Source organism: Pseudomonas sp. NPDC089530 (genome assembly GCF_050280705.1).
Taxonomy (GTDB): Bacteria; Pseudomonadota; Gammaproteobacteria; order Pseudomonadales; family Pseudomonadaceae; genus Aquipseudomonas.
Genome location: NZ_JBNNVU010000031.1, coordinates 1 through 57,033 on the forward strand (window position 1 = coordinate 1; position 57,033 = coordinate 57,033).

Consider the following 57,033-nt stretch of genomic DNA (forward strand, 5'->3'; position numbering starts at 1 on the left):
GCCTTTCAGATAGAGGTACAGCGGTTCGTTCTGAAACACCTGAAGCTTGCCGCGGCACGGATGCCGTTAACGTCGACAGTGAAGCCGCCCTTAACCTTACCGTTGATAACGCCCTTGACCACTTCTTCGGCTGCGAAGGCTGCTTCCAGAACGATCCAGCATTCAGCGCGCTTGGCTTTTTCACGGGACAGCTTGGTTTCACCGAAGCCGTCTTCAACCGAATCCAGAGCAACGTGAACTTCATCACCAACATTGATGGACAGGTCGCCAGCATCGTTGTAGAACTGCTCAAGCGGGATCAGCGCTTCAGACTTCAGACCAGCGTGAACGGTTACCCAACGCGCTTGGTAGTCGATGTCGACGATAACACCGGTGATGATGGAGCCTGCCTGAAGGTTCAGGGTTTTTAGGCTTTCTTCAAAGAGTTCCGCAAAGCTTTCGCTCATTTTAATTCCTGTTGATAAGGGCGAAGAATACGCCCATCTGCCACATCCCAGACAATGTGGGTTACGTTCATATAAAAGAAAGACCGCAGGACTATGACTGGTCCCCTGCGCTCTTCCTTGGTCACCCGGCGATATCGCGAATGGCGATCTCGCTCAAGATGCGTTCCAGCACCTGCTCGATGGACAACTCCGTGGAATCCAGCTGTATGGCGTCAGCCGCCGGTTTGAGCGGGGCGACCGCTCGCTGGGTGTCACGCTCATCGCGTGCACGAATCTCATCTAGCAGACTCGACAGACTAACACCATCGACTTTGCCCTTCAACTGCAAGTAACGGCGGCGCGCACGCTCCTCGGCACTTGCGGTCAGGAAAATCTTCAAAGGCGCATCGGGAAATACCACAGTCCCCATGTCGCGCCCATCGGCCACCAACCCCGGAGGCTCCTGAAAAGCCCGCTGCCGCTGCAACAGCGCATCACGCACCGCCGGCAGCGCGGCGACCTGAGACGCCCAGGCACCTACCTGCTCGTTGCGCAAATCGTCGGTGACATCGTCACCCTCCAGAATGATGTGCTGCGGATGACCTTCGGTCGCTCCGACGAACTGCACATCCAGGTGAGCCGCCAACAGCTTCAGGGACTCCTCGTTGGTCAGGTCGACCCCATGGTTGCGCGCGGCAAAAGCCAGCAGGCGGTACAAGGCACCGGAATCCAGCAGGCACCAGCCGAGGCGCTTGGCCAGAATCCCGGCGATAGTGCCCTTGCCCGAGCCACTCGGCCCATCGATGGTGATGACTGGCGCCTTGATGTTCACGACTGAGCCTCTTGCGCGACGCGAATGCCGACCTGCGCGCACAACGCAAGGAAGTTCGGGAAGGACGTGGCAACGTTGGCGCAGTCATGGATGCGGATTGGCGCAGCGGCACGCAACGACGCCACACTGAAAGCCATGGCGATACGGTGGTCGCCATGGCCATGCACTTCGCCGCCGCCAATCTGGCTGCCATCGATGATGATGCCGTCCGGAGTCGGCTCACACTTGACGCCCAGCGCCAGCAAGCCATCAGCCATCACTTGAATGCGGTCGGACTCCTTGACCCGCAGCTCCTCAGCGCCACGCAGCACGGTACGCCCCTCGGCACAGGCCGCGGCGACGAACAGCACCGGGAATTCGTCGATCGCCAGCGGAACCAGCTCTTCCGGAATCTCGATACCCTTGAGCTTCGCCGCGCGAACACGCAGGTCTGCCACCGGCTCGCCACCGACTTCACGCTGATTCTCCAGGCTGATATCAGCCCCCATCAGACGCAGGATGTCGATGACACCGGTACGCGTAGGGTTGATACCAACGTGCTCGAGCACCAGCTCGGAACCCTCGGCGATGGATGCCGCCACCAGGAAGAAGGCCGCCGAAGAAATATCCGCAGGCACCTCGATATGAGTCGCCTTCAGCTTGCCACCGGATTCAACCGAGGCCGTGGCACCCTCGACCGCTACCGAATAACCGAAACCACGCAGCATACGCTCGGTGTGGTCACGGGTTGGCGCCGGCTCGGTCACCGTGGTTTTACCGTCGGCGTACAGACCGGCCAACAGCAGGCAGGACTTAACCTGGGCGCTGGCCATCGGCATGGTGTAAGTCAGGCCCTTGAGCTTGTTACCACCACGAATGGTCATCGGCGGACGCCCTTCCGCAGCAGTCTCGATCACCGCCCCCATCTCGCGCAGTGGGTTGGCCACGCGGTTCATCGGGCGCTTGGATAACGAAGCATCCCCCGTCAGCACGCTGTCGAAATCCTGCGCGGCCAGCAGGCCGGACAGCAGGCGCATCGAGGTGCCGGAGTTACCCAGATAGATCGGCCCCGGAGCCGGCTTCAGGCCGTGCAGGCCAACGCCGTGAATAGTCACGCGACCATGGTGCGGGCCTTCGATGACCACACCCATGTCGCGGAAAGCCTGCAGCGTCGCCAGGGCGTCTTCGCCCTCGAGGAAGCCTTCGACTTCGGTAGTACCTTCAGCCAGGGAGCCGAGCATGATCGAACGGTGAGAAATCGACTTGTCACCCGGTACACGAATCCGCCCAGTCAGGCGGCCACCAGGATTTGCCAGGAAAATCAGGTTATTGGAGTTCATAGCGTCCACATAGGCCCGGCGGGCCAGGATTTTACTGAAATGCTCGCGGGCCACCCGGGCGCGAGTGAATACGCCCAACAACTGGTGCCCGTCCCCTGCATCGACCGCGTCGCGCAGGGCGTCGAGGTCATTGCGAAATGTATCGAGTGTGCGCAGGACAGCTTCGCGGTTGGCGAGGAAGATGTCGTGCCACATGACCGGGTCGCTACCGGCGATTCTCGTGAAATCGCGGAAACCGCCCGCAGCGTAACGGAAGATGTCCAGATTTTCACTGCGCTTGGCCAACGAATCGACCAGACCGAACGCCAGCAGGTGCGGCAGGTGGCTGGTCGCCGCCAACACTTCGTCATGGCGCTCGACCTGCATGTGTTCAACATCGGCCCCCAGCTCGCGCCAGAGCTGGTCGACCACCGCCAAGGCTGCCGGATCAGTCTGCTCCAGCGGCGTCAGGATCACTTTGTGGCGGCGGAACAACTGACCATTGGAGGCCTCGACCCCGCTCTGCTCGGAACCGGCGATCGGGTGCCCCGGAACGAAACGCGGCGGCATGCCGCCAAAGGCCTCGGTCGCCGCGCGCACCACATTGCCCTTGGCGCTGCCGACGTCGGTCAGGATAGCCTGCCCCAGATCCATGCCGGCCAGAATCGCCAGCAACTTCTCCATGGCCAGAATCGGCACTGCCAGCTGAATCACATCAGCCCCCTGGCACGCCAGCGCCAGGTCTTCTTCACAGCGATCCACCACGCCCAGCTCAACGGCCAACTTGCGCGATTGCGGATCGAGATCAACGCCGACCACCTCGCGGCACACGCCACTTTCACGCAGCCCCTTGGCAAAGGAACCGCCGATCAGCCCCAGGCCAACCACCACCAGGCGACCGATCATAGGCACCACAGGTTGCACTGGAATGACATCAACCACGGGCCAGAACCTTGGCCAGAGCCTCGAGGAAGCGGCTGTTTTCCGCCGGCAGGCCAATGGTCACCCGCAGGTGATTCGGCATGCCGTAGTTGGCCACCGGCCGCACGATAACCCCTTCACGCAACAAGCCCTGGAACACCGGCGCGGCAACCTGCCCGAGATCCACGGCGATGAAGTTGCCCCGCGACGGGATCCAGGCCAGCCCCAGCTCGCGGAAACCAGTTTCCAGTTGCTGCATGCCGGCCTCGTTCAGGCGACGGCTTTCGGCCAGGTATTCGTCGTCCTGCAGCGCGGCACATGCCGCAGCCAGCGCCAGGCTGTTGACGTTGAACGGCTGGCGAACGCGATTGAGCACATCGGCCACAGTCGCGGTCGACAAGCCATAACCCACCCGCAGCGCTGCCAGGCCGTAGGCCTTGGAGAAGGTCCGCGAAACCAGCAGGTTCGGATAGGCCGCAAGGAAATCCAGGCCATCCGGCAGATCGCTGCCCTCGGCATATTCGATGTAAGCCTCGTCCAGCACCACCAGCACATGCGCCGGCACGTCCTGGAGGAAGTCGTCCAGCGCCTCGGCGCTGAACCAGGTGCCGGTCGGATTGTTCGGGTTGGCGATGAAGACCACCCGAGTATCGGCATCGATGGCCTGCAGCATGGCTGGCAGGTCATGTCCCCATTCCTTGGCCGGAACCACACGAGCCTCGGCACCGACCACCTGGGTGACGATCGGATACACGGCAAAGGCGTGCTCGCTAAACACCGCATTCAGGCCAGGTGCCAGATAGGCGCGGGCGACCAGTTCCAGAATGTCGTTGGAACCGTTGCCCAGGGTGACCTGGGCCAGCTCGACGCCACAGCGCTCGGCCAGCAGGGTCTTGAGCGCAAACCCATTGCCATCCGGATAACGGGTCAGCTCGGCCAGCTCTTCGCGGATCGCCGCCAACGCCTTGGGGCTGGCGCCCAGCGGGTTTTCATTGCTCGCCAGCTTGACGATTTTCGCCGGATCGATGTCCAGTTCGCGCGCCAGTTCGTCCACGGGCTTGCCCGGAACGTAAGGCGAAAGTTGTTGCACGCCCGGCTGCGCCAGAGCGAGGAAGTCGCCACTCATTGTTAAAGCCTCAGAGAACCGCTTTCGGGTAGGAACCCAGCACCTTCAGTGCCACTGCTTCCTGACTGATCTTTTCCAGCACGCCCTTGATCAATGGATCGCGGTGATGGCCGACAAAGTCGATGAAGAACACATAGGTCCACTTGCCACTGCGCGAAGGCCGGGTTTCGATACGCGTCAGGTCGATACCGTTCTCATGGAAGGGCACCAGCAGCTCGTGCAGGGCACCGGGCTTGTTGCTCATGGAAACGATGATCGAGGTCTTGTCGTCGCCGGTCGGCGGCACTTCCTGATTGCCGATCATCAGGAAGCGCGTGGAGTTGTCCGGACGATCCTCGATTTTCTCGGCCAGACGGGTCAGGCCATACAGGCTTGCCGCCATGTCACCGGCGATGGCCGCCGAGTTCCACTCGCCCTTGACCCGCTTGGCCGCCTCGGCGTTGCTGGAAACCGCGACGCGCTCGACATTCGGATAATGGGCATCCAGCCACTTGCGGCACTGCGCCAGCGACTGGGCATGGGAGTAGATGCGGCTGATGCTGTCGGTCTTGGTGTTTTCACCAACCAGCAGATGGTGGTGGATACGCAGCTCGACCTCGCCGCAGATCACCATGTCGTGTTCCAGGAAACTGTCGAGGGTGTGGTTGACCGCACCCTCGGTGGAGTTTTCCACCGGCACCACGCCAAAGTTCACCGCACCCGCCGCCACCTCGCGGAACACCTCATCGATCGCCGCCATCGGTTTGCTGATCACCGCGTGACCGAAGTGCTTCATGGCCGCGGCCTGGGTGAAGGTGCCTTCGGGGCCGAGATACGCCACTTTCAGCGGCTGCTCGAGCGCCAGGCAGGACGACATGATTTCACGGAACAACCGCGCCATCTCTTCGTTGCCCAGCGGCCCCTGATTGCGCTCCATCACCCGCTTGAGCACCTGAGCTTCACGCTCAGGACGATAGAACACCGGCACTTCGCCTTCGGCCAGCGAGGCCATCTTTACTCGCGCGACTTCCTGGGCGCAGCGCGCACGCTCACTGATCAGCTCCAGGACTTTCTCGTCCAGGGCATCGATGCGCAGGCGCAGTGCCTTGAGTTCTTGCTCAGACATTAGCCATGTTCCTTCTCGAACTCTGCCATGTACGCCACCAGCGCATTGACCGCATGGATGTCGACGGCGTTGTAGATGGAGGCGCGCATGCCGCCCACCGAACGGTGACCCTTGAGGTTCAGCAGACCACGGGCATCGGCACCGGCGAGGAACGGCTTGTCCAGACGGTCGTCGGCCAGGCGGAACGGCACGTTCATCCACGAGCGGTCCGACTTGTTGATCGGGTTGCTGTACAGGCCGCTGGCATCGATGAAGTTGTACAGGGTGCGCTGCTTGACTTCGTTGAGCTCGGCGATGGCTTGCACCCCGCCCTGCTCCTTGAGCCATTCGAACACCAGGCCGGACAGGTACCAGGCCAAGGTCGGCGGCGTGTTGTACATCGAGCCGTTGTCTGCCGCGACCTTGTAGTCGAGCATGGTCGGGCACAGCGAACGCGCGCGGCCCAACAGGTCCTCGCGAACGATATTGACGACGATGCCGCTCGGGCCGATGTTTTTCTGCGCGCCAGCATAGATCATGCCGAAGCGGGAGATATCCACAGGGCGCGAAAGGATGTCGGAAGACATGTCGGCCACCAACGGAACGTCGCCGGTTTCCGGAACCCACTGGAATTCCAGGCCGCCGATGGTTTCGTTCGGTGCGTAGTGCACGTAGGCCGCGTCTTTCGACAGCTGCCATTCGTTCTGGCCAGGAATGGCGAAGTAATCGTAAGGCTTGGCGGTGGCTGCCACGTTGATATGGCCGTAGCGCGACGCTTCTTCAATGGCCTTCTGCGACCAGATACCGGTGTCGATATAGTCGGCCGAGCCATTTTCCGGCAACAGGTTCAGGGGAATCTGAGCAAATTGCTGGCTGGCGCCGCCTTGCAGAAACAGCACTTTATAGTTCGAGGGGATATTCAGCAGGTCACGCAGATCCTGCTCGGCCTTGGTGGCAATGGACACGAACTCATCGCTGCGATGGCTCATTTCCATGACCGACAGGCCCTTGCCTTGCCAGTCCAGCAATTCGGCCTGGGCACGCAACAGGACAGCTTCAGGTAGCGCAGCGGGACCTGCGCAGAAGTTATAGGCTCGTTTGCTCACATCCACTCTCGCTATGCATTCACGGTAGCGGACAGAGCAAACACTCTGCCCTGCTACGATTGATTTAGTCTTGCGACTCTTCTTCGCCGGCGGCGTCAGCCTGTTGGCCTTCGACGGCATCGTCCGAATCAGTCACCGCATCCAGCACGGCGCCTTCGAGCACCTCGCCGTCCTCGCCTTCCAACTCGTCACCTTCGACTTCGGACGGCTCCTGAACCCGCTCCAGGCCCACCAACGTTTCATCGTTGGCCAGCTTGATCAGGGTCACACCCTGGGTGTTACGGCCCAGGCTGGAAACTTCGTCGACCCGGGTGCGCACCAGGGTGCCCTGGTCGGAAATCAGCATGATTTCCTCGCCGTCGAGCACCTGGACCGCACCGACCAGACGGCCGTTACGCTCGTTGCTGACCATGGCGATAACGCCCTGGCCACCACGCTTGTACTCAGGGAACTCGGTGATAGCGGTACGCTTGCCATAACCACGCTCGGAAGCGGTGAGGATCTGGCTGCCTTCTTCCGGAATCAGCATGGAGATCAGCTTCTGTCCTTCCGGCAGGCGCATGCCGCGCACACCGCGGGCGGTACGGCCCATGGCACGCACATCGGACTCCTTGAAGCGAGTCACCTTGCCACCGTCGGAGAACAGCATGACTTCACGCTCGCCATCGGTAATGGCCGCGGAAATCAGCACGTCGCCCTCGTCCAGCTCCAGAGCGATCAGGCCGACGCTGCGCTGACGGCTGAAGGATTCCAGCGGGGTCTTCTTCACGGTGCCGTTGGCGGTCGCCATGAAGATGTAGTGACCTTCGGTGTACTCCTCGACCGGCAGCATGGTGGTGATGTATTCACCGTCATCCAGCGGCAGCAGGTTGACCAGCGGCCGACCACGGGCGGCACGGGAAGCCTCGGGAATCTCGTAGGTTTTCAGCCAGTAGACCTTGCCCTTGCTGGAGAACAGCAACAGCGTGGTGTGACTGTTGGCCACCAGCAGGTGAGCGATGTAGTCCTCATCCTTGACGCCGGTCGCCGACTTGCCTTTGCCGCCACGACGCTGGGCCTGGTACGCGGCCAGCGGCTGGGTCTTGGCATAGCCGCCGTGGGAGATGGTCACGACGCGCTCTTCTTCCGGAATCATGTCGCCCAGGGTCAGGTCGAGACGGGCATCGAGGATTTCGGTGCGACGCACATCGCCGTACTCGGCGCGAATGACTTCCAGCTCTTCGCGGATCACTTCCATCAGGCGCGTGGCGCTGTTGAGGATGCGGATCAGCTCACCAATCTGGTTGAGAATCTCCTGGTACTCGGCCAGCAGTTTTTCATGCTCGAGACCGGTCAGGCGGTGCAGACGCAGTTCCAGAATGGCTTGCGCCTGCTCTGGCGACAGGAAGTACTTGCCGTCGCGCAGACCGTATTGCGGATCGAGGTTTTCCGGACGGCAGGAATCAGCGCCGGCACGCTCGACCATGGTCATCACCGCGCTGGACTCCCAAGGGGTGCTGACGAGCGCTTCCTTGGCTTCCGATGGCGTCGGCGAGGCCTTGATCAGGGCGATGACCGGGTCGATGTTCGACAAGGCAACAGCCTGACCTTCGAGGATATGGCCACGCTCGCGCGCCTTGCGCAGTTCGAACACGGTACGCCGGGTCACCACTTCGCGGCGGTGACGGACAAAGGCTTCCAGCAGGTCCTTCAGGTTGAGGATCCGCGGACGGCCATCGATCAGCGCGACGATGTTGATACCGAACACGCTCTGCAGCTGGGTCTGGGCGTAGAGGTTGTTGAGGATCACCTCCGGCACTTCACCGCGACGCAGCTCGATGACCACACGCATACCGTCCTTGTCGGACTCGTCGCGCAGTTCGGTGATGCCTTCGAGTTTCTTCTCCTTGACCAGCTCGGCGATCTTTTCGATCAGACGCGCCTTGTTCAACTGGTAAGGCAGCTCGGTGATGACGATCTGCTGGCGGCCACCGACCTTGTCGATGTCTTCGATGATCGAGCGGGCACGCATGTAAATGCGGCCACGGCCGGTGCGGTACGCTTCGATAATGCCTTCGCGACCGTTGATGACCGCCGCGGTCGGGAAGTCCGGACCGGGGATGTGCTGCATCAGCTCGTCGACGGTCAGCTCGGGGTTGTCGATCAGCGCCAGGCAGCCGTCGATGACTTCACCGAGGTTGTGCGGCGGAATGTTGGTCGCCATGCCCACGGCGATACCGCTGGAGCCGTTGACCAGCAGGTTGGGGATCTTGGTCGGCATGACCGCGGGGATCAGTTCGGTGCCGTCGTAGTTCGGCACCCAGTCCACGGTTTCCTTGTGCAGGTCGGCCAGCAGCTCGTGCGCCAGCTTGGTCATGCGCACTTCGGTGTATCGCATGGCCGCCGCGTTGTCGCCGTCGACCGAACCGAAGTTACCCTGACCGTCTACCAGCAGGTAGCGCAGGGAGAATGGCTGGGCCATACGAACGATGGTGTCGTACACCGCGGTATCACCGTGCGGGTGATACTTACCGATCACGTCACCGACAACACGGGCAGATTTCTTGTACGGCTTGTTCCAGTCGTTACCGAGCTCGCTCATCGCGTACAGCACGCGCCGGTGCACGGGCTTCAAGCCATCGCGCGCATCAGGCAGCGCCCGCCCGACGATTACGCTCATCGCGTAGTCGAGATAGGACTGTTTCAGCTCGTCTTCGATATTGACCGGGAGGATTTCTTTGGCCAGTTCGCCCATGAGAAGCCTGATTCCTTTTTCTGGTGAAACTTCGTCACATCCATATGGGACGAACGAAGCTCGCCGCTGCAGGCCTAGTGCCATGCACCGACTTACGACAAATCAACAAGTTATGCCATGGATTTGCGCAGTAAAGGCAGCCACTTCGGACCACCTTGGAAACCGCCGGATGTTATCACAAACGCCGCCACGCACCTATCCCCCTGATGCGCATGGAGCATAGTTAGTTGACCGGTGACAGGCTGATAAGAGACCAGAGAAGCTCAGAGGCAGATTTCGCACCCGAATGCGGATGTTTTCCCGGGCTGACGACAGCCGTCATCGACAACTTCTGCAACACGATTTCAGTGCAGGCGCTTGCGGCACATCAACTGGGCCATTTTCGCGGTATCGGGACGCTCGACTATGCCTTTCTCGGTGACGATGGCGTCGATCAGGTCCGCCGGGGTGACGTCGAACGCCGGGTTATAGACCTCCACGTCCGCCCCGACCCGCTGGCCGCCGACCTCGAGCAGCTCCTTGCCATCGCGCTCCTCGAGCGGAATGTCCTCGCCACTGGCCAGGGCCATGTCGATGGTCGAACTCGGGGCGACCACCATGAAGCGCACACCGTGATGCATCGCATTGACCGCCAGTTGATAGGTGCCGATCTTATTGGCCACATCGCCGTTGGCGGTAATGCGGTCCGCCCCCACGATCACCCAGGTCACGCCCTTGGTTTTCATGATGTGCGCGGCGGCGGAGTCGGCATTCAAGGTCACCGGAATACCCTCGTTGGCCAGCTCCCAGGCCGTCAGCCGCGAGCCTTGCAGCCAGGGCCGGGTTTCGTTGGCATACACCCGCTCGACCATGCCTTCGCCAAAGGCCCCGCGAATCACCCCCAGGGCGGTACCGAAACCACCGGTCGCCAGGGCGCCAGTGTTGCAGTGGGTGAGGATGGCCTGGGCATTGCCCTGATGCTTGCGAATCAGGTCGGCACCCAATTGCGCCATGGTCAAGTTGGCTTCGCGGTCGCTTTCATGGATGGCCAGGGCTTCCGCCTCCAGCACCGCCAGAGGATCGGCGTGTTCCTTGAGGCGTTCCAGGCGCTCGCGCATGCGGCTCAGTGCCCAGGACAGATTGACCGCGGTCGGGCGCGCGTCGGCGAGCAGCGCGAAATCCTCTTCCATGGCCGCCTGCCAATCGCCGCCCTCGGCGAAACGCGCGCGCGCCGCCAGGACCACGGCGTAGGCAGCACTGATGCCGATCGCCGGCGCGCCACGCACCACCCTCTCGCGAATGGCATGCGCGACGTCGGCCGCACGGGTGTAGGCGATCCAGCGCTCCGCGGATGGCAAAATACGCTGATCGAGCAGATACAGGGCGTCATCCCGCCAATCGATGGCCTTCACCTTCTCCGCCGCCAACAGTCGATCGCGCATCCCTCACCCCGCACTCATGAACAAAAGCCGCCGATTATAGCGATCCCCCGGAGAAGACGCTCGGGTATACTTCGCCATCCTCCACCAACGCCCTGGAACCGATCCTCGATGCCGAAGCCTGTCGTTGCCCTCGACTTACTCCTGCTGCCGACCTGGCTGGTGCCCGTGGAACCGGCCGGCGTGGTACTCAAGGAACACGGCCTGGGCATCCGCGACGGACGCATCGCGTTCATCGGTCCGCGCACCGAGGCCTTGAAACTGCAAGCCGCCGAGGTCCGCGAGCTGCCAGGCATGCTGCTCAGCCCCGGGCTGATCAACGCCCATGGCCACGCGGCGATGACCCTGTTCCGCGGCCTGGCCGACGATCTGCCGCTGATGACCTGGCTGGAAAACCACATCTGGCCCGCCGAAGCCAAATGGGTCGATGAAGCCTTCGTCCGCGACGGCACCAACCTGGCCATCGCCGAACAGCTCAAAGGCGGCATCAGCTGTTTTTCCGACATGTACTTCTTCCCCAAGGTGGCCAGCGAGTGCGTGCACAACAGCGGCATCCGGGCGCAGATCGCCATTCCGATCCTCGACTTCCCGATTCCCGGCGCCAGCAACGCCGACGAAGCCATCCGCCAGGGCGTCGAGCTGTTCAGCGACCTCAAGCACCATCCGCGCATCAAGATCACCTTCGGCCCCCACGCCCCCTACACGGTCGGCGACGAAAACCTGGAGAAGATCCGGGTCATTGCCGAAGAACTCGACGCCTCGATCCACATGCACGTTCATGAAACCGCCTTCGAGGTCCAGCAGGCTGTGGCCCAGCATGGCGAGCGCCCACTGACCCGCCTGGCGCGGCTGGGGCTGCTCGGACCGCGCTTCCAGGCCGTACACATGACGCAAATCAGCGATGACGACCTGGCTTTGCTGGTAGAAACCAACAGCAATGTCATTCACTGCCCGGAGTCGAACCTGAAACTGGCCAGCGGCTTCTGCCCGGTGGAACGGCTGTGGCAGGCCGGCGTCAACGTAGCGGTAGGCACCGACGGTGCCGCCAGCAACAACGACCTGGACCTGCTCGGCGAAACCCGCACCGCAGCCCTGCTGGCCAAGGCCGTGGCCGGCTCGGCCACCGCCCTGAACGCGCACCAGGCCCTGCGCATGGCCACGCTCAACGGCGCCCGCGCCCTGGGCCTGGACAGCGAGACCGGCTCGCTGGAACTGGGCAAGGCCGCGGACCTGGTGGCTTTCGACCTGTCCGGCCTGGCGCAGCAACCGATCTACGACCCGGTGTCGCAACTTATATATGCCACCGGCCGCGATTGCGTGAAACACCTTTGGGTCGCCGGCAAGCAATTGCTCGACGACCGGCGCCTGACGCGCCTGGACGAACAACAGCTGCACGCCACGGCGACAGCCTGGGGCCAGCGCATCAGCGGCCATACCGAATAGCAGGCCCCCTCGAGCCGCGGCTCGAGACCCACAGCAGAATTTTCCAGATTCAGAGGATTACCCATGAGCAACGTCGACCACGCCGAAATCGCCAAATTCGAAGCCCTCGCCCATCGCTGGTGGGACCGCGAGAGCGAATTCAAACCGCTGCACGACATCAACCCGCTGCGGGTCAACTGGATTGACGAACGCGTCAACCTGGCCGGCAAGAAAGTCCTCGACGTCGGCTGCGGCGGCGGCATCCTCAGCGAAGCCATGGCGCAACGTGGCGCCACGGTCATGGGCATCGACATGGGCGAAGCGCCCCTGGCGGTGGCCCAGCTGCATCAACTGGAATCCGGGGTGAACGTCGAGTACCGGCAGATCACCGCCGAAGCCCTGGCCGAAGAAATGCCCGAGCAGTTCGACGTCGTCACCTGCCTGGAAATGCTCGAGCACGTGCCGGATCCGTCCTCGGTGATCCGCGCCTGCTTCCGCATGGTCAAGCCCGGCGGCCAGGTGTTCTTCTCCACCATCAACCGCAATCCGAAGGCCTACCTGTTCGCCATCATCGGCGCCGAATACATCATGAAGCTGCTGCCGCGCGGCACCCATGACTTCAAGAAATTCATCCGTCCTTCCGAACTGGGCTCCTGGAGCCGCAGTGCCGGCCTGACCGTCAAGGACATCATCGGCCTGACCTACAACCCGCTGACCAAGCACTACAAGCTGGCCGCCGACGTCGACGTCAACTACATGATCCAGACCCTGCGAGAGGAATAAGCCCATGCGTATCAGAGCAGTTCTTTTCGACATGGACGGCACTCTGCTCGACACCGCGCCGGACTTCATCACCATCTGCCAGGCCATGCGCGCCGAGCGCGGCCTGGCGCCGATCGCGGACAAGCATATCCGTGACGAAATTTCCGGCGGTGCCCGGGCGATGGTGTCCGTGACCTTCTCGATGGACCCGGAGTCCCCGGGCTTCGAGGCACTGCGCCAGGAGTTCCTGGAGCGCTACCTCAAGCATTGCGCCGTGCACAGCAAGCTGTTCGACGGCATGGCCGAACTGCTGGCCGACATCGAAAAGGCCAAGCTGATCTGGGGCGTGGTCACCAACAAGCCGGTACGTTTTGCCGAGCCGATCATGCAGCATCTGGGCCTGGCCGAGCGCTCCGCCCTGCTGATCTGCCCGGACCACGTGAAGAACACCAAACCCGATCCGGAACCGTTGATCCTGGCGTGCAAGATGCTCGACCTCGACCCGGCCAGCGTCCTGTTCGTCGGCGATGACCTGCGCGACATCGAATCGGGTCGCGACGCCGGCACCAAGACCGCCGCCGTGACCTACGGCTACATCCATCCGGACGACAACCCCAAGCACTGGGGCGCCGATGTGGTGGTGGACCACCCACTGGAACTGCGCCAGCTCCTGGACCAGGCGCTGTGCAGCTGCTGATCGGCCCAGGCTTTCGCTTCTGATTTCCCGAGGTTTTTATGTTTGATTATTCCGCCCGCCCCGAACTGCTCAAGGACCGGGTCATCCTGGTCACCGGCGCCGGCCGTGGCATTGGCGCCGCTGCCGCCAAGACCTTCGCCGCCCATGGCGCCACTGTATTGCTGCTGGGCAAGACCGAGGCCAACCTGACCCAGGTCTACGACGAGATCGAAGCCGCCGGCCATCCTCAGCCCGCAGTGATCCCGTTCAACCTGGAAACCGCCCTGCCGCACCAGTACGACGAACTGGCCGCCATGGTCGAGGCCGAATTCGGCCACCTGGACGGCCTACTGCACAACGCCTCGATCATTGGCCCGCGCACGCCGCTGGAACAACTGTCGGGCGAGAATTTCATGCGGGTGATGCAAGTCAACGTCAATGCCACGTTCATGCTGACCAGCACCCTGCTGCCGCTGCTCAAGCTGTCCCAGGATGCGTCGGTGGTGTTCACCTCCAGCAGCGTGGGCCGCAAGGGTCGCGCCTACTGGGGTGCTTATGGCGTGTCGAAGTTCGCCACCGAAGGCCTGATGCAAACCCTGGCCGATGAAGTCGACGGCGTGGCGCCGGTACGGGCCAATAGCATCAATCCAGGCGCCACCCGCACCAGCATGCGGGCCCAGGCCTATCCGGGGGAAAACCCGAGCAACAACCCAGCCCCCGAAGACATCATGCCGGTCTACCTCTACCTCATGGGTCCGGACAGCGCCGGGATCAACGGCCAGGCCTTCGACGCCCAGTAACCCCCCGCCCTTGGCCGCGACGGAATGTCGTCGCGGCTCCCCTCTCGTCCGCCATTCGCAGCGTGATCGCCAAACAAATGCCATCCAGCGAGCCAAGGCACCTCAGTCCATCTCAGCCAAGCGATTGAATTGAAAAGTCTTTTTTTCAGATGGCCTAGATGGCACGACTTTCGCTCTGCCCCTCTCAGATACGCAGCACACTGGCAGGGCAAGCGGCGACGAGCCGGACTTATAACGGGCAGCAAAGCAGATTAAACTGCCGCCTCTTGTCCTGCGGGACTGATGGAACAGTATGACGAGCAGCCCGAGCCGCTCTCCCCCAGCCAGTAAGACCTGCATTACGTGCTCAGGGGCGCCCGCCATATGAAAACACCCTCCCAGACCAACGCAATTGACTTCGATAGCGCCAAATTGCAACGCCTGGGCTTTGGCCAGCAGTCCCCCCTCCTGCTACGTCCGGCCAGCCTCGCGCAACTGCGCCAGCAATTAGGCCTGCAATTGCAGACCAGCCTGGAACCGCAACGCATCCTTGGTCTGTTCTACCGCGAAGCCCAGCGCCTCGTACCGCTGGATGCCCTGGTTTACCAACACCCGCCCAGCGACCTGCGCCTGGAGTTCGGCCAGCGCGGCCACCACTCCGTCGCCTATAGCCTGAGCCACGAAGGCGAGCCCATGGGCGAACTGGTGTTTCGCCGCAATCAGCGCTTCAGCGACCTGGAACAGAGCCACCTGGAATCTCTGTTGTCCACCCTGCTGTACCCGATGCGCAACGCCCTGCTTTACCGGGCTGCCACCCGTAGCGCCCTGCGCGATCCCTTGACCGACACCGGCAACCGGATCGCCATGGACCAGACACTGCACCGGGAAATCGAAATGGCCCGCCGCCACCTGCATCCCTTGTCGCTGCTGATGCTGGACATCGATCACTTCAAGAGAGTCAACGACAGCTACGGGCACAGCACCGGCGATGAGGTGCTCAAGGCCGTGGCCGCGGCCATCAAGGCGCAGCTGCGCAACGTCGATATGGTGTTTCGTTTTGGTGGCGAGGAGTTTCTGATCCTGTTGTCCAACACCGGCCGCGAGGCTGCCGCCCTGGTCGGCGAACGCCTGCGCCACGCGGCTCAGGCCAAGGAATACTGGGCGGATGGCACCTTGATCGAACTGACGGTCAGCCTGGGTTGTTCGACCCTGCTGCCGGGGGAATCTGCCGAAAGCCTGCTGCGCCGCGCGGACAGCGCGTTGTACGTAGCCAAGCGTGAAGGCCGCAACCGCCTGGCAATGGCCGGCTGAGCAAACGGCATCGAGACGATCTCAACTAGAGGCCGCCATTGAACCTTCAGCCAGCACCCTCCGCCCACGGGCCGCCGGCGCCTTTTCCTGCTGCATGCAGCGCTCCAGGAACAGGTACATGTAGTCATAACTTTTGCAGATCGCCTGGCGCAGCTCGCCCTGCAAGGCCTTGCTCGGGCTCATGCCGGCCAGGGTGCAGATGATTTCCAGTGCTTCCCAAGGATGGGCATCGTCATACTGGGCATGCATTTTCAGCCACTTCATCGCCCGCTTGCGCTCTTCTTCGGCAAAGGCCGCGGCATACACACCGCTGGAGCAGACCAGCGCCGACCACTCTCCCGTCGCGCCCTCGATGGCATAGTTGGTGGCGGCGATCGCCACGATCAGCGAATCGGCGGAGCTGGTGTGCCAGCACCAGTGGCTCAAGGCATGCAGCTCCGGCGGCACCTGCTGCGCCTGCAGATCCTCCAGGCTCACACCATGGGCCCGGCTCCAGTTCACCCAGTAATCGGCATGATTGAGTTCGACCCGGATATTGCGCATCAGCCAACGGCGCGCCATGTCTTCCCCAGGGTGGCGGGCGAAGCGGGTCTTGGTCAGGTTCTGCGCCATGTACAAGGCGAACTGCTCGACGACCGGCCAGCCACCGATCAGGTACTGGCGCATGGCCTTGTTGCTGAGTGTGTTGTCGCGCATGTGCTGGTACAGCTCGTGATCGACCACGCGGCGCTTGCTCTCGCTGCAATCCTGAATCAGTTGCTGGGCCCAGGCGGGATAACTGGCGGCGTCCATGAGCGGACCGGTCCTGTTGAATGCGTCGATCACTGTCAGGGCTCCTTTTGAGGGTGATGGTACGGAACAGCGAGAGATTCAACGGAGCGTGCCAGGAGCCTTGAAGAGCAGCGGCTGTGATCGCGAAGGCCGACGCTGCAGACTGTCGCTGGTGAAGAGTTGCGGGCGCTCGATCAGGTAGCCCTGAGCGTAATCCACGCCAATCTCCAACAATGCCTGCTCAATCTGCGGCGTTTCGACAAACTCGGCAATCGTGCGTTTGCCCATCACATGACCGATATGGTTGATCACCTCGACCATCGCGTGATTGATCGGGTCGTCCAGCATATCCTTTACGAAACTTCCATCGATCTTCAGGAAGTCTACAGGCAAATGTTTGAGATACGCGAATGACGACATTCCCGCGCAAAAATCATCCAGCGAAAAGTGACAACCCAAACCCTTGAGTTCGTTGATAAATCGAATGGCGCTGCCGAGATTGGAGATGGCGCTGGTCTCGGTGATCTCGAAACAAATCAGGTCCGGCGGTACGCCATGGACGCTGAACTGCCCGCGCAGGAAATCCAGGAAAGCGTCATCCCCGATGGTGCCCCCAGACAGATTGATCGCGCACATCGCCAAGGGCCCTTCGCGCTCCTCGCGCAGGCACTCGGCGATGATCTTGAACACGTTCTCCACCACCCAGCGGTCCAGCGAAGTCATCAGGCCGTAACGCTCGGCGGCCGGAATGAAGCTGTCGGGCAGGATCATCCGCCCAGCCTCGTCATGCAGGCGCAACAGGATCTCGATATGCCCGCCAGGCCGGTCCACATGGCCCAGGGCGGCGATTTCCTGGGCATACAGGCAGAAACGATTTTCCTCCAGGGCCATGTGCAAGCGCTGCACCCAGGCCATCTCGCCGAAACGCAGGGACAGCTCCGAATCGTCCGCGTGATAGACCTGAACCCGGTTGCGGCCTTTTTCCTTGGCCATGTAGCACGCCATATCCGCGGCGCGCAGCGAGGCTTCGAGGGTGGTCGGGGTGTGCGCCACGTGCACCAGGCCAATGCTGACCGTGGTGACGAAGGGCCGGCCCTTCCACACGAAATGCAGGTTCTGCACCGTCTGGCGCAGGCCTTCGGCGATCTTTTCCGCCGCGTCCGGCGAACAGTTCTCCAGCAGGATCCCGAACTCGTCGCCCCCCAGGCGCGCCAGGGTATCGCCCTCGCGCAGGCCGGACTGGAGCAAGGCGCAAATGTGCCGCAGCAACTCGTCCCCTGCCGCATGGCCACAGGTGTCGTTGACCAGCTTGAACTGGTCCAGGTCGAGAAACATCAGCGCGTGCCGCCCCGGTTGCCGGGTCAGGGTGTGCAACGCCTGCTCCAGGCGGTATTCGAACTCGCGACGGTTCGCCAGGCCGGTCAAGGCGTCGTGGGTCGCCTGCCAGGACAGGTTGGCGATGTACTGCCGCTCCTGGGTCATGTCATGCAGCACCAACACTGTGCCGCTGACCTTGCCAGCGTTGCGGATAGGCGCACCGACCAGGGTCACCGAAACCGTGCTGCCGTCCAGCCGCTGGATCAGCTTCGAGTGCTCGCTGCCGCCACTGAGCTGGCCGCTGAGGATGTGCTCGATCAGGGTGAAACCGTCGGCCTGGGCATTTTCATCCAGCAGATTGAACAACGCGGCCAGCGGCAAGCCCAGGGCCTGCTCGGCCTTCCAGTGGGTCAGTTCCTCGGCGGCCGGGTTCATGTAGGCGATGGCGCCGTCCACGTCGGTGGTGATGACACCGTCGCCAATGGATTGCAGGGTGATCTGCGCCCGTTCCTTTTCCAGCTGCAGGGCGCTGGCGAAGGCATGGCGCTGCGCCAGCAGTTTGTGAGTGCGCAGCAGCGCCAGGACGATCAGCCCCAGGGCGGTAGCCAGGTTGGTCACCAGCAACAGCCGCAGCATCACCCGCGAGCCCTCGCCCAGGGCATCGCTGAAGGCCTTGGCCGCGGGTGTCACGCCGTCGTTGATGGCGAAGATCTGGTTTTTCCAGCGCTGGATATCGGCTTCGGACGCCTGATTGCTGACAATGCCGCGATGCATGTCCTGGGCGACGTTATCCAACTGCACCAGATAGCTGTCGCCCACGGTCCACAGGTCGATGGCTTTTTCCAGGTAGCTGAAATGGCGGAAATTCAGGTACAGCCAGATCACGCTGTCGCTGTCATCAGGGTGATTACCACCCTTGAGGATCCCCGCCCGGGCGGCGACCAGGTCGGGCGGCTGCTGGTCCAGGGCGACCCGCAACTCATGCCCGCCCTGGGGCACGGCAATGGCGCTCTGGTACTTCAGGAAGATCGATTCGTCGCGGCTGTCAGCGTAGAGATTGAGGTAATAGATGGCGTCCTTCTGACCCTTGGACCAAAGGCTCTCCCCGGCCACGTAACCACGCACCGCCGAAAGGACATACAAGCTGAGGCCACCCAACAGCGCTTGAAACAACACCACCGCGATAAAGGGCCAGACGATACCCAACAGTCGTGGCGTTCCGAGAGTCCGCTTTTGCTTCATGAGGTCCCTTGCATCAGCACTGCCAGATGAACACCCGAGAAAATACCGATCCTGACAGCACAGACTAGGCTAATTTCCGTGCCTTTGAGCGCACGGACCGCGACGTTCAAGCACGATGCCAGTCAAGCCACGGCCCGGCCGCGCCGCAGAAGGGGTCATTTCTACCAGGGAATTCAAGCACTAAGCACAGAAAACCGGACAAAACTCAAGGTCGTTGGACTTGCTGCAAATGCCCGTAAAGCTTGGCGTAAAGGCCGCCGTCGGCAATGAGCTGCTGATGGTCGCCATCTTCGGCAATCTGCCCGCCATCGAACACCAGGACCCGATCCGCCTGTTTTACCGCGGACAGGCGGTGGGCGATGATCAGGGTGGTCCGTCCGTGCAGGAAGCGGGTCAGCGCCTGATGCAGGTTGTACTCGGTGGCGGCATCCAGGGCCGAGGTGGCTTCGTCGAGGATCACCACCTTGGGTTCGGCCAGCACCATCCGCGCGATCGCCAGGCGCTGCCGCTGCCCGCCGGATAGGCGCACCCCGGAGCGGCCGACGACGCTGTCCAGGCCGTTGGCCAGGGCACGGACCGTGGCGTCCAGCTGGGCAATCTCCAGCGCCCGCCAGCAGGCTTCGTCGCTGCGCTCGCGGCCCATGGTCAGGTTGGCGCGGATGCTGTCGTTGAACAGCGCCGGATGCTGCAACACCACCGCCACATTCTCGCGCAGGGTTTCCAGGCCAATTTCCTGCTGGGTCGAACCACCAAACCGGATCACCCCCGCCTGCGGCGTATAGAGCCCCAGCAACAGTTGCACCAGGGTACTTTTGCCACCGCCGCTGGCGCCGACGATCGCCACCTTCTCCCCGGGCTCGATCGACAGGTTCATCTGGTCGAGTACCGGCTCGTCGCCATAACCGAAACTCAGGCCGCTGACTTCGATGCCCACGGTCTCGCGCCCCTGGAACGGATCAACACCCCCGGGGTACTGTGGCTCGTCGGCCCGCGACAGCAGTTCGTTGATGCGCGACAGCGCGCCGCCGGCGGCGTAGTAGGCGTATTGCAGGTTCAGCAGTTGCTCCACCGGGCCGATCATGAACCACAGGTAGCTGAACACGGCCAGCATCTGGCCGATGGACAGGTCGGAAAACAGCACGGTGAGCATGGCCGCCGCGCGGAAGATATCGATGCCGAACTGGAACAGCAGCCCGCTGGCGCGATTGGAAGCGTCGCTCTTCCATTGCGAGGCCACCGCATAGTCCCGCACGTCCTGGGCCCGGCGGCCGAGACGGCCGAGGAAAAAGCCCTGGCGGTTGCCAGCGCGGACTTCCTGGATCGCATCCAGGGTTTCGGTCAGGGCCTGGGTGAAACGCGAGGTGCTGTCGTTCTCGAGCTTCTTCAGGTGCTTGACCCGCTTGCCCAACTGCACCGTGGCGTAGATCACCAACGGGTTGAACAGCAGGATCAGCAGCGCCAGCTGCCAGTGCATCCACACCAGGATGCCCGCGGTGCCCACCAGCGTGAGCATGGCCACCAGAAAGCGGCTGAGGGTCTCGCCGACAAACTTGTCGAGGGTGTCGAGGTCGGTGACCAGGTGGGTGGTCACCGTACCGCTGCCCAGGCTCTCGTACTCGCCCAGGGAGATGCGCTTGAGGCGCTCGATCAGGCGCAGGCGGATGCGGTAGACGATGTCCTTGGCCAGCCCGGCGAACAGGCGGGCCTGCAACACGTTGAACAGCAAGGCCGAGCAACGCAGCAACAGGGTGATCAGCAGCATCAGGCCGATGTAGCCGGCAGCGCTCTGCCAGCCCGCGGGCAAGACGTTGTTCATGACCTTCAGCGCGGCATCGCCGTGCCCCAGCAGCACTTCATCCACCAGCAGTGGTAGCAGCAACGGAATCGGCACGCTGCACAGCGTCGCCAGCACGGCCACGCCGTTGGCGATCCACAGGGCTTTCTTATGCTGCAGTGCCAGCCGGCGAACTTCCGCCCAGCTCAGGCGGTCGACAGGTTCCGGCGCCTGTGGATCACGGACCCGGTCAAGCACAGGCGGCACGCTCCAGCCAGCGACCGAGCAGTGGAGACAGCTCGCTCAAGGGCTGGTAGCCATTGGTCAACAAGGCCAGCTGGCCGTTGCGTTCGGCGAGCAAGGTCGGGAAGCCGGCAATCCCCAGGTCCTGGACCCAGGTGAAGTCCGCGGCGGTGGCGGCATGCTGTTCGGCGCGGTCGAAGGCCTCGGCGAACTCGATGCGCGGCACGCCCGCCTGTTCGGCCAGCTCCACCAGGACGCTGGCGCGCGTGACATCGCGGCCTTCGACATAAAACGCACGCTGAATCAGCCCCAGGAGTTTCCAGGCGCAATCCGGCGCCAGACTGCGCGCCGTCACGATGGCGCGGCACGCAGGCTCGGTGTCATAGACAAAACCTTCGGGCAAGGCGCCCTCGAACGTGAACGGCTGGCCGGTGGCCTCGGTGACCGCCTGCCAGTGTTCGAAGATGTAGCGGCGGGTGGTCGGCTCCAGCGCCGCGCCGCTGCCGGTACGCAGGCCGCCCACCACCAGATGCAACTCGACGCCCGCCGCCCGCGCCTGCTCGACCAGGGCCTCGGCCACCGGGGCGAACCCCCAGCACCAGGAACACATCGGGTCCATCACATACAGCAGGCGGGCGGACATGGCTCAGGCCTCGGAAGAAGATTGCTTGTAGTTGTAACCAATCGGATGCGGCATGTTGCGAGCCTTGGCCAGTTCGATCTGCTTCTGCCGGTCGACGGCGCTGCGGCGAGTCTTCTCGCTCAGCGTGTTCCAGCAGTGCGGGCAGCTGATACCCGGTACATAGTGCTCGCTGGCCCGATCCTCGACGCTCACCGGTGTGCGGCAGGCATGACATTGATCGTAGTCGCCTTCGCTCAGGTCGTGACGCACGGTGACCCGATTATCGAAGACGAAGCAGTCGCCCTGCCATTTACTCTCCTGCTGCGGTACCTCTTCGAGATACTTGAGGATGCCGCCCTTGAGGTGGAAGACCTCGTCGAAACCTTCGCTGAGCATGTAGCTCGAGGCTTTCTCGCAACGAATGCCGCCGGTGCAGAACATCGCGACTTTCTTGTGCTTGCTCGGATCGAAATTGGCTTTGATGTAATCGGGGAACTCGCGAAAACTGGTGGTTTTCGGATCGATGGCGCCTTCGAAGGTGCCGATCGAGACTTCGTAGTCGTTGCGGGTGTCGATCAGCAGCACTTCCGGGTCGCTGATCAGCGCGTTCCAGTCCTGCGGCTCGACGTAGGTGCCGACCTTCTTGTTCGGGTCGACGCCCGGCACGCCCAGGGTCACGATCTCTTTCTTGAGCTTGACCTTGGTGCGGTAGAACGGCTGCTCGTCGCAGTAGGATTCCTTGTGGTCGATGTCGACCATGCGCGGATCGTTGCGCAACCAGGCCAGCAGACCGTCGATGCCTTCGCGGCTACCGGAAACGGTACCGTTGATGCCTTCTTCGGCGATCAGCAGGGTGCCCTTGATGCCGTTGTCGAGCATCGCCTTGAGCAGCGGCTCGCGCAGGGAAACGTAATCTTCGAGGGTGACGAACTTGTACAGTGCCGCCACGACAATCGGTTGTGTCATGGGTGATTCTCCAGGTGGCTACCCTCGTAAAGGGTGAACCGGATGCAAAAAAAAACGCGCCGGCTTGAGCGGCGCGTTGCGGATTCTAGCAAAAAACCTCAGGTCAGTGCTTGCTGCCGCCAGCGCAGGTCGGCGAGGCCGGAGCCACCCCGATCTTCGCCCATTCTTCCGGCGTATAGGTATGCAGCGCCAACGCATGGAACTGGCCCATCAACTCACCCAGAGTCGCGTAGACCTTCTGGTGACGTTTGACGCTGTTGAGCCCGGCGAACTGCTCGCTGACCAGCACGGCCTTGAAATGGGTTTCCAGTCCGCGGCTGTGCATGTGGCTTTCGTCCAGCACCTGCAGATGCTCGGGCTGCAATGCGCCGAGCGCCGATTCGATACGTTGTTGCATGGTCATTCCCGATTCCGCCTTACTTCTTCTTCGCCGGCGCAGCCTTAGGCTCGAGCTCGGCGGTCATGTCGGCCAGCAGCTTGTTGACCACCGGTACCGCGCTTTCCAGCTTGGCCTGGGTCATCTGGGCCGATTGCTGGGTCAGCTGCGGCATTTTTTCCAGGACTTTCTTGCCCAGCGGCGACTGGTAGAACGCCACCAGGTCCTTGAGCTCGGATTCGCTGAAGTTGCTGGTGTAGAGCTTGACCATGTCCGGCTTCAGCTTGTTCCAGCCAATGGCCTGGTCCAGGGCGGCGTTGGCCTTGGCCAGGTAGGTTTCCAGTACGGCTTTCTTCGACTCTGGGGCTTTGGTCTGTTCAAAACGCTGAGCGAACATTTGCTGCACTTGCATGTACACCGGAGTGCCCAGCTTGTCAGCATGCGCCAGGGTCAGGAAAGCTTCGGCACTGGCGTTGTGGCTGGCGGTATCGGCAAGCACCTGGCCGCTGGCGCAAACCAGAACAACCGCGGTACAGATGGCACGAAGACGAGTCATCGAGTTTCCTTTTCTAGCAGGCGAGGTATAACCCCAAGGGCGCTCATTCTGCGCCTAAAAAACTCTGTCGCTCAACCCCACCCCTTGTGGTGCCTGCATTTGCTCGACCAAACGACACAAAAGGTGCTTTATGGAACCCGGGCTGTGGATCACGGCCTAAACTGCGCAATCAGACCTACAGGAGTGAGCACGATGAGCCGAATCGAAACCGACAGCCTTGGCCAGATCGAAGTCCCGGACGAAGCCTACTGGGGCGCCCAGACCCAGCGTTCGCTGATCAACTTTGCCATTGGCAACGAGCGCATGCCGCTGTCGGTCCTGCATGCCCTGGCGTTGATCAAGAAGGCCGCGGCCCGGGTCAACGACCGCAATGGCGACCTGCCCGCCGACATCGCCCGCCTGATCGAACAGGCCGCCGACGAAGTGCTGGACGGCCAGCATGACGACCAGTTCCCGCTGGTGGTCTGGCAGACCGGCAGCGGTACCCAGAGCAACATGAACGTCAACGAGGTGATCGCCGGACGTGCCAACGAACTGGCCGGCAACCCCCGCGGCGGCAAGACGCCCGTGCACCCGAACGATCATGTGAACCGCTCGCAAAGCTCCAACGACAGTTTCCCCACGGCCATGCACATTGCCTCGGCCCAGGCGGTTCAGCAGCAGCTGCTGCCGGCGATCGCCGAGCTGTCCGGCGGCCTGGCCGAACTCTCGGCGCGCCATATGAAGCTGGTGAAAACCGGGCGCACCCACATGATGGATGCCACGCCCATCACCTTCGGCCAGGAACTGTCGGGCTTCATCGCGCAACTGGACTACGCCGAGCGCGCCATCCGCGCGGCCTTGCCCGCAGTGTGCGAACTGGCCCAGGGCGGTACCGCCGTCGGCACCGGGCTGAATTCTCCCCACGGCTTCGGCGAGGCGATCGCCGCCGAGCTGGCGGCCCTGTCCGGGCTGCCGTTCGTCACCGCACCGAACAAGTTCGCCGCCCTTGCCGGCCATGAACCCCTGACCACCCTCTCCGGCGCCCTAAAGACCCTGGCCGTGTGCCTGATGAAAATCGCCAACGACCTGCGCCTGCTCGGTTCCGGACCGCGGGCCGGGCTGGCCGAGGTCAGGCTGCCGGCCAACGAACCGGGCAGCTCGATCATGCCGGGCAAGGTCAACCCGACCCAGTGCGAGGCCCTGTCGATGCTGGCGTGCCAGGTGCTGGGCAACGACGTCGCCATCGGCTTCGCCGCCAGCCAGGGCCACCTGCAGTTGAACGTGTTCAAACCGGTGATCATCCACAACCTGCTGCAATCGGTGCGCCTGCTGGCCGACGGCTGCAGCAACTTCCAGCAGCATTGCATCGCCGGGCTGGAGCCCGATCCGGTGCAGATGGCCGACCATCTGGAGCGCGGGCTGATGCTGGTAACCGCGCTCAACCCCCATATCGGTTACGACAAATCCGCCGAGATCGCCAAGAAGGCCTATGCCGAGAACCTCACCTTGCGTGAAGCGGCCCTGGCGCTGGGTTATCTGACGGACGCGGAGTTCGATGCCTGGGTGCGGCCGGAAAACATGCTGGAGGCTGGCAAGCAGGGGTAAACGCCCGCCATGGGGGTAATCCCGGGCCTTATCGGCCCGACACTTCCATACGCAAGCGCCGGGCCTTGAGCCCGGCCAGCAGCGACGGCCCCAGGGCCGTCAACGCCGACCCCAGCACCACCAGCACCGCGCCGCCATAAGCCAGGGCGTTGATCTGCTCGGCATGCACGTATTGCAGCCACCACCAGGCTGCCAGCGCCACGGCGGCAAAGGTCACCAGGGGCGTGATCGCCAGCGTGGCGCTGACCCGCGACGCTTCCCAATGGGCCAGGGCTTCGGCGAAGGCGCCATAGGCGATCAGGGTATTCAGGCAGCAGGCCAGCAGCAGCCAGCCTTGCAAGGGGCTCAGTTCGAGCGCCTCCAGAGGATGGGCCCAAGGGCTGAGCAGCAGCGCGCAGAACAGGTAGATCACCATCATCACCTGCAGCGAGTTCCACACCGTCAGCAGCTGTTTCTGGCCCAGGGCGTAAAAGGTCCAGACCGCCGACGCCGCCAGCACCGTCAGCACGCCGGCAGTGTAGTTGCTCAGGGAGGTCAGTAGCTCGGTCAGGCGCTGATTGAAGAACAACCCGAAGCCGATCAGCAGCACCGCCAGGCCAATCCCCTGCCCCAGGCTGAAACGCTCCTTGAACACGAAGAGGCTGGCGATCAGCAGCAGGATCGGCCCCATCTGCACCACTAGCTGCGCAGTGCCGGGGCTCAACAGATTCAGCCCCATCAGGTACAGCACGTAGTTGCCCACCAACCCGCAAACCGCCATCAGCACCAGCCAGCCACCTCGCGGCCCGAGCGCGCGCCAGCTGGGCAAACGCCGGGTCGCGGCGAGATAGACCAGCAGGAACCCACCGGATACCAACAGGCGAAACCAGGTCACCGTCACCGGATCCATCACCAGCAGCACCTGCTTGAGCTTGATCGGCAGGATGCCCCACAGCAGCGCCGTAATCAGTGCAAGGAACAATCCATAAACCCAGCGACCGGAAGAGATATGCATGCGGACTCCGAAAACCTGACGGACGAGTGCAGGCATTCTAGATCCGGGCCCGGGACTTACCCAGAGACAGTTGGAGGGTTAACGCGAATGGGATTGTGCAGGTCGTAAAAAGCATCGCGGGCAAGCCTCGCGCCTACAGAACAGAGGTGTTTCTGTAGGCGCGAGGCTTGCCCGCGATAGGCCCTGCGCGATGCCTGACGGCCTAGCGCACCGCTTCGAACAGGCCGGTGGCGCCCATGCCGCCGCCCACGCACATGGTGACGATGCCATAGCGCAGGTTGCGCCGTTGCAGCTCACGCACCAGATGGCCGACCTGGCGCGAACCGGTCATGCCGAACGGGTGGCCGATGGCGATCGAGCCGCCGTTGACGTTGTACTTGGCGTTGTCGATCTGCAGCCGGTTGCGGCTGTACAGGCATTGCGACGCGAAGGCCTCGTTCAGCTCCCAAAGGTCGATGTCGGCCACTTGCAGGCCCTTGGCCTTGAGCAGCTTCGGCACCGAGAACACCGGGCCGATGCCCATTTCATCCGGCTCGCAACCGGCCACGGCAAAGCCGCGGAAGAACGCCTTGGGCTTGAGCCCCAGCGCCAGGGCCCGGTCCAGGCTCATGACCAGGGTCATGGAAGCGCCATCGGACAATTGCGAGGAGTTGCCCGCCGTCACCGAACCGTCTTCGGCGAACACCGGTTTCAGGCCGGCGAGGTTTTCCAGGGTGGTGTCCGGGCGGTTGCAATCGTCGCGATCGACCACGCCGTCGAGGATCTGCACCTGGCCGCTGTGCTTGTCCTCGACCTTGTACTTCACCGCCATCGACACGATCTCGTCGTCGAACAGCCCGGCCGCCTGGGCCGCCGCCGTGCGCTGCTGGCTTTGCAGGGCGTACAGGTCCTGCTCTTCGCGGCTCACCTGGTAGCGCCGGGCGACTACTTCGGCGGTCTGGCCCATGGGGAAGTAGATACCCGGCACCTGCTCCTTGAGCAGCGGGTTGACCAGGTTGTCGGTGTTGATGCTTTTCATTGTCAGGCTGATGGACTCGACCCCGCCGGCGACAATGATGTCGCTGCAACCGGAGGCGATCTGGTTGGCGGCGATGGCGATCGCCTGCAGGCCGGACGAGCAGAAGCGGTTGAGGGTCATGCCCGCCGTGCCGATGCCCAGCCGCGACAGCACCGCGACGTTGCGCCCGATGTTGTGGCCCTGGGCGCCCTCGTTGGAACCGGCGCCGACGATGCAGTCCTCGACGCTGGCCGGGTCGATGCCGTTGCGGGCGAGCAGCGCATTGACGCAGTGGGCGGCCATGTCATCCGGACGGGTCTGGTTGAACTTGCCGCGAAAGGACTTGGCCAGGCCGGTCCTCACGCTATCGACGATCACCACTTCACGCATGGCATACCTCATTGTTGTGGTCGGTTGTGAATGGATCGAGCATAGATCCAGCCCTCGCCCGACCGCGACGATCATTCATCCGGCGTATGCAAAACCATCGTGGCACGGGGTTCGAGCCTCCAGCAGCTCACGGCCTGCGGCGGTTATTTCTTGCTCTTTTTGGCCTTCTTGTCGGACTTGTCGAACGCCTCTTCCAGCGCGAGGTTGAGGGTGCGCAGCACCTTGACCCGGGCCCAGCGCTTGTCGTTGGCCTCCACCAGGGTCCAGGACGCGACCTCGGTGCTGGTGCGGTCGACCATGTCGCCGACCGCGGCGCGGTAGGCGTCCCACTTGTCGCGGTTGCGCCAGTCATCCTCGGTGATCTTGAAGCGCTTGAACGGAATCTCCTCGCGGGCCTGGAAACGCTCCAGCTGGGTCTCTTTGTCGATCGCCAGCCAGAACTTGACCACTATCACCCCGGCGTCCTCGAGCTGCTCCTCGAAATCGTTGATCTCGCCATAGGCGCGCAGCCAGTCGGCCGGGCTGCAAAAGCCCTCGACCCGCTCCACCAGCACCCGGCCGTACCAGGAACGGTCGAACACGGTGAACTTGCCCCGCGCCGGAATATGCCGCCAGAAGCGCCACAGATAAGGCTGGGCACGCTCCTCCTCGGTCGGCGCGGCAATCGGCACGATGCTGTACTGGCGCGGGTCCAGGGCCGCCGCCACGCGCCGGATCGCACCGCCCTTGCCAGCGGCATCGTTGCCCTCGAACACCGCTACCAGGGCGTGCCGGCGCATACGCTTGTCGCGCAGCAGGCCGGCCAGGCGCGCCTGTTCGGTAATCAACTGTTCCTCGTAGTCGTCCTTGTCCAGGCTCTGGCTCATGTCCAGGCTGTCGAGCAGGGTCAACCGGTCCACCGACTCGCCCAGGGGCGCCACATGGGACTCGGCTTCGACCGCCGGCCGGTTGAGCGCATTCTGCAGGCCTTCGAGGAGGATCTTGCCCACCGCCAGGCTGCGGTAATGCGGGTCCGCGCCCTCGATCACATGCCAGGGCGCATAGTCGCGGCTGGTGCGGCGCAACACGCGCTCACCGTATTTGACGAACTTGTCGTAGGTCTCCGACTGCTGCCAGTCCAGCGGGCTGATGCGCCAGCTGTGCAGCGGGTCGTCCTGCAACGACTTGAGGCGGTCCTTCATCTGTTTCTTGGACAGGTGGAACCAGAACTTGAAGATCAGCGCGCCTTCGTCGCAGAGCATTTTCTCCAGGCGCTCGGCGCCGGCGATGGCCTGGTCGAAACGGCCGTCCTTGAACAGGTCGTGGACCCGGCCCTGGAGCATCTGGCTGTACCAGTTGCCGAAAAACACCCCCATGCGGCCCTTGGCCGGGAGCATCCGCCAATAGCGCCAGGCCGGCGGATGCGCCAGTTCTTCGTCGCTCTGCTGGTCGAAGGTGCGCACTTCGATCAGGCGCGGGTCCATCCATTCGTTGAGCAGTTTCACTGTCTCGCCCTTGCCCGCGCCTTCGATGCCGTTGATCAGCACGATCACCGGAAACCGGGCTTTCTGCTGCAACTCGAACTGGGCTTCCAGCAGCGCTTCGCGTAGCGCCGGAACTTCGGCATCAAAGGTCTTTTTGTCGATGGCGTGACCGATTTCGGCTGATTCGAACATGAGCGACTCCCTGGCAAGATGGAGCAAGACTAACGGATCGCCACCCGATTTGTCGGCAGGCACGCGCCATCCCTTTGCCGTGGATCATGACCCGCTATGCCGATCGGCTAGAATGAGCGCCTTGCCGCTGCCGAGCCGAACATGACGCCTGAATCCTCCCCTGCTACCCAGCCCCACGCCCAGCTCGATTGGGACGACCAGGGCCGCCCGCGTTCGCGGGTCTTCGACGATGTGTATTTCTCCCGCGACTCGGGCCTGGACGAAACCCGCCATGTGTTCCTCGAACAGAACCGCCTGGGCGAACGTTTTGCCGCCCTGGCGCCGGGCGAGCGTTTCGTCATCGGCGAAACCGGCTTCGGCACCGGGCTGAATTTTCTCTGCGCCTGGCAACTGTTCGAGCAACAGGCCGACGCCAGCGCGCGCCTGCATTTCGTCAGCGTGGAAAAGTACCCGCTGAGCCCGCCGGATCTGCAGCGCGCCCTGGCCCTGTGGCCGGAACTGGCGCCTCTGGCCGAACGCCTGTTGCGGGTCTATGTCGCCGTGCACCAGGGTTTCCAGCGCCTGGTGCTGGACGGCGGCCGGGTCACCCTGACTCTGCTGATCGGCGATGCCATGGAGCAGTTGCCGCAACTCGACGGGCAGGTCGACGCCTGGTTCCTCGACGGTTTCGCCCCGGCGAAAAACCCCGAAATGTGGAACGCCGAACTGTTCGCCGAACTGGCGCGCCTGGCCGCGCCGGGCTCGACCATCAGCACCTTCACCAGCACCGGCTGGGTCCGGCGCCTGCTGAATGCCGCGGGCTTCAAGATGAAGCGCACACCGGGCATCGGCCATAAATGGGAAGTGCTGCGCGGCGAGTTTCTCGGCTGGCCCGAAGACACCCCGGCCCCGGTCGCGAGCAAGCCCTGGTTTGCCCGTCCGAGCCAACGCATCCGGGACAAACACGCGCTGGTGATCGGCGCCGGCCTGGCCGGTTGCGCCAGCGCCGCCAGCCTGGCCGCGCGGGGCTGGCGGGTGAGCCTGCTGGAGCGTCACGGGCAACTGGCCCAGGAAGCTTCGGGCAATCCGCAGGGGGTGCTGTACCTGAAGCTCTCGGCCCACGGCACCGCCCTGTCGCAGATGATCCTCAGCGGTTTCGGCTACACCCGGCGCCTGCTCGAACAACTGCAACGGGGCCTCGACTGGGACAGCTGCGGCGTGCTGCAACTGGCCTTCAATGCCAAGGAGGCCGAGCGCCAGGCGCAGCTGGCGGCGGCCTTCCCGGCGGACCTGCTGCATCCCCTGGACCAACCCCAGGCCCAGGCCGTGGCAGGCGTCGGCCTGGAACACGGCGGGTTGTTTTATCCACAGGGCGGCTGGGTCCACCCGCCAGCGCTGTGCCAGTGGCAAGCCGCGGATCCACGGATCCGCCTGCTGGCCCACCACGATGTCGTGGAACTGCGCCGGGTCGACGGCCAGTGGCAGGCCTGGGACGGTCAGCGACTGCTGGCCAGCGCCGAGGTGGTGATCCTCGCTGGCGCCGCCGAGATCAAGCGTTTCCCGGCCAGCGCCGAGCTGCCGCTCAAGCGCATCCGCGGGCAGATCACCCGCCTGCCGCAGACCGCCCGCAGCCAGAGCCTGGCGACCGTGGTCTGCGCCGAAGGCTATGTCGCCCCCCCGCGCCTGGGCGAACACACCCTGGGCGCCAGTTTCGATTTCAAGAGCGACGACCTGACGCCCACCGCCGCCGAGCACGCGGGCAACCTGGCCATGCTCGAAGAAATCTCCCCGGACCTAGTGGCCCGCCTGGAAGCCGAGCGGCTGCAACCCGAGACCCTCGAGGGCCGCGCCGCCTTCCGTTGCACCAGCCCGGACTATCTGCCGATCGTCGGCCCCCTGGCCGACCAGGCGGCATTCGCCGAGGTCTACGCGGTGCTGGGCAAGGATGCGCGCCAGGTCCCGGACCTGCCCTGCCCCTGGCTGGACGGCCTGTATATCAACAGCGGCCACGGTTCCCGCGGGCTGATCACCGCACCGTTGTCGGGCGAGCTGCTGGCGGCCTGGCTGGACAACGAACCCCTGCCCTTGCCGCGCAGCGTCGCCGAAGCCTGTCACCCCAATCGTTTTGCCTTGCGTCGGTTGATTCGCGGCAAACCTTGAAACCGCCCAGCGATGCCAGCAGCCCTGGCATCGCTTCGCCCTCGCGCGCAAACGCCCACGGGGCCTGCCGCCGTGACAAAACTCCAGGCAGATCAAGGCCTTCACCTTGGCCTCTCACGCACCAGCCTCCCGCCGCTTATAACCCATCGGTCTAAAACTACGGGGATTCACCTGGGTCAGTTTCCAGGTACCTGGCTGTTTTGCCCGGTACCGCTCAACCCCTCCCCAACGGCAAAACCGGTAAGGACCTATGTGCGGATTAGCTGGAGAACTACGTTTTGATCATCGACCCGCCGACCTGGCAGCGGTCGAACGCATCACCCACCACCTCGCCCCTCGCGGCCCCGATGCCTGGGGTTTCCACAGCCAGGGCCCGATAGCCCTCGGCCACAGGCGCCTGAAAATCATGGACCTGTCGGACGGCTCGGCCCAGCCGATGATCGACAACCCACTGGGCCTGTCCCTGGCCTTCAACGGTGCGATCTACAACTTCCCCGAACTGCGCGCCGAGCTGCAAAGCCTGGGCTATGCCTTTTACACAGGCGGCGACAGCGAAGTGCTGCTCAAGGGCTATCACGCCTGGGGCCCCGACCTGCTGCCCCGGCTCAACGGCATGTTCGCCTTCGCCATCTGGGAGCGCGACGCCCAGCGCCTGTTCCTCGCCCGCGACCGGCTGGGGGTGAAACCCCTGTACCTGTCGCGCAGCGGCCAGCGCCTGCGGTTCGCCTCGTCCTTGCCGGCGCTGCTCCAGGGCGGCGACATCGACCCGCGGCTGGACCCGGTGGCGCTCAACCACTACCTGAATTTCCATGCCGTGGTGCCGGCGCCACGCACCCTGCTGGCGGGCATCGAAAAGCTGCCGCCGGCCACCTGGATGCGCATCGACGCCGCTGGTCGCAGCGAGCAGCAAACCTGGTGGACGCTGCCCTATGGCCCCCGCGCCGATGAAACCGGGCTGACCCTGGAAGACTGGCGCGACCGGGTCCTGGACAGCACCCGCGATGCGGTGGCGATCCGCCAACGGGCCGCGGTGGACGTCGGCGTGCTGCTGTCCGGCGGCGTCGATTCGAGCCTGCTGGTGGGCCTGCTGCGGGAAACCGGGGTAGACACGCTGTCGACCTTTTCCATCGGATTCCAGGATGCCGGCGGCGAACGCGGCGACGAGTTCCAGTATTCGGACCTGATCGCCCGCCACTACGGCACCGACCACCACCAGTTGCGCATCGACGAGCGGGAGATCATCGAACAGCTGCCAGCGGCGTTCCGCGCCATGAGCGAACCCATGGTCAGCCACGACTGCATCGCCTTCTACCTGCTGTCCCGGGAAGTCGCCCGGCACTGCAAAGTGGTACAGAGCGGCCAGGGCGCGGACGAGCTGTTCGCCGGGTATCACTGGTACCCGCAGGTGGATGGCGCCAGCGATCCTTACGCGGCCTACCGCGAGGCGTTCTTCGACCGCAGCCACGACGACTACAAGGCCACTGTGCAGCCGCCATGGCTGACCGCCAACGACGCCGCGGGCGACTTCGTGCGCGAGCATTTCGCCCGGCCCGGCGCCGACGCGCCTGTGGACAAGGCCCTGCGCCTGGACAGCACGGTGATGCTGGTCGACGACCCGGTCAAGCGGGTGGACAACATGACCATGGCCTGGGGCCTGGAGGCCCGCACGCCGTTCCTCGACTATCGACTGGTGGAGCTGTCGGCGCGGATACCGGCCCGGTTCAAGCTGCCCGACGGCGGCAAGCAGGTGCTCAAGGAAGCCGCGCGCCGGGTCATCCCCAGCGCCGTGATCGACCGCAAGAAGGGCTATTTCCCGGTACCCGGCCTCAAGCATCTGCAAGGCGCCACCCTGGACTGGGTACGCGAGCTGCTGCTGGACCCGAGCCAGGACCGGGGCCTGTTCGACCCGGCGATGCTCGACCGCCTGTTGACCGACCCACAAGGCCAGCTGACGCCGCTGCGCGGCTCCAAGCTGTGGCAACTGGCCGCGCTGAACCTGTGGCTCAGCGAACAAGGAATCTGACCCATGAAATCCCATGCCACGGCTTACAGCCAACGCCTGCTGCGCGGTCAGGCGCCCTCCTACGAGCGTCTGCAGGCGCGTTTCGCCGAAGACCGCAGCGCCGGCGGCACCGACCCCATCGCCGTGCACTGCGGCTGGGGCCGGTTGCTGATCGGCCATACCTTTCCCGACCCGACGAGCCTGGCCGAGGAGCTGCTCAACGAGCACCCCGGCGAACGCGACATCGCCCTGTATGTCGCCGCACCCCAGCAGATTCTCGGCTTGGAGCCGGCCCAGCTGTTCCTCGACCCCTCGGACACCCTGCGCCTGTGGTTCAGCGACTACCGCCCGGCGACCCGGGTGTTTCGCGGTTTCCGCATCCGCCGCGCCCAGAGCGCGGCGGACTGGCAGGCCATCAACCAGCTGTACCTGGCCCGCAGCATGTTGCCGGTCGACCCCGGCCTGCTGACGCCGCGCCATGCCGGCGGGCCGGTGTACTGGCTGGCCGAGGACGAAGACAGCGGCGCAGTGATCGGCAGTGTCATGGGCCTCGATCACCACAAGGCCTTCCATGATCCGGAGCACGGCAGCAGCCTGTGGTGCCTGGCGGTGGACTCGCGTTGCAGCCGCCCGGGAGTCGGCGAAGTGCTGGTCCGGCACCTGATCGAACACTTCATGAGCCGTGGCCTGAGCTACCTCGACCTTTCGGTGCTGCACGACAACCGCCAGGCCAAATGCCTCTACACCAAGCTGGGGTTTCGCACCCTGTCGACCTTCGCCATCAAGCGCAAGAACGGCATCAACCAATCGTTGTTTCTCGGCCCCGGGCCCCAGGCGGAGTTCAACCCCTATGCCCGGATCATCGTCGAGGAAGCCCACCGTCGCGGCATCGAGGTGCAGGTCGACGACGCCGCCGCGGGCCTGTTCACCCTCAGCCATGGCGGACGCCGGGTGCGTTGCCGCGAGTCCCTGAGCGACCTGACCAGCGCCATCAGCATGAGCCTGTGCCAGGACAAGAGCCTGACCCACAAGGTGCTGAAAAACGCCGGGCTGAACCTGCCGGAGCAACGCCTCGCGGGCAATGCCGACGACAACCTGGCCTTTCTCGAGGAGCATCGGCGGCTGGTGGTCAAGCCGCTGGACGGCGAGCAGGGCCAGGGGGTGGCCGTGGATCTGCGCACCCTCGAGGAGGTGCAGCAGGCCATCGAGCACGCGCGGCAGTTCGACAGCCGGGTGCTGCTCGAAAGCTTTCACGAGGGGCTGGACTTGCGCATCCTGGTGATCGGCTTCGAGGTGGTCGCCGCCGCCATCCGCCGCCCGGCCGAGGTGATCGGCGACGGCCAGCACTCCATCGCGGCGCTGATCGAAGCCCAAAGCCGGCGCCGCCAGGCCGCCACCGGCGGCGAAAGCAGAATCCCCCTGGACCACGAAACCGAACGCACCCTGCGGGCCTCCGGCCATGGCTACGACAGCGTCCTGGCGGCCGGCGAGCGGCTGTTCGTGCGGCGTACCGCCAACCTGCACACCGGCGGCACCCTGGAAGATGTCACCGCGGTGCTGCATCCGGCGCTGGCGGAGGCGGCGATCCGCGCGGCGCGGGCGCTGGATATTCCGGTGGTCGGCCTCGACCTGCTGGTGCCGGCGGCGGACCAGCCCCGCTACGTGTTCATCGAGGCCAACGAACGCGCCGGCCTGGCCAACCATGAACCGCAGCCGACGGCGGAGCGCTTTGTCGATCTGTTGTTTCCCCATAGCCAGCCGGCGGTCTGAACGTTTTGGGCTGACAGGCAGGGCCTCATCGAGGGCAAGCCTCGCTCCTGCAGAAAGCACTGGCTGGCCCGCGATGGCCTTTTCATCATCAGGAGTTTCCATGACCCGATCCCTTCCCGAACCGGACCTCAAGTACCTGCAGAAAGTCCTCCTGGAAATGCTCGCCATTCCCAGCCCCACCGGCTTCACCGACACCATCGTGCGCTACGTGGCCGAGCGCCTGGAAGAACTGGGTATCGCCTTCGAGCTGACCCGTCGCGGGACCCTCCGCGCCACCCTCAAGGGCCAGCAGAGCAGCCCGGACCGCGCCGTCTCGGCGCACCTGGACACCATCGGCGCCAGCGTGCGCGCGGTGAAGGACAACGGCCGCCTGACCCTGGCCCCGGTCGGCTGCTGGTCCAGCCGCTTCGCCGAGGGCAGCCGGGTCAGCCTGTTCACCGACAACGGCGTGCTGCGCGGCAGCGTGTTGCCGCTGATGGCCTCCGGGCATGCCTTCAACACCGCGGTGGACGAGTTGCCCATCAGCTGGGACCACATCGAATTGCGCCTGGATGCCTACTGCACCACCCGCGCCGACTGCGAATCCCTGGGCATCGGGGTGGGGGATTTCGTCGCGTTCGACCCCTTGCCGGAGTTCACCGAAAGCGGCCATATCAGCGCCCGCCACCTCGACGACAAGGCCGGGGTCGCGGCGCTGCTGGCCGCGCTCAAGGCCGTGGTCGACAGCGGCGAACCGCTGATGATCGACTGCCATCCACTGTTCACCATCACCGAGGAAACCGGCAGCGGCGCGGCGGCGGCCCTGCCCTGGGACGTCAGCGAGTTCGTCGGCATCGACATCGCCCCGGTCGCCCCCGGCCAGCATTCCAGCGAGCACGCGGTGAGCGTGGCCATGCAGGACTCCGGCGGGCCTTACGACTATCACCTGTCGCGGCACCTGCTGCGCCTGGCCACGGAACACGAACTGCCAGTGCGCCGCGACCTGTTCCGCTACTACTTCAGCGACGCCCATTCGGCGGTCACTGCCGGCCACGACATCCGCACCGCCCTGCTGGCCTTCGGTTGCGACGCCACCCACGGCTACGAGCGCACCCATATCGACAGCCTGACGGCGCTGAGCCGCCTGCTCGGCGCCTACATCCTCAGCCCGCCGGTATTCGCCAGCGACGCGCAACCGGCCCAGGGCTCCCTGGACCGCTTCAGCCATCAGCTGGAACACGACGCGCAGATGGAAAGCGACACCCGGGTGCCGTCAGTGGACAGCCTGCTCGGGCAGAAATCCTGAAGCGAACGACCGCCCCCGCGAGGTTGGCCTAGCCGCGCGGGGCCCGGCGCAGTAGGATCCGGGATTGTTTGCCGGAGGCCCCCAATGCTGATTCCCCACGACCTGCTTGAAGTCGACACCCTGACCCGCCTGATCGAAGACTTCGTCACCCGCGACGGCACCGACAATGGCGACGACACCCCGCTGGAAACCCGCGTCCTGCGCGTGCGCCAGGCACTGACCAAGGGCCAGGCGGTGATCGTGTTCGATCCGGACAGCGAGCAGTGCCAACTGATGCTCAAGCACGACGTGCCCAAGGAATTGTTCGACTGAGCCCCGGCCGGGACCTCAACCGTTGGTGAGGCGCGGCCCGAACAGGATGATGCTCGCGCCGATCACGCACAGTGCTACACCCAGCCAGTCCGAGCTCAGTGGCCGCACGCGCTCCACCACCCCCAACCAGCCGATCGACGCAATGATGTAGATCCCGCCGTACGCCGCGTAGGCACGGCCGGCGTAGGTCGCTTCGATCTTGGTCAGCAGCAGGGCGAACAGCATCAGGCTCAGCAGCGCCGGGACCATCCACCAGGCACTCTTGCCCTGGCGCAGCCACATCCAGAAGGCATAGCAGCCGGCGATTTCGAACAGCGCGGCGAGGAAGAACCACAGGTAATTGAGCATGCAAGGTCTCGTCAGGGATGCCAGATGCCGGCAACCCTAACGATGCAAGGGTTCAGGAGCAAGTTCAGCCGGCGTTCTGCCGGGCCTTGGCGCGCATCTTGTCGGCCATCAGGGTCATTTCGTCGTACAGCAGCTGCGGGTTCTTCTGCTTCAGGGCCCAGGCCACGCGCCCCTGTTCGTGGGGCAGGATCATGAACTCGCCGGCGGCGACCTGCTGGTAGATGTAGTCGGCGATGTCCGCCGCGCTGATCGGCGAGCTTTCCAGCAGCTTGCCGACCTGGGCCTTCATCGCCGGGGTCGGGCCGCGGAACGAATCCAGCAGGTTGGTCTGGAAGAACGACGGGCAAACCACGTGCACGCCGATTTCCGCCTGGGCCAGTTCGATCAGCAGGCTTTCGGACAGCGCCACCACGCCGGCCTTGGCCACGTTGTAGTTGCTCATGGCCGGGCCCTGCATCAGCGCCGCCATCGAGGCGATATTGATGATCCGGCCCTTGCTCTGTTCCAGCAGTGGCAGGAAGGCCTTGCAGCCCTTGACCACGCCCATCAGGTTGATCGCGATCTGCCAGTCCCAGTCCTCCAGGGACAGTTCGCTGAAGAAGCCGCCGGAAGCCACGCCGGCGTTGTTGACGATCACATCGATGCCGCCGAGCTTGACCTCGCAGGCCTGGGCCAGAGCGGTCAGCTGGCTGTAGTCGCGCACATCGCAGCGTTGCACGAAGCCATCGCCCCCCGCTTCGCGCACCAGCCTGAGGGTTTCCTGCAGGCCGGGCTCACTGACATCCGACAAGGCCAACCGCCAGCCTTCCCGCGCCCAGCGTAGAGCGATTTCACGACCCAGGCCGGATCCGGCGCCAGTGATCATCATGCGATTTTGCATAAGGAGTTGCCTTGTTGTTCCGGGGAAGATGAGCCGCAGTGTAGCGAAGGAGCCCGAACCGCCCACGCACCATCAGATTGCTGAATGCCCCGGGCAAACCGCCGCTTCGGTGCGGCTTGCAGCGCTGCCGCCGGTTCGTCCCGCTGGCCTCTCTCCCCTGGCCCGTCAAGCCTCGGGACTTTATGCCCGCCGCAAAAAAAAGAGGCCCGAAGGCCTCTTTTCCCTTAGCGCGCCCGATCACTACGGCGTGCCATGCTCCACGCCCGCGGTGTTATCCAGCAGGCTCTTGGTGGCGGTTTGCAGGAAGGCTTCCAGCTTGTGCTTCAGCTCGGCGGTACGCGGTGCGTCCGGCACGATTTCGGCGTGCGGGTTGGCGCCCAGTTCGTACTGGTACATCCGCGGCGCCATTTCCTTCTCCTTCGGCAGCACCAGGATCTGGTCGGCGGTGACGATGGCGGTGGTCTGCTCGCTGCCCGACGGCTTGATCACGCCGAAACCGGTGTCGCCTTGCGGCAGGTTGAGCAGGTCGCGGCCCCAGCACTGGTGGCGCACTTCGCCACCCAGGCGGCCCATGATGGTCGGCACGATGTCGATCTGGGTGCCGACGGTGTGGTTACGCTGACCGAACTTCTCCTGGATGCCCGGGGCGATCATCAGCATTGGCACGTTGAAACGGCCCAGGTCCATTTCGGTGATCTGGCGCTCGTTGCCGAAACCATGGTCGCCCACGATCACGAACAGGGTTTCCTTGAAGTACGGCTCCTTGCGCGCCTTCTCGAAGAACTGGCCCAGGGCCCAGTCGGCGTAGCGCATGGCGGTCAGGTGTTCGTTCAGGCTGCCACGGTCGGTCACCTTCTCCACCGGCAATGGCGTCGGCAAGGCGTACGGGGTGTGGTTGGACAGGGTCTGCAGCAAGGCATAGAACGGCTTGCCGTTTTCCCGCGCCTTCAGCTCTTGCAGGCCACGGTCGAACATGTCCTGGTCGGACACGCCCCAGGTCGGGTCGGAGAACACCGGGTTGACGAAGTCGTTGCGCCCGACGAAGTTGGTCATGCCCTGGTTGCTGAAGAAGCCCGACTGGTTGTCCCAGGCGAAGTCGCCGTTGTAGACGTACACGTCGTCATACTTGCGGGCGCTCAGCACCTGCGGCAGGCCGGACAGCTTGTGGCTGCCTTCCGGGGTTTGCATCAGGTATTCGAAACCCGGCAGGTTGGGGAAGCAGGCCATGGTGGCGAACATGCCCTGGTGGGTGTGGGTGCCGTTGGAGAAGAAGCGGTCGAACAGCAGGCCCTCCTTGGACAGCTTGTCCAGGTACGGGGTGATGTTGCCCGGGCCGCCCAAGGCACCCACCGAGTGACCGGCCATGCTTTCCATCAGGATCACGACCACGTTCTTGATCGGCAGGGTCTTGTCGGCCGGCGGCGTGTAGTCGCGGCGCACGGCGGCGATATCGGCGTCCACCAGCTTGTCGTCCGGCATCACCAGCAGGTCGCGCACCACTTGCTGCGCCTCGGGCTGCGGCAGGGTGGCTTTCCAGATATTGCTGCGGTCCTCGCCCATCCGGCTCTTGGCCGCCTCGACCAGCGACAGCGTGCCGTTGAGGCCCAGCTGGTTGGCGAAGTTCGATTCGGTGGTGTAGACGTCACCCCAGCGCAGCGGCGGGCCCTGGCGCAGGGTGCCGCGGGCAGCGACCACGCAGACCAGCAGCAGGACCACGAATACCGCGACGCGGGTATACCAGGGCGCGACCTGCCGGGTGCCGATGTTGCCGCCGCTGAACGGGCCGCGTGGCCGGGTCGCGCGGTCGGCGCCCTTGAACGCCAGGCTCAGCAGCCAGGTGCCGACCAGCCAGGCCAGCAGGTAGCGCACCACCGGGAAACCGTACCAGAGCATGCTCATCACGGTCTTCGGGTCTTCCTTCACGTACTGGAAGACCAGGCCGTTGAGGCGCTGGTGGAACTCGCGGTAGAAGTCCATCTCCATCAGGCCGAGGAACAGCGCGATGCTCGAAACGATGGTCAGCCAGAAGCGGAAGAAACCACGGGCCGCCATGGCCCGGGCGCTGAACAGGGCCAGCAGCAGCGGCACGCTGAGGTAGACCACCAGGCGCACGTCGAAGCGCAGGCCGTTGGCGAAGGCTTCAAGGAAGGTCGACGCCGGGGTGTCGAGGATCATCTCGCGGTTGTAGACCAGCAGCGCCACGCGCAGTAAAGACAGCATGACCATCATGACCAGCGCGCAGAGCAGCGTATAAGCCAGGTGCGATTTGACGGTCGGTTGCAGCAGGCGACTCGAGGCTCGCTGCTGACTCAGGGCGTCCGGGTTTGCCATATCGTTTTAGGACCCAATGGAAGTTGAAGTTTTGAAAAATCCAGCTGCGCTCGCCCTCTTTTGACCACTCCGGGCTTGGGGGATGGCGCGGTGCGCAAATGTTGCACGATCAGCCGCGGCATTGCCATTGATTACTGGCAGGCGTCCGCCCCGGGCCGGCAAGGGCCTGGAATAAGGGGACACAACCGGAGATCGTGCGGGCTCGAGCGCAAAGACAGCGTCGGCGGATTGTCATGGAGACTTTGTGAAAATTTCGTGCAGTGCATATTTGGTCACATAAAAAAGGACCTGGCAGCCCCTTTTCGAACCCGCGCCACCTTCAGAACCGCACGTTGCCCCGCGGCCCGGCAAGCGTCCAGATGATCAGGCCCAGTACCGGCAACAGCACGATCAGCAGCACCCAGAGGATTTTCATCCCGGTTTCGCTATTGCTTTTAAGCACATTGATGATCGCCCAGATGTCCAGCGCGAGGATGATCAGTCCGACCAGGCTATTGAAGGTAGAACCCATGATGTCGCTCCTAAATGAGGGCTTGCCCACTCAGGATAGCCGGCCGGCGCCAGGGTTCCTTTTTCCTGCCGACGCCGACAAGGCGGAAACCTAGACGTGAACCGCGATCTTGAGCGCTTCCAGGGCCGGCGCGGCGGCGATGCCGACCTCGGCGCACAGCTCCAGCACCCGCGGTACGTCGTTGCCGTAGACCAGCACCACTTGCAGCTCGTCGTCCAGCAACTGGCTGAAGTTCATCAGCACGTAGCCGCCGTTTTCCGGGTTCATGCTGCCCATCTGGATCTGGATGCGGTTGAGCGCGGTCAGCGCCTCGGTCTTGGCCAGTTGCTTGGGCTTGATGTTGAAGGGCACGCCCGGGCCGAAAGACGCGACGATCTGCGCGAACAGGTCCATGTAGGTGTCGGCCTGGAACAGCACGGTGTCCGGAAGGCTGCCGACCACCACCCATTCACCCAGCGGGATCGGGAAGCTGTCGTCGTAGTTGATGTCCGGATTGGCGGCCAGGAAAGCCTGGGGATCGGCGTAGGCCTGGGCCGCCTCGTCGGCGATCCGCAGGATTTCTTCTTCGCCCATGCAGCCGGAGCTGATGCTGGTGATGAGTTCGGCGAGGACGGTTTTCATGGGCGAATCCTGTTACGGGGTAATGGCGGGCGCGCAGGATAGCCTAAACCCGGCCCGCGCACCTACCGCCATGACCCAGGCAGGTGCCTGGCCCGACAGCCTGTGGGGTTCAGCCCAGCAGTTTCTGCAATTGCGCGAGGGTGTCGACGGCGCCCATGGTCTTGGCCGCTTCCAGGGCGCTCACGCCATTGGCGTCGGTGGCCCGCGGGTTGGCACCTTTGCCGATCAGGTAGTCGACGATTTCCGGGCGGTTGAACATCGCCGCCATCATCAGCGCGGTACGACCGTCGAAGGACGAACCTTCCACTTCCGCGCCCCCCTCCACCAGCGCCTTGACCACCGCCAGGTCGCCCTTGAAGGCTGCACCGGCGATCGGGCTCTGGCCGTTTTCGTTACGGATCTCGGGGTCGGCCTTGTGCTTGAGCAGGACCTGTACCGCGTCCACATGCCCGTAGTAGCTGGCGAGCATCAGCAGGGTGTCGCCCTTGTGATTGCGCAGGTTGATCGGCAGACCGCTGCTCGCCAGTTTGTCGAGCATCTGGGCGTCGCCTTGACGGGCGACATTGAAGACCTGCTCGGTAAACGCGGCGGCCTCTTCTGCGGTCATCTGGCGGCTTTTGTCTGACATCGGGAACTCCACTTTCGGGCAATCGGAAAGTCGCTAGTGTCCCCAAGCCGCTCCGGCCCTGTCATCCCTTTTTTCTCAAGAGCGGCCATAGGCAGAATCAATAACGGTGCCGACCGGCGCAGATGTCCGCCAGCACCGCATCTGTCACCTGGACGTAGGTCTCCGAGCCCGGCAGCCAGGCATACACCGGGTCGCCGCCGGTCTTCGCCGGGTCGAAGGCCTCTTCCTTGAGCCGGGTCTTCTGGTACTTGAAGGTGCCGGTGGTTTCCATTTTCACCTTGACCCGCAGGAACAGCGGCACCGCATACCCCGGCAGGTGCTGGCGGGCGAATTGCAGCAGCTCGGTGAAATCCAGGGTCGCCAGGGACTCGGCCGGGGTGATCGCCGCCATCCCGGCGCGGCCGTTGGTGTTGTGCACTTCCACGCCATAGGCCACCGCCTCGGCCACCAGCGGATGCTGCAGGAGGATGTTCTCCACCTCGGTGGTGGACACGTTTTCCCCCTTCCAGCGGTAGGTATCGCCCAGGCGGTCGATGAACTGCGCATGGCCGAAGCCGATATCGCGCAGCAGGTCGCCGGTATTGAAGTAGCGGTCGCCCTTCTCGAACACGTCGCTGAGGATCACCTTCAGGTTCTTTTCCGGCTCGGTGTAGCCATCCAGCGGCGCCTTGGCGTCGATCTTCGCCAGCAGCAGGCCCTGGCCGCCCCTGGGGACCCTCTGCATGAAACCGGAACCGTTGCGGATCGGCGCGCCGCTGTCGTGGGCGTACTCCACCAGCGCCCAGGGCGCCAGGGAAAAGCCCACGGTGTTGTCGAAGTTGAACACGTTGGTGAAACCGATATTGCCGTCGCTGGCGGCGTACAGCTCGCACACATGCTCGATGCCGAACCGCCGCTTGAACGGCCCCCACACGCCGGGGCGCAGGCCGTTGCCGACCATCTTCAGTACCCTGTTGTCACTGTCGCTGTCGCTGGCGGGCTGGTCGATCAGGTAGCGGCACAACTCGCCCACATAACCGATGGTGGTCGCCTTGAACCGCCGGGCGTCGTCCCAGAAACGGCTGGCGCTGAACTTGCGGCGGATGGCGAAACCCGAGGCGCCACTGATGGCCGAACCCCAGCACACGCACAGCCCGGTGGCGTGATACAGCGGCAAGGTGCAGTACAGGATGTCGGTCGGCTGCATGTCGAGGGCGACCATGCCGAAGCTGGCCGAGCTGCGCATCCAGCGCCCGTGCTTGAAAATGCCGGCCTTGGGCAGCCCAGTGGTGCCGGAGGTGTAGATATAGAAGCAGGGATCGTCGAGGTAGATCCGCGCGGTACTCGGCGGGTTGGTCGACAGGCTGTCGGCGCAGGCGGCCATCAGGTCGATGCAGCCGGCGGGCGTCGGCCCCGGCGCGGCGTCCGGGTCGGCGACGAACCAGGTGCGCGCCTCGTCTATGGCGACCTCGGCGCGAATCGCCGCATAGGCCTCCAGCAACTCGTCGCCGACGACAATAGCCACCGGTTTCACCAGGTTCACGCTGTGCAGCAGCACGCTGCCGGTCTGCGCGGTGTTGAGCATGGCGCAGATACCACCGAGCTTGGCCACCGCCAGCACGCTGACCAGCAGTTCGGGACGGTTCTCGACGAAGATCGCCACCACATCGCCCTTACCGATGCCCTGGCTCGCCAGGTAATGAGCAATCCGGTTGGCCCACTGGTTGGCCTGGGCATAACTGAACACCCGGTCGCCATACAGCAACGCCGGGCCGTCGGGGTTGCGCCGGGTGGCTTGTTCGAAGGTCCAGCCCAGCCCGCAGGGTTGATCGGCGCGTTTGACGTTGGCGATCCGCAGGCCCTTGATGACCCGTGGCAGCGCCCGGACGATGGCGGGCAACTTGCGCAGCATCATGCCCCAGGTGATGGTGTCAGGCTGATGAGTACTCATGGCGACTCCTGTTCGACACGAAAGGATCCTGCGCGGGCCAGGCCGTGCAGGCAGGCAAGGGTCGATCGGGCCGCTCAGCCAGGTGCCGGCCGGCCACTGCCAACAGGAGGAGAAATGAGGGGTGTATCGACGGCCGTGGCGCAGAGCATGGTGTTCATGGATGACGTCCTATTTTCTTATTCTCAGGCGCCTGTGACCCTGGGGATCATGGCGCATGACTGTCCATGTCGATAAAGCGTCTGGTTGACCTGTACAGCCCGGAACATCAAGGTCTGATGGCAGGGCAAGCGCCCTTGCGAAGAGCCGCTGGAAAGCCTGCCGCTGGCCGAAAAATACGTCAGCGCTTCTTGGCCTGTACACGGAGTTTTTGCAAAGTTTTGTATCTCCTCCAGGCCTTGGATGGCCGACGTCGGGGCAGCGGAGTATCCGCTTGAATCTTTCCCGCGGACCGACAGACACATCTGTACCCACCACGCCCGGCGAACGCGCCCGATCTCGCAAAATGCAGGATGCACGATGGCCATTCATGCAAATTGCACGAACGCGCAGCCCCATAGAAACACTAACCAATTGATTTATAAGTAATTTTATAAAAACGCGGTACTGGCACAATCACTGCACCTATCACTTCAGGTTTGCCATTCAAAAACCATGGAGTTGATAGACATGAGCCTGATCCAAGAAAAATTCGCTTCCCTGTTCTCCAACTACGAAGTGACCACTCAGCCACGTCCCGATGGCGGCATCCTGCTGACGCTGCGCAGCAGCGACGGCAAACAGATCAAGCGCTCGATTTCCTATGCGCAGTTGCATGCCGGCGATCAGTTGTCGTGGGTGATCAGCGCGCTGCGTCGCGACCTGGCCGAGCAGGCCAGCGAACTGCCACAGATTTCCCTGCTGCAAAGCCAGAACCGCTTTGCCCTGCCGTCGTATCACTCGGTGTGAGTCCGCACCGGCGCTGAGGCGCGGCGACCACGGATCGCCGCGTGACGCATAACCCCTTCGGGCCGTGCCAGCCTTGCGCTGACACGGCCCGAAGCGTTTCAGGGTCGATGAAATCGCCCTGGTTGGCAGGTGCTCAATCGTCCAGGCCGGGGAACTGGCTGGTGAGGTCGGAGCCGGTGAACCGCGGGGCCCAGCCCTCAGGGTTCTTGAACATGCGGATCGCCACCAGACGGGGGTTCTCGCCCAGGTCGAACCAGTGCGCGGTACCGGCCGGCACCGAGATCAGGTCATTCTTTTCGCACAGCACGGCATACACGTAGTCGTCGATATGCAGGTTGAACAAGCCCTGGCCGGCAACGAAGAAGTGCAGCTCATCTTCGCCTTGACGCTGCTCGTCGAGAAACCTGGCGCGCAGCTCGGCCTTTTGCGGGTGCTGGTGGTCGAGGCTGATCACATCGACGCTGAGGTGGCCGCGCTCGGTCATCCAGCGGTCGATCTGTTCCTGGTAGGCGGCGATCACCGTTTCCTGGCTGGCCCCCGGCTCGATCCTCGTGGTGGCCTGCCAGCGCTCGAAACCCACGCCCCGCTCGGCCAGGGTCGCGGCGATATCGTCGAAATGGGTCAGCACCTTGTTCGGCAGGTCCGGGCTGGACAGGTGGTAAACGGACAGGCTGCTCATCGTCGCAATTCCTCGTTGTCGGCAGTGCCTGCGGCGGTTCCGGGCCGGCCAGGCATGCGCATCGTCAGGCGGTGGCGGCTGCGCTCGAAGCGAGCCGCAGGGGTTGAATATGGCGCGAGCCTTCGACTCGCGCTCGAGAAGGCATGAGACTCATGGCCTCTGCTCTTGCATGCGGGTGGCAATGATAACGGCTGCCGCCAGCGCTGCGAGGCTGGCAATACTAAAGGTCAATGTCGCGCCCAGGGCATTCCAGCTGTAGCCGGAGTACAGCGCGCCCAGTGCCCCGCCGGTACCGGCCAGGGCGGCGTACAAAGCCTGCCCCTGACCCTGCTGGCGAGCACCGAAACTGCGTTGCACGAAATGAATGGCCGCGGCATGAAAACTGCCGAAGGTGGCCGCATGCAGCACCTGGGCGAACAGCAGTACCCACAGATACTCGGCCAGGGTCCCCAGCAGCAACCAGCGCAGGGCCGCCAGCAGGAAACTCGCCAGCAGCACCCGGCGCACGGAAAACCGCGACAGGATCCAGCTCATCGCCAGGAACACCAGCACTTCGGCGACCACCCCCAGCGCCCACAGCAGGCCGATCAACCCGCGGCTGTAGCCCAGGTGTTCCAGGTGCAGGGTCAGGAAGGTGTAGTAAGGGCCGTGGCTCATCTGCATCAGCGCCACGCAGGCATAAAAGGCCAGGACGCCGGGGCTGCGCAGCTGACTGAGGAAGCCCCCGGCCGCCGCGCGACTGCCCTGGTTCGCCGGTTGGGCGTTGGGCACCCAGGCGCTGCTGACCACAATGCCGCCCATGATCAGCACCAGCGCCACCGGGTAGATGTCCAGGCTCAACCATTCGAACAGGCGCCCCAGGGCGACCACCGTGAGGATGAAGCCGATCGAGCCCCACAGGCGAATCTGGCTGTAGCGGGCCGCCTGGCCTTGCAGGTGAGCCAGGGTGATCACTTCGAATTGCGGCAGCACCGCATGCCAGAAAAACGCATGCAGGGCCATGACCATCGCCAGCCAGGCGTAGCTCTTGCTGACGAAAATCAGCGAAAAGCTCAGCAGCGTACAGACCGCGCCGAAACGCACGATGGCCAGGCGCCGGCCGGTGTAGTCGCCGAGCCAGCCCCAGAGGTTCGGCGCCACGCAGCGCATGAGCATGGGAATCGCCACCAGCTCGCCGATCCGCGCGCTGGAAAACCCCAGGTGATCGAAATACAGCGCCAGGAACGGCGCCGTCGACCCCAGCAGGGCGAAATAGAACAGATAGAAACTGGAGAGCCGCCAGTACGGAAGCGCCGCCACGGCCGTCAGACCGTGGCGACTGGCAGGGACGCCATTACCGCTGGCCCAGCACCGGCGTGCTGACGCGCACGTCGGCGTTCTGGCCACGGTGACGCAGCAGGTGGTCCATCAGCACGATGGCCATCATGGCTTCGGCGATCGGCGTGGCGCGGATGCCGACGCACGGGTCGTGACGGCCCTTGGTGATGACGTCCACCGGGTTACCGTCGATATCGATCGAGCGGCCCGGGGTGGTGATGCTGGAGGTCGGCTTGAGCGCCAGGTGCGCGACGATCGGCTGGCCCGAAGAGATGCCGCCGAGGATGCCGCCGGCGTTGTTGCTGAGGAAACCCTCAGGCGTCAGCTCGTCGCGATGCTCGGTGCCACGCTGGGCGACACTGGCGAAACCGGCGCCGATCTCCACGCCCTTGACCGCGTTGATGCTCATCAGCGCGTGGGCCAGTTCGGCGTCCAGGCGGTCGAAGATCGGCTCGCCCAGGCCCGGCATCACGCCCTCGGCAACCACGGTGATCTTCGCCCCCACCGAGTCCTGATCACGGCGCAGCTGGTCCATGTAGGCTTCCAGCTCCGGCACCTTGTCCGGGTCGGGGCAGAAGAAGGCATTGTGTTCCACCGACTCCCAGGTCTTGAACGGGATATCGATCGGGCCCAGCTGGCTCATGTAGCCACGCACCACGATGCCCTGGCTGGCCAGGTACTTCTTGGCAATGGCCCCGGCCGCCACGCGCATGGCGGTTTCCCGCGCCGAGCTGCGACCGCCGCCGCGGTAATCGCGGATGCCGTATTTGTGGTGGTAGGTGTAGTCGGCGTGGGCCGGGCGGAACAGATCCTTGATCGCCGAGTAGTCCTTGGACTTCTGGTCGGTGTTGCGGATCAGCAGGCCGATGGAGCAGCCGGTGGTCTTGCCTTCGAACACGCCGGAGAGGATTTCGACTTCATCGGCTTCCTGGCGCTGGGTGGTGTGACGGCTGGTGCCCGGCTTGCGCCGGTCCAAGTCGCGCTGCAGATCGTCCAGCGACAGCTCAAGACCCGGTGGGCAGCCGTCGACAATGGCGACCAACGCCGGACCATGGCTTTCGCCCGCGGTGGTGACAGTGAACAGCTTGCCGTAGGTATTGCCGGACATGCAGGACGCTCCGTGAAATCAGCCGAAATAACTCAATCTGGATTACTGAGCGCGCCAGTATACGCAGGCTACCCAACTAGTTCATCCTCGAACCTTATCCGTGTCCGGAAGTCCAACCGGCACTTTCTCCATGATGGCGTGATGATGCTGCGAGTTCTTCTCTTGAGCCTTACCCTGTTCACCGGCCTGGTCCAGGCGGCCGTGCTGCAACGTCCCATCAGCCTGGACACCGGCAATGGCGAGTTGTACGGCTCGCTGCTGTTGCCCAAGTCCGACACCCCGGTGCCGGTGGTGCTGATCGTCTCCGGCTCCGGCCCCACCGACCGCAATGGCAACAACCCCGACGGCGGGCGCAACGACAGCCTCAAGCGCCTGGCCTGGGTGCTGGCCAAGCACAACATCGCCAGCGTGCGCTACGACAAGCGCGGCGTGGCCGCCAGCCTCGCCGCCACCCCGGACGAGCGCAACCTGACCCTCGATGCCTACGTCGCCGACGCCGTGGCCTGGGGCAAGCAACTCAAGACCGACCCGCGCCTGGGCCCACTGATCCTGCTCGGCCACAGCGAAGGCGCGCTGATCGCCACCCTGGCGGCGCCCCAGGTCGATGCGGCGGCGGTGATCTCCATCTCCGGCACCGCCCGCCCGGTGGACCAGGTGCTGCGCCAGCAACTGAGCTACCGGCTGCCGGCTCCGCTGATGCTGCGCAGCAACGAACTGCTCGACAGCCTCAAGGCCGGCCGGGTCGACACCGACGTGCCGCCAGCGCTGGAAGTGATCTTCCGCCCCAGCGTGCAGCCGTACCTGATCACCCTGTTCCAGCAAGACCCGACCGCCGCCTTCGCTCGCCTGAAGATGCCAGCCCTGATCGTGCAGGGCAGCAACGATATCCAGGTCGGCGTCGACGATGCGCGGATGCTCAAGGCCGCCAAGCCGGACGCCCAACTGGCCCTGATCGAGGGCATGAACCATGTCCTGCGCATCGTGCCCAACGACGTCAAGCGGCAACTGGCCTCCTACAAGGACCCGCAACTGCCCCTGGCCTCGGAACTGGGCAGCCGCATCATCGATTTTATTGACGGACTTCACGTCCGTTGACGCGTTTTCCCCTCCAGTCCTGAAAAAAACGGCCGATAAGCCTTTGCCGGCCGTTCCCTTGCCGTCGGCATGCAGCGCTTGGACAGGATCTCGCCGTTATGACCGATACCCAGAACCCTCCCGAAACCGAGGTTGAAAAACCCGCTCCCGAAGCCGTGGATTTGCCATGGGCGGACGTCCATGCCGAGCATCACCGGATGCTGCGCCTGGCACCGCTGCAAACCGATCGCGCCACCGGCGGGCGGCCCCTGCGCTTTATCGAATTCGGTTACGCCGAGCGCAACAACAAGGAACGCAGCCTGTTGCGCATGACCATCCAACTGCCGGGCCAGCGGGTGCGCAAGGAACAGAACCATCTGGATGTCTGGGTCGACCACGGTACCCGTCGCGTGCGCTTCGAGCCGGACAACCTGCAGATCGAGCCGGCGAACCGCGGGATCGGCCGCTTTCTGCTGGCGCAGGGGGCGAGTTGGGCGCAGAAGAAGTGGCCGCACTACCGCGTAGAGGGTTTCGACCTGGCGAACAAGGATGCGTTGAACGAGGCCACGCGCCTGCGCCGCGACCATTTCCTGCGGGTCCAGGGCTTCGATGTGGTGTATGCCGATGCCCAGCATCTCAAGGGCAGCGTCAAGGACGTGCTGGTCAGCGAGCTGCTGCCCACCTGGAACAGCGAAAAGCTGCAATTCGTCGAGATTCTCGAAGCCGCGCAGATGCTGCAGCAGGCCGAGCAGAACCTCGAGGAACAGGAAGTCAAACTGCGCAAGCACGAAGAGAAGGTCGCCAAGTACAAACGCGAAGACACCGGGCTGCGCTTCACCATCACCTGCCTGGTGGCGTTCGCGGTGTTCCAGGCCGGGCTGCTGATCTGGATCGCGACCCACCGCTGACAACAGAAAGCCCGCCGATCGGCGGGCTTTTTCGTGGTTCCTCGGCGGAGCTCAGACCCGAGAGGCGAACAGCGCCTGGTGCTGCCGGCACTGCTCGGCGGTGAGCATGAACACGCCATGACCGCCGCGTTCGAAGTCCAGCCAGGCGAAATCGACTTCCGGGTACAGGGCTTCGACGTGGACCTGGCTGTTGCCGACCTCGACGATCAGCAGGCCCTTCTCGGTCAGATGATCGGCCGCCTCGGCCAGCATGCGCCGCACCAGGTTCAGGCCGTCGTCGCCACAGGCCAGGCCCAACTCCGGTTCGTGCTGGTACTCCGCAGGCATGTCGGCGAAATCCTCGGCATCCACATAGGGCGGGTTCGACACGATCAGGTCGAAACGCTGGCCCGGCAAACCGTCGAAACCGTCACCCTGCACGGTGAACACCCGCTCATCGACGCCATGGCGCTCGATGTTCTGGTTCGCCACTTCAAGGGCTTCGAACGACAGGTCGGCCAGCACCACTTCCGCCTGCTGGAACTCGTAAGCGCAAGCGATGCCGATGCAGCCGGAACCGGTGCACAGGTCGAGAATCCGCGCGGGCTCGGCGCCCAGCCAGGGTTCGAAACGTTTTTCGATCAACTCGCCGATCGGCGAACGCGGGATCAGCACCCGCTCGTCGACAATGAACGACAGACCGCAGAACCAGGCTTCGCCCAGCAGGTAGGCGGTCGGCACACGGTCTTCGATGCGCCGCTTGAGCAGGCGCTGCAGGTTGACCAGCTCGTCGTCTTCCAGCGCACAGTCCAGATAGCTGTCGGCGATTTCCCAGGGCAGGTGCAAGGCACCCAGCACCAACTGACGGGCTTCATCCCAGGCATTGTCGGTCCCATGGCCGAAAAACAGATCCTCCCCATGAAAGCGGCTGACAGCCCAACGGATGTGGTCGCGCAGAGTGCGCAGGCGGGAAGTGATCACGGGACAGACTCCTGAAAAAACGACTGGCGATTCTAACAGCCAAAACGTCTGAGGACGACGCATGAAAAATCTGAGTCTGCGGGGCATCCAGAGCGTTTTCCTGCCGTTCGGCCCGATTGCGTATAACCCTTGACACGGCTGTAAGCCAGCAACCACGCACCTTACGTTAGTAGCGATTCACAGAAGCGCTCCGCCAGAGGACAATGTCGCAAAAGCCCCACCCACAGGAGCCCCAGAATGTCCGTTCCAAAGACGATGTTTCAACTCAGCGGTCGTGGTTATGCAGCAGCTAATTTGAGCCACGCGACCCTTGTGATCATCGACGCCCAGAAAGAGTACCTCAGCGGCCCGCTGGCCCTGTCCGGCATGGATGCCGCGGTCGACAACATCAAGCAACTGGTTGCTGCCGCCCGCTCCGCCGGCCGCCCGGTCGTGCACGTACGCCACCTCGGCACCGTCGGCGGTCTGTTCGACCCGCAGGGCGAGCGCGGCGAATTCATCCCCGGCCTCGAACCCCTGGGCGACGAGACCATCATCGGCAAGCTGCTGCCCAGCGCCTTCCACGGCACCGAACTGGAAAAACGCCTGCAGGACCTGGGCTCCCTGGACCTGATCGTCTGCGGTTTCATGAGCCACTCCAGTGTCAGCACCACCGTGCGCGCGGCGAAAAACCTGGGTTTCCGCTGCACCCTGGTGGAGGACGCCTGCGCCACCCGCGACCTGCCCTACAAGGGCGGTATCCTCAGCGCCGCGCACGTCCAGCAGACCGAAATGGCCATCATGGCGGACAACTTCGCCACCCTCGCCCTGACCAAAGACCTGGTCTGATCGACCCGTCGTGAGCGGCTTGCGGGCCGCTCATCCGTAAAAGCCTCTCATTTGCCGTAATTGCCTTAGCCTCAGGAACCACCCGGTCATCTTTCGGTCGAAGGGCCGATATCTATTGAGGAAGGTCGGAATGAAGATATCCGATGGTTTTGACGCACGCCGGCTGCGGCCCAAAGGCCCGCGGAACTGGCGTTTGCGCCTGGGCGCGGCATTCTCCGCGCTGCTGGCGACCTTCGGTGTGCTGCTGGCGATGGCCGGGGCCGCCAGCCTGCTGGGCCGCGCCCCGGCGCTGGGCGAATTGAATGCCAGCCCCGCGGGTTCCGCGGTGATTCTAGGGGTCGGCCTGTTACTGCTGTATGTCGGCGTCAGGCTGTGGCGTCGCTGCCGGCGCCGCATGCGCCAGCCGCAAGCCCTGAACATGGCTCCGCACCTGATGAAGAAACACGACTGAAGCGACGGCAAGGCGTTTTGTCCCGCCCTCTCCCGCCGAGTTGGGTAAACTGCTCGGTCTTCGCGGAGGCTGACATGCAAGACGACGATTTTTCCCTGTTCAAAAGTGCGATCCAAGGCGTCAAGCCGATCAAGCACGATCGCGCCGATACCGGCAAACCCAAGGCTGACCGGGCGCAGATCGCCAAGCTGCGCCAGTCCGCCACCGTGCGCACCGAAACCACCACCGTGGACGGGCTGTCCGATCAGTTCGTGATCGACGTCGGCCCGGAAGACGATCTGATGTGGGCCCGCGACGGGGTCCAGGACAGCCAGATGCGCAAGCTCAAGGCCGGCCAGATCCCTTTCGAGGGCAGCCTCGACCTGCACGGCATGAACGTGGAAAAAGCCCGGGAAACCCTCTGGGCCTTTCTCGCCGAAGCCACGAAATTCGAGATCCGCTGCGTGCGCGTCACCCACGGCAAGGCCGTGCGCCTGGACGGCAAGCGGCCGATGATCAAGAGCCACGTCAACACCTGGCTGCGCCAGCATCCCCAGGTGCTCGGTTTCACCTCGTGCCAGGCCAGGCACGGCGGCACCGGGGCGGTCTATGTGATGCTCAAGCGCACCATGATGGAAGGCCGCGACGAGTAAAGCCGCTTCACCGCGCTTGCAGCGCCGGGTCCGCCACCGTACCCTTGCCCTTTGCGTAAAATCCCACAGGTAGTTTCATGTCCCTGGAACAGAATTACACGGCGATCCTCGGCCAATTGGGCGAAGACGTCTCCCGCGAGGGCCTGCTCGACACGCCAAAACGTGCCGCCAAAGCCATGCAGTACCTCTGCCGCGGTTATGAACAAACGCTGGAAGAAGTCACCAACGGTGCCTTGTTCAGCTCCGACAACAGCGAAATGGTGCTGGTCAAGGACATCGAGCTCTACTCGCTGTGCGAGCACCACCTGCTGCCATTCATCGGCAAAGCCCACGTCGCCTACATTCCAAGCGGCAAGGTGCTGGGCCTGTCGAAAGTCGCGCGCATCGTCGACATGTACGCGCGTCGCCTGCAGATCCAGGAAAACCTCAGCCGCCAGATCGCCGATGCGGTCCAGCAGGTAACCGGCGCCCTGGGCGTCGCGGTGGTGATCGAAGCCAAGCACATGTGCATGATGATGCGCGGTGTGGAGAAGCAGAACTCGTCGATGATCACCTCGGTGATGCTGGGCGAGTTCCGCGAAAACGCAGCGACCCGCAGCGAGTTCCTCAGCCTGATCAAATGATACGGGCGGCCTGAAAGAACCGGCGTTCATCGCCGGTTTTTTTTCGCCCGGCAAAATCAGGTAAGCTGCCGGCCCTTCTTTCATGGGCAAGAGGCAATATCGTGATCGTCAAAGCGCTTCGAGTCGGCCTGGGCCAACTCATCATCTTCATCGACTTCATCACCCGCCCCCGCAAGCAGCAGCGCCCGGCCGCGGCTCAAGCCCAGGTCGAACAGGCCGCCAAGGGCCTGACCCTGTACCAGTTCCACGCCTGCCCGTTCTGCGTGAAAACCCGCCGCACCCTGCATCGCCTGAACGTGCCGGTGGCCCTGCGTGACGCGAAAAACGACGAGCAGCACCGCCAGGCCCTGCTGGAACAGGGCGGCAAGATCAAGGTGCCGTGCCTGCGTATCGAAGAAAACGGGAAGACCACCTGGATGTACGAGTCCAAGGTGATCATCGATTATCTGGACAAGCGTTTTTCGGCAGCCTGAAGAAAGCGATCGCGGGCAAGTCGGGTCGCCGCCCGCTCGCTCCTACAGGTTCGTGTCGTTCTCGATGTAGAGGCACGGCTTACCTGCAGTGGTGCCAGACAGGCAGCCCGGACCCAGGACACAAAAAACCGACCCAAGGGTCGGTTTTTTCATTGCCTGCACCTGCTCAATCGAGCATCCCGATATGCCGCGGGTGGCTTTGTACCCGCTGCATCCAGGCCTGGATGCCCGGGTAGCGTCCGAGGTCGAAACCGCCCTCATGGGCCACATGGGTGTAGGCATAAAGCGCGATATCGGCAATCGAATAGTGCTCGCCCACCAGGTAAGGCGTGCGGGCCAACTGCTTCTCCATGACGTCCAGCGCCTTGTAGCCGCGCTTGTGCAGCTTCAGGTATTCCTCGCGGCGCGCCTCGGGCAAGCCCTCATACAGCTCGATGAAACGCGCCACGGCAATGTACGGCTCATGGCTGTATTGCTCGAAAAACTGCCATTGCAGCACCTGCGTGCGTAGACGCGGCTCGCTCGGCAGGAATTCGCTGCCGTCGGCAAGAAAGTTGAGAATCGCGTTCGACTCCCACAGGCAGGTGCCGTCTTCCAGCTCCAGCACCGGGATCTTGCCGTTGGGGTTCTTCGCCAGGAACGCCTCGGTCTGCGTATCCCCGTTCAGGATGTCCACAGCCTGCCACTGGTAAGGCTGGCCGAGCAGATTGAGCATCAGCTTGACCTTGTAGCAGTTGCCGGACCGGTAATCCCCATAAACCTTGTACATGGCCCTCTCCTTTCAGGCTGCCTGTGCAGCCTGTGCTTGACGTATCACGGTGGCCAGCCGCTTGAGACCTTCGTCCAGCCGCACTGGATCGATATGACTGAAACTCAACCGCAGGTGACCTGGATTGCGGTCCGGCTCGGAGAAGAAAGGTTCGCCCGGCATGAATGCCACGTCCTGCTCCAGCGCCGCCTTGAGCAAAGTGCGGGTGTCGAGCGGCTGTTTCAAGGTCAACCAGAAAAACAACCCGCCCTGGGGCACCTGCCAGTCGGCCAGCTCAGCGAAATGCCGTTGCAGGGCCGCCTGGAACGCGTCGCGGCGCACCCGGTAGAAATCGCGCAACTCGCCCAGGTGCCGCTGGTACTGCTCGGTCCCTATCCATTGCAGCGCCTGCCATTGGCCGACGCGGTTGGTGTGCAGGTCCGCCGACTGCTTCAAGCGCAGCAGATGGGGAAACAGGTCCGCACTGGCGATCAAGTAGCCGACCCGCAGCCCCGGCAGCAGCGTCTTCGAGACCGTGCCGGTGTAGATCCAGCTGGCCTTGCGCAGGCGCCCGACGATAGGCGTGGCGCCGCCGCCATCGAAGGTCAGTTCGCGATAGGGCTCGTCTTCGATGAGAGTGACCCCGAACTCGTCGAGCAACGCGGCCACGGCATCCCGCTTGGCCTCGCCGTAGCGCACCGCCGAAGGGTTCTGGAAGGTCGGGATCAGGTAGATGAACGCGGGGCGATGCTGTTCCAGGCGGGCCCGCAGCTGAGCCAGGTCCGGTCCGTCGGCCTCCAGCGGCACGGTCAGGCAATCGGCGCCGAACAGCTGGAAGATCTGCAGCGCTGCCAGGTAGGTCGGCGCCTCTAGCAGGATCTCGGTGCCCTTGTCGATGTACAGCTTGGCCGCCAGGTCGAGAGTCTGCTGGGACCCGCTGACCACCAGCACCTGGCTGGCCTCGCACGGCACGCCCAATGCCCGGGCTTGCGCCGCCAGGGCCTCGCGCAACTGCGGTTCGCCTTCGCTCATGCCGTACTGCCCCATGGCGACCGGCATGCCCTGCCAATCCAGTGGCGGCAGCATCGCCTCGGCGGGCAGGCCACCGGCGAACGACATCACCTCCGGACGCTGGGCGGCAGCCAGGATTTCACGGATCAGTGAGCTTTTAAGACGCGAAACACGTTCGGAGAAGGCCATGAGGGTCACCCGGTAGCAAAGGCGGAGGAAAATACGTCAAACTGCTTGACCGAAATTACGCCGACCCGTGCAGATACGTCAATATGCTTGACCTTAAAAACCAGACCACCCAGCAAGCCGCCATGGAAGCCTTCTTCTTTGGTTATCAGGCATTCACCGCCAAGGCCGACGAAATGCTCGAGCGGCGCGGCCTGAGTCGTGTGCACCAGCGCATCGTGTTTTTCATCGCCCGCTACCCGGGGCTGAGCGTCAAGGAACTGCTGACGGCGCTGGGGGTGAGCAAGCAGGCGCTGAACATTCCGCTGCGCCAATTGATGGAAATGCACCTGGTCGACAGCGTCACCTCCGAGAGCGACAAGCGCAAACGCCTGCTGGAACTGACGGAGGACGGTGCGCGCTTCGAGCAAGCGCTGCGCCGCGAACAGGTGAAACTGCTGCAACGGGTGTTTGCCGAAGCCGGCGAGGCCGCGGTGGATGGCTGGTTAGCAGTGAACAAGGCCCTGGGGGAAAACCGCTGACGCAGCCTGGGATCGGCTGCGCAGCCGTCGCCTCTAGCCAACGCAGGCATTCAGACAGATCGAGGGCACAGGTTTTACGACCGCTACGCGCTCGATCGCAGGCTGCGCCAGCGGCTACAGGCATATAGCCTTTCCGGCGAACTTTTCGCACACAACCTAAAAAACATTATTTGCTTTATTTGTATACAAAAGCATAATTCGCCACGTGCGAGTTCTTGACCTATAGGTCAATAAAAGCCCGCAAGCCTTACATGCCTCAAAGAGCCGCTGCCCACCCTCCCGTGCCCGGCTCTGGAAAAAATAATAAAACTCTTGAGGAGTACTCGCTGTGGAAAGCCGCAAATCCGAAGCCCCTACCCTGGAACTTTCGCCGCCGCTGAGCAGTGGCTGGCTGGAGCGCCTCTTCAAACTCAGGTTGCACGGCACCA

General features: G+C 63.7%; 51 protein-coding genes and 1 pseudogene (1 of these 52 only partly in view). 21 read left to right on the plus strand and 31 right to left on the minus strand.

Going from position 1 to position 57,033, the window contains the following annotated elements:
* Positions 1-53: 53 nt before the first annotated feature.
* From rpsA to mtnA, 8 genes and pseudogenes are all read right to left on the minus strand, one after another.
* Positions 54-446: pseudogene (rpsA, locus tag ACQKQA_RS14065) on the minus strand (30S ribosomal protein S1); the annotation flags it as partial.
* A 121-nt stretch (positions 447-567) separates the two neighbouring features.
* Entirely contained in the window at positions 568-1,257 is a 690-nt protein-coding gene (gene cmk, locus ACQKQA_RS14070) for a (d)CMP kinase (protein ID WP_427558256.1), read from the minus strand.
* Positions 1,254-3,461 carry a bifunctional prephenate dehydrogenase/3-phosphoshikimate 1-carboxyvinyltransferase gene (locus ACQKQA_RS14075; RefSeq protein ID WP_427558394.1) on the minus strand — a complete coding sequence of 736 codons (2,208 nt, stop codon included), beginning with the start codon at positions 3,459-3,461 and terminating at the stop codon, positions 1,254-1,256. The genes cmk and ACQKQA_RS14075 overlap by 4 nt, the downstream gene beginning before the upstream one ends.
* Before the next feature lie 28 nt (positions 3,462-3,489).
* Positions 3,490-4,602 (minus strand): histidinol-phosphate transaminase, encoded by a 1,113-nt coding sequence (hisC, locus tag ACQKQA_RS14080; RefSeq protein WP_427558258.1) that lies wholly within the window; start codon positions 4,600-4,602, stop codon positions 3,490-3,492.
* A 10-nt stretch (positions 4,603-4,612) separates the two neighbouring features.
* Positions 4,613-5,707, minus strand: coding sequence for a prephenate dehydratase (gene pheA, locus ACQKQA_RS14085; protein WP_092300248.1), 1,095 nt, complete (start codon positions 5,705-5,707; stop codon positions 4,613-4,615).
* Positions 5,707-6,792: a 3-phosphoserine/phosphohydroxythreonine transaminase gene (serC, locus tag ACQKQA_RS14090; protein WP_427558260.1), complete on the minus strand. Its 1,086-nt coding sequence runs from the start codon at positions 6,790-6,792 to the stop codon at positions 5,707-5,709. Before serC ends, pheA begins: the two co-directional genes overlap by 1 nt.
* A 64-nt stretch (positions 6,793-6,856) precedes the next feature.
* A complete protein-coding gene (gyrA, locus tag ACQKQA_RS14095) occupies positions 6,857-9,526 on the minus strand; it encodes a DNA gyrase subunit A (RefSeq protein ID WP_427558263.1) in 2,670 nt (889 codons plus the stop codon).
* Between the two features lie 344 nt (positions 9,527-9,870).
* Positions 9,871-10,947, minus strand: a complete 1,077-nt coding sequence (mtnA, locus tag ACQKQA_RS14100; RefSeq protein ID WP_427558266.1) for an S-methyl-5-thioribose-1-phosphate isomerase — start codon at positions 10,945-10,947, stop codon at positions 9,871-9,873.
* A 108-nt stretch (positions 10,948-11,055) separates the two neighbouring features.
* Here mtnA and ACQKQA_RS14105 point away from each other — a divergent pair, with 108 nt between their 5' ends.
* The 5 genes from ACQKQA_RS14105 (at position 11,056) to ACQKQA_RS14125 (ending at position 15,894) form a co-directional block, all read left to right on the plus strand.
* Entirely contained in the window at positions 11,056-12,387 is a 1,332-nt protein-coding gene (locus tag ACQKQA_RS14105) for a TRZ/ATZ family hydrolase (protein ID WP_427558269.1), read from the plus strand.
* Between the two features lie 63 nt (positions 12,388-12,450).
* Positions 12,451-13,149 carry a bifunctional 2-polyprenyl-6-hydroxyphenol methylase/3-demethylubiquinol 3-O-methyltransferase UbiG gene (gene ubiG / locus ACQKQA_RS14110; protein WP_427558272.1) on the plus strand — a complete coding sequence of 233 codons (699 nt, stop codon included), beginning with the start codon at positions 12,451-12,453 and terminating at the stop codon, positions 13,147-13,149.
* Between the two features lie 4 nt (positions 13,150-13,153).
* Positions 13,154-13,825 (plus strand): N-acetylmuramic acid 6-phosphate phosphatase MupP, encoded by a 672-nt coding sequence (gene mupP, locus ACQKQA_RS14115; RefSeq protein WP_427558275.1) that lies wholly within the window; start codon positions 13,154-13,156, stop codon positions 13,823-13,825.
* A 38-nt stretch (positions 13,826-13,863) separates the two neighbouring features.
* On the plus strand, positions 13,864-14,604 hold the full coding sequence (locus ACQKQA_RS14120) for a YciK family oxidoreductase (protein WP_427558278.1): 741 nt from the start codon (positions 13,864-13,866) through the stop codon (positions 14,602-14,604).
* Between the two features lie 363 nt (positions 14,605-14,967).
* Positions 14,968-15,894 carry a GGDEF domain-containing protein gene (locus ACQKQA_RS14125; protein ID WP_427558281.1) on the plus strand — a complete coding sequence of 309 codons (927 nt, stop codon included), beginning with the start codon at positions 14,968-14,970 and terminating at the stop codon, positions 15,892-15,894.
* A gap of 21 nt (positions 15,895-15,915) precedes the next feature.
* On the opposite strand, the gene ACQKQA_RS14130 is transcribed toward ACQKQA_RS14125, so the two are convergent.
* From ACQKQA_RS14130 to ACQKQA_RS14160, 7 genes are all read right to left on the minus strand, one after another.
* The gene (locus ACQKQA_RS14130) at positions 15,916-16,686 is read right to left on the minus strand and encodes a TenA family transcriptional regulator (RefSeq protein ID WP_427558397.1); all 771 of its coding nucleotides are present in this window, start codon (positions 16,684-16,686) and stop codon (positions 15,916-15,918) included.
* Positions 16,687-16,764: 78 nt separating this feature from the next.
* A complete protein-coding gene (locus ACQKQA_RS14135; protein WP_427558284.1) occupies positions 16,765-19,224 on the minus strand; it encodes an EAL domain-containing protein in 2,460 nt (819 codons plus the stop codon).
* Between the two features lie 205 nt (positions 19,225-19,429).
* Complete coding sequence (locus tag ACQKQA_RS14140; protein ID WP_427558287.1) at positions 19,430-21,256, minus strand: ABC transporter ATP-binding protein; 1,827 nt, start codon at positions 21,254-21,256, stop codon at positions 19,430-19,432.
* Positions 21,249-21,851 carry a DsbA family protein gene (locus tag ACQKQA_RS14145; protein WP_427558400.1) on the minus strand — a complete coding sequence of 201 codons (603 nt, stop codon included), beginning with the start codon at positions 21,849-21,851 and terminating at the stop codon, positions 21,249-21,251. Before ACQKQA_RS14145 ends, ACQKQA_RS14140 begins: the two co-directional genes overlap by 8 nt.
* Positions 21,852-21,887: 36 nt before the next feature.
* A complete protein-coding gene (locus ACQKQA_RS14150; RefSeq protein WP_427558290.1) occupies positions 21,888-22,829 on the minus strand; it encodes a rhodanese-related sulfurtransferase in 942 nt (313 codons plus the stop codon).
* Positions 22,830-22,932: 103 nt separating this feature from the next.
* Positions 22,933-23,232, minus strand: coding sequence for a BolA family protein (locus ACQKQA_RS14155; RefSeq protein WP_007932228.1), 300 nt, complete (start codon positions 23,230-23,232; stop codon positions 22,933-22,935).
* Positions 23,233-23,245: 13 nt separating this feature from the next.
* Complete coding sequence (locus tag ACQKQA_RS14160; protein WP_427558293.1) at positions 23,246-23,761, minus strand: DUF2059 domain-containing protein; 516 nt, start codon at positions 23,759-23,761, stop codon at positions 23,246-23,248.
* A 192-nt stretch (positions 23,762-23,953) separates the two neighbouring features.
* Between ACQKQA_RS14160 and ACQKQA_RS14165 the strand changes: the two genes are divergently transcribed.
* Positions 23,954-25,348, plus strand: coding sequence for a class II fumarate hydratase (locus ACQKQA_RS14165; RefSeq protein WP_427558296.1), 1,395 nt, complete (start codon positions 23,954-23,956; stop codon positions 25,346-25,348).
* A 28-nt stretch (positions 25,349-25,376) separates the two neighbouring features.
* On the opposite strand, the gene ACQKQA_RS14170 is transcribed toward ACQKQA_RS14165, so the two are convergent.
* The 3 genes from ACQKQA_RS14170 to pap form a co-directional block, all read right to left on the minus strand.
* Positions 25,377-26,342 carry a DMT family transporter gene (locus ACQKQA_RS14170; RefSeq protein ID WP_427558299.1) on the minus strand — a complete coding sequence of 322 codons (966 nt, stop codon included), beginning with the start codon at positions 26,340-26,342 and terminating at the stop codon, positions 25,377-25,379.
* Between the two features lie 202 nt (positions 26,343-26,544).
* Positions 26,545-27,729, minus strand: a complete 1,185-nt coding sequence (locus tag ACQKQA_RS14175) for a thiolase family protein (protein WP_427558302.1) — start codon at positions 27,727-27,729, stop codon at positions 26,545-26,547.
* A gap of 143 nt (positions 27,730-27,872) precedes the next feature.
* Positions 27,873-29,384 (minus strand): polyphosphate:AMP phosphotransferase, encoded by a 1,512-nt coding sequence (gene pap / locus ACQKQA_RS14180; RefSeq protein WP_427558305.1) that lies wholly within the window; start codon positions 29,382-29,384, stop codon positions 27,873-27,875.
* A 141-nt stretch (positions 29,385-29,525) separates the two neighbouring features.
* Here pap and mnmC point away from each other — a divergent pair, with 141 nt between their 5' ends.
* The 5 genes from mnmC (at position 29,526) to ACQKQA_RS14205 (ending at position 36,892) form a co-directional block, all read left to right on the plus strand.
* Entirely contained in the window at positions 29,526-31,523 is a 1,998-nt protein-coding gene (gene mnmC, locus ACQKQA_RS14185) for a bifunctional tRNA (5-methylaminomethyl-2-thiouridine)(34)-methyltransferase MnmD/FAD-dependent 5-carboxymethylaminomethyl-2-thiouridine(34) oxidoreductase MnmC (protein ID WP_427558308.1), read from the plus strand.
* Between the two features lie 250 nt (positions 31,524-31,773).
* Entirely contained in the window at positions 31,774-33,546 is a 1,773-nt protein-coding gene (locus ACQKQA_RS14190) for an N-acetylglutaminylglutamine amidotransferase (RefSeq protein ID WP_427558311.1), read from the plus strand.
* Between the two features lie 3 nt (positions 33,547-33,549).
* Positions 33,550-35,295 carry an N-acetylglutaminylglutamine synthetase gene (gene ngg / locus ACQKQA_RS14195; RefSeq protein ID WP_427558316.1) on the plus strand — a complete coding sequence of 582 codons (1,746 nt, stop codon included), beginning with the start codon at positions 33,550-33,552 and terminating at the stop codon, positions 35,293-35,295.
* A 100-nt stretch (positions 35,296-35,395) separates the two neighbouring features.
* Positions 35,396-36,580: an osmoprotectant NAGGN system M42 family peptidase gene (locus ACQKQA_RS14200; protein WP_427558318.1), complete on the plus strand. Its 1,185-nt coding sequence runs from the start codon at positions 35,396-35,398 to the stop codon at positions 36,578-36,580.
* Between the two features lie 84 nt (positions 36,581-36,664).
* On the plus strand, positions 36,665-36,892 hold the full coding sequence (locus ACQKQA_RS14205; protein WP_427558320.1) for a YheU family protein: 228 nt from the start codon (positions 36,665-36,667) through the stop codon (positions 36,890-36,892).
* 15 nt (positions 36,893-36,907) lie between these two features.
* Here the strand turns inward: ACQKQA_RS14205 and ACQKQA_RS14210 are convergent, their stop codons facing one another.
* The 7 genes from ACQKQA_RS14210 to ACQKQA_RS14240 all read right to left on the minus strand — a co-directional run bounded on the left by ACQKQA_RS14210 (position 36,908) and on the right by ACQKQA_RS14240 (position 44,141).
* A complete protein-coding gene (locus ACQKQA_RS14210) occupies positions 36,908-37,240 on the minus strand; it encodes a YnfA family protein (protein WP_427558322.1) in 333 nt (110 codons plus the stop codon).
* A 64-nt stretch (positions 37,241-37,304) separates the two neighbouring features.
* Positions 37,305-38,120: an SDR family oxidoreductase gene (locus tag ACQKQA_RS14215; RefSeq protein ID WP_427558324.1), complete on the minus strand. Its 816-nt coding sequence runs from the start codon at positions 38,118-38,120 to the stop codon at positions 37,305-37,307.
* Positions 38,121-38,360: 240 nt separating this feature from the next.
* Entirely contained in the window at positions 38,361-40,451 is a 2,091-nt protein-coding gene (locus tag ACQKQA_RS14220) for an LTA synthase family protein (RefSeq protein ID WP_427558328.1), read from the minus strand.
* Between the two features lie 319 nt (positions 40,452-40,770).
* Positions 40,771-40,962, minus strand: a complete 192-nt coding sequence (locus ACQKQA_RS14225) for a PLDc N-terminal domain-containing protein (protein ID WP_427558331.1) — start codon at positions 40,960-40,962, stop codon at positions 40,771-40,773.
* Positions 40,963-41,052: 90 nt separating this feature from the next.
* Positions 41,053-41,583 (minus strand): hypothetical protein, encoded by a 531-nt coding sequence (locus tag ACQKQA_RS14230; RefSeq protein ID WP_427558334.1) that lies wholly within the window; start codon positions 41,581-41,583, stop codon positions 41,053-41,055.
* Positions 41,584-41,692: 109 nt separating this feature from the next.
* The gene (locus ACQKQA_RS14235) at positions 41,693-42,211 is read right to left on the minus strand and encodes an ankyrin repeat domain-containing protein (RefSeq protein WP_427558337.1); all 519 of its coding nucleotides are present in this window, start codon (positions 42,209-42,211) and stop codon (positions 41,693-41,695) included.
* Positions 42,212-42,308: 97 nt separating this feature from the next.
* Complete coding sequence (locus ACQKQA_RS14240) at positions 42,309-44,141, minus strand: long-chain-acyl-CoA synthetase (protein WP_427558339.1); 1,833 nt, start codon at positions 44,139-44,141, stop codon at positions 42,309-42,311.
* Between the two features lie 666 nt (positions 44,142-44,807).
* Between ACQKQA_RS14240 and ACQKQA_RS14245 the strand changes: the two genes are divergently transcribed.
* Positions 44,808-45,086, plus strand: coding sequence for a DUF3509 domain-containing protein (locus tag ACQKQA_RS14245; RefSeq protein WP_427558342.1), 279 nt, complete (start codon positions 44,808-44,810; stop codon positions 45,084-45,086).
* A gap of 133 nt (positions 45,087-45,219) precedes the next feature.
* On the opposite strand, the gene ACQKQA_RS14250 is transcribed toward ACQKQA_RS14245, so the two are convergent.
* The 3 genes from ACQKQA_RS14250 to aroC all read right to left on the minus strand — a co-directional run bounded on the left by ACQKQA_RS14250 (position 45,220) and on the right by aroC (position 48,190).
* Positions 45,220-45,765 carry a 1,2-dihydroxy-3-keto-5-methylthiopentene dioxygenase gene (locus tag ACQKQA_RS14250; protein WP_427558345.1) on the minus strand — a complete coding sequence of 182 codons (546 nt, stop codon included), beginning with the start codon at positions 45,763-45,765 and terminating at the stop codon, positions 45,220-45,222.
* Between the two features lie 150 nt (positions 45,766-45,915).
* Positions 45,916-47,064, minus strand: a complete 1,149-nt coding sequence (locus ACQKQA_RS14255) for an MFS transporter (protein WP_427558348.1) — start codon at positions 47,062-47,064, stop codon at positions 45,916-45,918.
* Positions 47,065-47,098: 34 nt separating this feature from the next.
* A complete protein-coding gene (gene aroC, locus ACQKQA_RS14260; protein ID WP_427558351.1) occupies positions 47,099-48,190 on the minus strand; it encodes a chorismate synthase in 1,092 nt (363 codons plus the stop codon).
* Between the two features lie 141 nt (positions 48,191-48,331).
* Between aroC and ACQKQA_RS14265 the strand changes: the two genes are divergently transcribed.
* Both ACQKQA_RS14265 and ACQKQA_RS14270 read left to right on the plus strand, forming a co-directional pair.
* On the plus strand, positions 48,332-49,285 hold the full coding sequence (locus ACQKQA_RS14265; protein WP_427558354.1) for an alpha/beta hydrolase: 954 nt from the start codon (positions 48,332-48,334) through the stop codon (positions 49,283-49,285).
* A gap of 98 nt (positions 49,286-49,383) precedes the next feature.
* Positions 49,384-50,172, plus strand: coding sequence for a hypothetical protein (locus ACQKQA_RS14270; protein ID WP_427558357.1), 789 nt, complete (start codon positions 49,384-49,386; stop codon positions 50,170-50,172).
* Positions 50,173-50,223: 51 nt separating this feature from the next.
* Here ACQKQA_RS14270 and prmB read toward each other — a convergent pair whose 3' ends face one another.
* On the minus strand, positions 50,224-51,132 hold the full coding sequence (gene prmB, locus ACQKQA_RS14275; RefSeq protein ID WP_427558359.1) for a 50S ribosomal protein L3 N(5)-glutamine methyltransferase: 909 nt from the start codon (positions 51,130-51,132) through the stop codon (positions 50,224-50,226).
* Between the two features lie 237 nt (positions 51,133-51,369).
* Between prmB and ACQKQA_RS14280 the strand changes: the two genes are divergently transcribed.
* The 5 genes from ACQKQA_RS14280 (at position 51,370) to ACQKQA_RS14300 (ending at position 54,139) form a co-directional block, all read left to right on the plus strand.
* On the plus strand, positions 51,370-51,960 hold the full coding sequence (locus ACQKQA_RS14280) for a cysteine hydrolase family protein (protein WP_427558362.1): 591 nt from the start codon (positions 51,370-51,372) through the stop codon (positions 51,958-51,960).
* A gap of 130 nt (positions 51,961-52,090) precedes the next feature.
* Positions 52,091-52,411: a hypothetical protein gene (locus ACQKQA_RS14285; protein ID WP_427558365.1), complete on the plus strand. Its 321-nt coding sequence runs from the start codon at positions 52,091-52,093 to the stop codon at positions 52,409-52,411.
* A 74-nt stretch (positions 52,412-52,485) separates the two neighbouring features.
* Positions 52,486-53,043, plus strand: a complete 558-nt coding sequence (locus ACQKQA_RS14290) for a Smr/MutS family protein (protein WP_427558367.1) — start codon at positions 52,486-52,488, stop codon at positions 53,041-53,043.
* A gap of 77 nt (positions 53,044-53,120) precedes the next feature.
* Positions 53,121-53,666: a GTP cyclohydrolase I FolE gene (gene folE / locus ACQKQA_RS14295; protein ID WP_003204506.1), complete on the plus strand. Its 546-nt coding sequence runs from the start codon at positions 53,121-53,123 to the stop codon at positions 53,664-53,666.
* Positions 53,667-53,767: 101 nt separating this feature from the next.
* The gene (locus ACQKQA_RS14300) at positions 53,768-54,139 is read left to right on the plus strand and encodes a glutathione S-transferase N-terminal domain-containing protein (RefSeq protein ID WP_427558372.1); all 372 of its coding nucleotides are present in this window, start codon (positions 53,768-53,770) and stop codon (positions 54,137-54,139) included.
* 166 nt (positions 54,140-54,305) lie between these two features.
* On the opposite strand, the gene ACQKQA_RS14305 is transcribed toward ACQKQA_RS14300, so the two are convergent.
* Entirely contained in the window at positions 54,306-54,908 is a 603-nt protein-coding gene (locus ACQKQA_RS14305; RefSeq protein ID WP_427558375.1) for a glutathione S-transferase family protein, read from the minus strand.
* A gap of 12 nt (positions 54,909-54,920) precedes the next feature.
* Entirely contained in the window at positions 54,921-56,087 is a 1,167-nt protein-coding gene (locus tag ACQKQA_RS14310) for a PLP-dependent aminotransferase family protein (RefSeq protein WP_427558377.1), read from the minus strand.
* Between the two features lie 83 nt (positions 56,088-56,170).
* Here ACQKQA_RS14310 and ACQKQA_RS14315 point away from each other — a divergent pair, with 83 nt between their 5' ends.
* Both ACQKQA_RS14315 and ACQKQA_RS14320 read left to right on the plus strand, forming a co-directional pair.
* The gene (locus ACQKQA_RS14315; protein WP_427558380.1) at positions 56,171-56,605 is read left to right on the plus strand and encodes a MarR family transcriptional regulator; all 435 of its coding nucleotides are present in this window, start codon (positions 56,171-56,173) and stop codon (positions 56,603-56,605) included.
* 328 nt (positions 56,606-56,933) lie between these two features.
* Positions 56,934-57,033, plus strand: the 5' portion of a protein-coding gene (locus ACQKQA_RS14320) for an NCS2 family permease (protein WP_427558383.1). 1,250 nt of this gene lie beyond the right edge of the window; the window shows 100 of its 1,350 coding nt (coding positions 1-100); the start codon lies at positions 56,934-56,936; its stop codon lies beyond the right edge, outside the window.

Bases quoted from the DNA above. Each gene is read 5' to 3' on its own strand.
- ACQKQA_RS14075 (WP_427558394.1), bottom strand. From the start codon at position 3,461: ATGATCGGTCGCCTGGTGGTGGTTGGCCTGGGGCTGATCGGCGGTTCC.
- hisC (WP_427558258.1), bottom strand. From the start codon at position 4,602: ATGAGTGGCGACTTCCTCGCTCTGGCGCAGCCGGGCGTGCAACAACTT.
- pheA (WP_092300248.1), bottom strand. From the start codon at position 5,707: ATGTCTGAGCAAGAACTCAAGGCACTGCGCCTGCGCATCGATGCCCTG.
- gyrA (WP_427558263.1), bottom strand. From the start codon at position 9,526: ATGGGCGAACTGGCCAAAGAAATCCTCCCGGTCAATATCGAAGACGAG.
- mtnA (WP_427558266.1), bottom strand. From the start codon at position 10,947: ATGCGCGATCGACTGTTGGCGGCGGAGAAGGTGAAGGCCATCGATTGG.
- ACQKQA_RS14105 (WP_427558269.1), top strand. From the start codon at position 11,056: ATGCCGAAGCCTGTCGTTGCCCTCGACTTACTCCTGCTGCCGACCTGG.
- ubiG (WP_427558272.1), top strand. From the start codon at position 12,451: ATGAGCAACGTCGACCACGCCGAAATCGCCAAATTCGAAGCCCTCGCC.
- mupP (WP_427558275.1), top strand. From the start codon at position 13,154: ATGCGTATCAGAGCAGTTCTTTTCGACATGGACGGCACTCTGCTCGAC.
- ACQKQA_RS14120 (WP_427558278.1), top strand. From the start codon at position 13,864: ATGTTTGATTATTCCGCCCGCCCCGAACTGCTCAAGGACCGGGTCATC.
- ACQKQA_RS14125 (WP_427558281.1), top strand. From the start codon at position 14,968: ATGAAAACACCCTCCCAGACCAACGCAATTGACTTCGATAGCGCCAAA.
- ACQKQA_RS14130 (WP_427558397.1), bottom strand. From the start codon at position 16,686: ATGGACGCCGCCAGTTATCCCGCCTGGGCCCAGCAACTGATTCAGGAT.
- ACQKQA_RS14135 (WP_427558284.1), bottom strand. From the start codon at position 19,224: ATGAAGCAAAAGCGGACTCTCGGAACGCCACGACTGTTGGGTATCGTC.
- ACQKQA_RS14145 (WP_427558400.1), bottom strand. From the start codon at position 21,851: ATGTGTTCCTGGTGCTGGGGGTTCGCCCCGGTGGCCGAGGCCCTGGTC.
- ACQKQA_RS14150 (WP_427558290.1), bottom strand. From the start codon at position 22,829: ATGACACAACCGATTGTCGTGGCGGCACTGTACAAGTTCGTCACCCTC.
- ACQKQA_RS14155 (WP_007932228.1), bottom strand. From the start codon at position 23,232: ATGACCATGCAACAACGTATCGAATCGGCGCTCGGCGCATTGCAGCCC.
- ACQKQA_RS14160 (WP_427558293.1), bottom strand. From the start codon at position 23,761: ATGACTCGTCTTCGTGCCATCTGTACCGCGGTTGTTCTGGTTTGCGCC.
- ACQKQA_RS14165 (WP_427558296.1), top strand. From the start codon at position 23,954: ATGAGCCGAATCGAAACCGACAGCCTTGGCCAGATCGAAGTCCCGGAC.
- ACQKQA_RS14170 (WP_427558299.1), bottom strand. From the start codon at position 26,342: ATGCATATCTCTTCCGGTCGCTGGGTTTATGGATTGTTCCTTGCACTG.
- ACQKQA_RS14175 (WP_427558302.1), bottom strand. From the start codon at position 27,729: ATGCGTGAAGTGGTGATCGTCGATAGCGTGAGGACCGGCCTGGCCAAG.
- pap (WP_427558305.1), bottom strand. From the start codon at position 29,384: ATGTTCGAATCAGCCGAAATCGGTCACGCCATCGACAAAAAGACCTTT.
- mnmC (WP_427558308.1), top strand. From the start codon at position 29,526: ATGACGCCTGAATCCTCCCCTGCTACCCAGCCCCACGCCCAGCTCGAT.
- ACQKQA_RS14190 (WP_427558311.1), top strand. From the start codon at position 31,774: ATGTGCGGATTAGCTGGAGAACTACGTTTTGATCATCGACCCGCCGAC.
- ngg (WP_427558316.1), top strand. From the start codon at position 33,550: ATGAAATCCCATGCCACGGCTTACAGCCAACGCCTGCTGCGCGGTCAG.
- ACQKQA_RS14200 (WP_427558318.1), top strand. From the start codon at position 35,396: ATGACCCGATCCCTTCCCGAACCGGACCTCAAGTACCTGCAGAAAGTC.
- ACQKQA_RS14205 (WP_427558320.1), top strand. From the start codon at position 36,665: ATGCTGATTCCCCACGACCTGCTTGAAGTCGACACCCTGACCCGCCTG.
- ACQKQA_RS14210 (WP_427558322.1), bottom strand. From the start codon at position 37,240: ATGCTCAATTACCTGTGGTTCTTCCTCGCCGCGCTGTTCGAAATCGCC.
- ACQKQA_RS14215 (WP_427558324.1), bottom strand. From the start codon at position 38,120: ATGCAAAATCGCATGATGATCACTGGCGCCGGATCCGGCCTGGGTCGT.
- ACQKQA_RS14220 (WP_427558328.1), bottom strand. From the start codon at position 40,451: ATGGCAAACCCGGACGCCCTGAGTCAGCAGCGAGCCTCGAGTCGCCTG.
- ACQKQA_RS14225 (WP_427558331.1), bottom strand. From the start codon at position 40,962: ATGGGTTCTACCTTCAATAGCCTGGTCGGACTGATCATCCTCGCGCTG.
- ACQKQA_RS14230 (WP_427558334.1), bottom strand. From the start codon at position 41,583: ATGAAAACCGTCCTCGCCGAACTCATCACCAGCATCAGCTCCGGCTGC.
- ACQKQA_RS14235 (WP_427558337.1), bottom strand. From the start codon at position 42,211: ATGTCAGACAAAAGCCGCCAGATGACCGCAGAAGAGGCCGCCGCGTTT.
- ACQKQA_RS14240 (WP_427558339.1), bottom strand. From the start codon at position 44,141: ATGAGTACTCATCAGCCTGACACCATCACCTGGGGCATGATGCTGCGC.
- ACQKQA_RS14245 (WP_427558342.1), top strand. From the start codon at position 44,808: ATGAGCCTGATCCAAGAAAAATTCGCTTCCCTGTTCTCCAACTACGAA.
- ACQKQA_RS14250 (WP_427558345.1), bottom strand. From the start codon at position 45,765: ATGAGCAGCCTGTCCGTTTACCACCTGTCCAGCCCGGACCTGCCGAAC.
- aroC (WP_427558351.1), bottom strand. From the start codon at position 48,190: ATGTCCGGCAATACCTACGGCAAGCTGTTCACTGTCACCACCGCGGGC.
- ACQKQA_RS14265 (WP_427558354.1), top strand. From the start codon at position 48,332: ATGATGCTGCGAGTTCTTCTCTTGAGCCTTACCCTGTTCACCGGCCTG.
- ACQKQA_RS14270 (WP_427558357.1), top strand. From the start codon at position 49,384: ATGACCGATACCCAGAACCCTCCCGAAACCGAGGTTGAAAAACCCGCT.
- ACQKQA_RS14280 (WP_427558362.1), top strand. From the start codon at position 51,370: ATGTCCGTTCCAAAGACGATGTTTCAACTCAGCGGTCGTGGTTATGCA.
- ACQKQA_RS14285 (WP_427558365.1), top strand. From the start codon at position 52,091: ATGAAGATATCCGATGGTTTTGACGCACGCCGGCTGCGGCCCAAAGGC.
- ACQKQA_RS14290 (WP_427558367.1), top strand. From the start codon at position 52,486: ATGCAAGACGACGATTTTTCCCTGTTCAAAAGTGCGATCCAAGGCGTC.
- folE (WP_003204506.1), top strand. From the start codon at position 53,121: ATGTCCCTGGAACAGAATTACACGGCGATCCTCGGCCAATTGGGCGAA.
- ACQKQA_RS14305 (WP_427558375.1), bottom strand. From the start codon at position 54,908: ATGTACAAGGTTTATGGGGATTACCGGTCCGGCAACTGCTACAAGGTC.
- ACQKQA_RS14310 (WP_427558377.1), bottom strand. From the start codon at position 56,087: ATGGCCTTCTCCGAACGTGTTTCGCGTCTTAAAAGCTCACTGATCCGT.
- ACQKQA_RS14315 (WP_427558380.1), top strand. From the start codon at position 56,171: ATGCTTGACCTTAAAAACCAGACCACCCAGCAAGCCGCCATGGAAGCC.